General features: G+C 68.6%; 56 protein-coding genes (1 of these 56 only partly in view). 19 read left to right on the plus strand and 37 right to left on the minus strand.

What is annotated here, in order from left to right; genetic code table 11:
* Positions 1 to 51: the start of a hypothetical protein gene (locus tag ACYVOK_RS22450; RefSeq protein ID WP_460664452.1), read on the minus strand. 306 nt of this gene lie to the left of the window's left edge; only the first 51 of its 357 coding nucleotides appear in the window; the start codon lies at positions 49 to 51; its stop codon lies off the left edge, out of view.
* A gap of 758 nt (positions 52 to 809) precedes the next feature.
* On the opposite strand from ACYVOK_RS22450, the gene ACYVOK_RS22455 reads away from it, so the two are divergent.
* A complete protein-coding gene (locus tag ACYVOK_RS22455) occupies positions 810 to 1,499 on the plus strand; it encodes an SMI1/KNR4 family protein (protein WP_460664453.1) in 690 nt (229 codons plus the stop codon).
* 945 nt (positions 1,500 to 2,444) lie between these two features.
* Here the strand turns inward: ACYVOK_RS22455 and ACYVOK_RS22460 are convergent.
* Complete coding sequence (locus ACYVOK_RS22460) at positions 2,445 to 4,241, minus strand: serine/threonine-protein kinase (protein WP_460664454.1); 1,797 nt, start codon at positions 4,239 to 4,241, stop codon at positions 2,445 to 2,447.
* A 176-nt stretch (positions 4,242 to 4,417) separates the two neighbouring features.
* Between ACYVOK_RS22460 and ACYVOK_RS22465 the strand changes: the two genes are divergently transcribed.
* Positions 4,418 to 4,963: a kinase gene (locus ACYVOK_RS22465; protein ID WP_460664455.1), complete on the plus strand. Its 546-nt coding sequence runs from the start codon at positions 4,418 to 4,420 to the stop codon at positions 4,961 to 4,963.
* A 6-nt stretch (positions 4,964 to 4,969) separates the two neighbouring features.
* On the opposite strand, the gene ACYVOK_RS22470 is transcribed toward ACYVOK_RS22465, so the two are convergent.
* The 3 genes from ACYVOK_RS22470 to ACYVOK_RS22480 all read right to left on the minus strand — a co-directional run bounded on the left by ACYVOK_RS22470 (position 4,970) and on the right by ACYVOK_RS22480 (position 9,076).
* Complete coding sequence (locus ACYVOK_RS22470) at positions 4,970 to 6,175, minus strand: MFS transporter (RefSeq protein ID WP_460664456.1); 1,206 nt, start codon at positions 6,173 to 6,175, stop codon at positions 4,970 to 4,972.
* Between the two features lie 62 nt (positions 6,176 to 6,237).
* A complete protein-coding gene (locus tag ACYVOK_RS22475) occupies positions 6,238 to 8,022 on the minus strand; it encodes a vWA domain-containing protein (RefSeq protein WP_460664457.1) in 1,785 nt (594 codons plus the stop codon).
* The gene (locus ACYVOK_RS22480; protein ID WP_460664458.1) at positions 8,015 to 9,076 is read right to left on the minus strand and encodes an AAA family ATPase; all 1,062 of its coding nucleotides are present in this window, start codon (positions 9,074 to 9,076) and stop codon (positions 8,015 to 8,017) included. Before ACYVOK_RS22480 ends, ACYVOK_RS22475 begins: the two co-directional genes overlap by 8 nt.
* 190 nt (positions 9,077 to 9,266) lie before the next feature.
* Between ACYVOK_RS22480 and ACYVOK_RS22485 the strand changes: the two genes are divergently transcribed.
* From ACYVOK_RS22485 to ACYVOK_RS22505, 5 genes are all read left to right on the plus strand, one after another.
* Positions 9,267 to 11,162, plus strand: a complete 1,896-nt coding sequence (locus tag ACYVOK_RS22485) for a hypothetical protein (protein WP_460664459.1) — start codon at positions 9,267 to 9,269, stop codon at positions 11,160 to 11,162.
* 323 nt (positions 11,163 to 11,485) lie between these two features.
* Positions 11,486 to 13,150 (plus strand): ABC transporter ATP-binding protein, encoded by a 1,665-nt coding sequence (locus tag ACYVOK_RS22490; protein WP_460664460.1) that lies wholly within the window; start codon positions 11,486 to 11,488, stop codon positions 13,148 to 13,150.
* Complete coding sequence (locus ACYVOK_RS22495) at positions 13,147 to 15,012, plus strand: ABC transporter ATP-binding protein (protein ID WP_460664461.1); 1,866 nt, start codon at positions 13,147 to 13,149, stop codon at positions 15,010 to 15,012. The genes ACYVOK_RS22490 and ACYVOK_RS22495 overlap by 4 nt, the downstream gene beginning before the upstream one ends.
* 128 nt (positions 15,013 to 15,140) lie before the next feature.
* A complete protein-coding gene (locus ACYVOK_RS22500) occupies positions 15,141 to 15,401 on the plus strand; it encodes a hypothetical protein (protein WP_460664462.1) in 261 nt (86 codons plus the stop codon).
* Positions 15,402 to 15,472: 71 nt separating this feature from the next.
* On the plus strand, positions 15,473 to 16,624 hold the full coding sequence (locus ACYVOK_RS22505; protein WP_460664463.1) for an AAA family ATPase: 1,152 nt from the start codon (positions 15,473 to 15,475) through the stop codon (positions 16,622 to 16,624).
* A gap of 392 nt (positions 16,625 to 17,016) precedes the next feature.
* Here the strand turns inward: ACYVOK_RS22505 and ACYVOK_RS22510 are convergent, their stop codons facing one another.
* Positions 17,017 to 17,652 (minus strand): winged helix-turn-helix transcriptional regulator, encoded by a 636-nt coding sequence (locus tag ACYVOK_RS22510; protein WP_460664464.1) that lies wholly within the window; start codon positions 17,650 to 17,652, stop codon positions 17,017 to 17,019.
* A gap of 567 nt (positions 17,653 to 18,219) precedes the next feature.
* On the opposite strand from ACYVOK_RS22510, the gene ACYVOK_RS22515 reads away from it, so the two are divergent.
* A complete protein-coding gene (locus tag ACYVOK_RS22515; RefSeq protein WP_460664465.1) occupies positions 18,220 to 18,576 on the plus strand; it encodes a hypothetical protein in 357 nt (118 codons plus the stop codon).
* A 205-nt stretch (positions 18,577 to 18,781) separates the two neighbouring features.
* Here ACYVOK_RS22515 and ACYVOK_RS22520 read toward each other — a convergent pair whose 3' ends face one another.
* The 8 genes from ACYVOK_RS22520 to ACYVOK_RS22555 form a co-directional block, all read right to left on the minus strand.
* Entirely contained in the window at positions 18,782 to 19,636 is an 855-nt protein-coding gene (locus ACYVOK_RS22520) for a hypothetical protein (RefSeq protein WP_460664466.1), read from the minus strand.
* On the minus strand, positions 19,637 to 20,365 hold the full coding sequence (locus ACYVOK_RS22525) for a CDP-alcohol phosphatidyltransferase family protein (protein WP_460664467.1): 729 nt from the start codon (positions 20,363 to 20,365) through the stop codon (positions 19,637 to 19,639).
* Between the two features lie 162 nt (positions 20,366 to 20,527).
* A complete protein-coding gene (locus ACYVOK_RS22530) occupies positions 20,528 to 20,968 on the minus strand; it encodes a nitroreductase family deazaflavin-dependent oxidoreductase (RefSeq protein ID WP_460664468.1) in 441 nt (146 codons plus the stop codon).
* A 31-nt stretch (positions 20,969 to 20,999) separates the two neighbouring features.
* Entirely contained in the window at positions 21,000 to 21,383 is a 384-nt protein-coding gene (locus ACYVOK_RS22535) for an ArsR/SmtB family transcription factor (RefSeq protein WP_460664469.1), read from the minus strand.
* Positions 21,380 to 21,817, minus strand: coding sequence for an SRPBCC domain-containing protein (locus tag ACYVOK_RS22540; protein ID WP_460664470.1), 438 nt, complete (start codon positions 21,815 to 21,817; stop codon positions 21,380 to 21,382). The genes ACYVOK_RS22535 and ACYVOK_RS22540 overlap by 4 nt, the downstream gene beginning before the upstream one ends.
* A 56-nt stretch (positions 21,818 to 21,873) precedes the next feature.
* Positions 21,874 to 22,368: a hypothetical protein gene (locus ACYVOK_RS22545; RefSeq protein WP_460664471.1), complete on the minus strand. Its 495-nt coding sequence runs from the start codon at positions 22,366 to 22,368 to the stop codon at positions 21,874 to 21,876.
* Positions 22,369 to 22,439: 71 nt separating this feature from the next.
* Positions 22,440 to 23,534 (minus strand): PP2C family protein-serine/threonine phosphatase, encoded by a 1,095-nt coding sequence (locus ACYVOK_RS22550; RefSeq protein WP_460664472.1) that lies wholly within the window; start codon positions 23,532 to 23,534, stop codon positions 22,440 to 22,442.
* 63 nt (positions 23,535 to 23,597) lie between these two features.
* Positions 23,598 to 24,425, minus strand: a complete 828-nt coding sequence (locus ACYVOK_RS22555; protein WP_460664473.1) for an Fpg/Nei family DNA glycosylase — start codon at positions 24,423 to 24,425, stop codon at positions 23,598 to 23,600.
* 10 nt (positions 24,426 to 24,435) lie between these two features.
* On the opposite strand from ACYVOK_RS22555, the gene ACYVOK_RS22560 reads away from it, so the two are divergent.
* Positions 24,436 to 24,636: a hypothetical protein gene (locus ACYVOK_RS22560; protein ID WP_460664474.1), complete on the plus strand. Its 201-nt coding sequence runs from the start codon at positions 24,436 to 24,438 to the stop codon at positions 24,634 to 24,636.
* On the opposite strand, the gene ACYVOK_RS22565 is transcribed toward ACYVOK_RS22560, so the two are convergent.
* The 3 genes from ACYVOK_RS22565 to ACYVOK_RS22575 form a co-directional block, all read right to left on the minus strand.
* Positions 24,600 to 25,067, minus strand: a complete 468-nt coding sequence (locus ACYVOK_RS22565; protein ID WP_460664475.1) for a ribose-5-phosphate isomerase — start codon at positions 25,065 to 25,067, stop codon at positions 24,600 to 24,602. The genes ACYVOK_RS22560 and ACYVOK_RS22565 overlap by 37 nt on opposite strands.
* Positions 25,068 to 25,086: 19 nt before the next feature.
* The gene (locus ACYVOK_RS22570) at positions 25,087 to 25,890 is read right to left on the minus strand and encodes a serine hydrolase (RefSeq protein WP_460664476.1); all 804 of its coding nucleotides are present in this window, start codon (positions 25,888 to 25,890) and stop codon (positions 25,087 to 25,089) included.
* Positions 25,891 to 25,965: 75 nt separating this feature from the next.
* Entirely contained in the window at positions 25,966 to 26,580 is a 615-nt protein-coding gene (locus ACYVOK_RS22575) for a mycothiol-dependent nitroreductase Rv2466c family protein (protein ID WP_460664477.1), read from the minus strand.
* Positions 26,581 to 26,691: 111 nt separating this feature from the next.
* Here ACYVOK_RS22575 and pepN point away from each other — a divergent pair, with 111 nt between their 5' ends.
* The 3 genes from pepN to ACYVOK_RS22590 all read left to right on the plus strand — a co-directional run bounded on the left by pepN (position 26,692) and on the right by ACYVOK_RS22590 (position 30,865).
* Positions 26,692 to 29,262 (plus strand): aminopeptidase N, encoded by a 2,571-nt coding sequence (gene pepN / locus ACYVOK_RS22580; RefSeq protein ID WP_460664478.1) that lies wholly within the window; start codon positions 26,692 to 26,694, stop codon positions 29,260 to 29,262.
* A 79-nt stretch (positions 29,263 to 29,341) separates the two neighbouring features.
* Positions 29,342 to 29,872 carry a hypothetical protein gene (locus tag ACYVOK_RS22585; protein ID WP_460664479.1) on the plus strand — a complete coding sequence of 177 codons (531 nt, stop codon included), beginning with the start codon at positions 29,342 to 29,344 and terminating at the stop codon, positions 29,870 to 29,872.
* Between the two features lie 411 nt (positions 29,873 to 30,283).
* On the plus strand, positions 30,284 to 30,865 hold the full coding sequence (locus ACYVOK_RS22590) for a hypothetical protein (protein WP_460664480.1): 582 nt from the start codon (positions 30,284 to 30,286) through the stop codon (positions 30,863 to 30,865).
* Here ACYVOK_RS22590 and ACYVOK_RS22595 read toward each other — a convergent pair.
* From ACYVOK_RS22595 to ACYVOK_RS22620, 6 genes are all read right to left on the minus strand, one after another.
* Positions 30,862 to 31,428 (minus strand): GNAT family N-acetyltransferase, encoded by a 567-nt coding sequence (locus tag ACYVOK_RS22595; protein WP_460664481.1) that lies wholly within the window; start codon positions 31,426 to 31,428, stop codon positions 30,862 to 30,864. The two genes, ACYVOK_RS22590 and ACYVOK_RS22595, sit on opposite strands and share 4 nt — an antisense overlap.
* A complete protein-coding gene (locus ACYVOK_RS22600) occupies positions 31,425 to 31,823 on the minus strand; it encodes a DUF5130 family protein (RefSeq protein ID WP_460664482.1) in 399 nt (132 codons plus the stop codon). The genes ACYVOK_RS22595 and ACYVOK_RS22600 overlap by 4 nt, the downstream gene beginning before the upstream one ends.
* Positions 31,810 to 32,091: an aa3-type cytochrome oxidase subunit CtaJ gene (gene ctaJ, locus ACYVOK_RS22605; protein ID WP_460664483.1), complete on the minus strand. Its 282-nt coding sequence runs from the start codon at positions 32,089 to 32,091 to the stop codon at positions 31,810 to 31,812. Before ctaJ ends, ACYVOK_RS22600 begins: the two co-directional genes overlap by 14 nt.
* 48 nt (positions 32,092 to 32,139) lie before the next feature.
* Positions 32,140 to 32,739, minus strand: coding sequence for a lytic polysaccharide monooxygenase auxiliary activity family 9 protein (locus ACYVOK_RS22610; protein ID WP_460664484.1), 600 nt, complete (start codon positions 32,737 to 32,739; stop codon positions 32,140 to 32,142).
* Between the two features lie 119 nt (positions 32,740 to 32,858).
* On the minus strand, positions 32,859 to 34,976 hold the full coding sequence (gene malQ / locus ACYVOK_RS22615) for a 4-alpha-glucanotransferase (RefSeq protein WP_460664485.1): 2,118 nt from the start codon (positions 34,974 to 34,976) through the stop codon (positions 32,859 to 32,861).
* A gap of 54 nt (positions 34,977 to 35,030) precedes the next feature.
* Positions 35,031 to 36,032, minus strand: coding sequence for a hypothetical protein (locus ACYVOK_RS22620; RefSeq protein ID WP_460664486.1), 1,002 nt, complete (start codon positions 36,030 to 36,032; stop codon positions 35,031 to 35,033).
* Positions 36,033 to 36,101: 69 nt separating this feature from the next.
* On the opposite strand from ACYVOK_RS22620, the gene ACYVOK_RS22625 reads away from it, so the two are divergent.
* Positions 36,102 to 36,902, plus strand: coding sequence for a mechanosensitive ion channel family protein (locus ACYVOK_RS22625; protein WP_460664487.1), 801 nt, complete (start codon positions 36,102 to 36,104; stop codon positions 36,900 to 36,902).
* A gap of 83 nt (positions 36,903 to 36,985) precedes the next feature.
* Here ACYVOK_RS22625 and ACYVOK_RS22630 read toward each other — a convergent pair whose 3' ends face one another.
* From ACYVOK_RS22630 to ACYVOK_RS22645, 4 genes are read right to left on the minus strand one after another with little or no spacing between them, the layout of a single operon-like run.
* Complete coding sequence (locus ACYVOK_RS22630) at positions 36,986 to 37,414, minus strand: OsmC family peroxiredoxin (protein WP_460664488.1); 429 nt, start codon at positions 37,412 to 37,414, stop codon at positions 36,986 to 36,988.
* Positions 37,415 to 37,443: 29 nt separating this feature from the next.
* Positions 37,444 to 37,863: a globin gene (locus ACYVOK_RS22635; protein ID WP_460664489.1), complete on the minus strand. Its 420-nt coding sequence runs from the start codon at positions 37,861 to 37,863 to the stop codon at positions 37,444 to 37,446.
* A gap of 15 nt (positions 37,864 to 37,878) precedes the next feature.
* Positions 37,879 to 38,298, minus strand: coding sequence for an acyl-CoA thioesterase (locus ACYVOK_RS22640; protein WP_460664490.1), 420 nt, complete (start codon positions 38,296 to 38,298; stop codon positions 37,879 to 37,881).
* Entirely contained in the window at positions 38,295 to 38,720 is a 426-nt protein-coding gene (locus tag ACYVOK_RS22645) for an acyl-CoA thioesterase (RefSeq protein ID WP_460664491.1), read from the minus strand. Before ACYVOK_RS22645 ends, ACYVOK_RS22640 begins: the two co-directional genes overlap by 4 nt.
* Positions 38,721 to 38,807: 87 nt before the next feature.
* Between ACYVOK_RS22645 and fabG the strand changes: the two genes are divergently transcribed.
* Positions 38,808 to 39,566, plus strand: coding sequence for a 3-oxoacyl-ACP reductase FabG (gene fabG, locus ACYVOK_RS22650; protein ID WP_460664492.1), 759 nt, complete (start codon positions 38,808 to 38,810; stop codon positions 39,564 to 39,566).
* Positions 39,567 to 39,577: 11 nt separating this feature from the next.
* Positions 39,578 to 40,033, plus strand: coding sequence for a MaoC family dehydratase (locus ACYVOK_RS22655; RefSeq protein ID WP_460664493.1), 456 nt, complete (start codon positions 39,578 to 39,580; stop codon positions 40,031 to 40,033).
* Here the strand turns inward: ACYVOK_RS22655 and ACYVOK_RS22660 are convergent.
* From ACYVOK_RS22660 to ACYVOK_RS22680, 5 genes are all read right to left on the minus strand, one after another.
* Positions 40,030 to 40,914, minus strand: a complete 885-nt coding sequence (locus tag ACYVOK_RS22660; protein WP_460664494.1) for a GNAT family N-acetyltransferase — start codon at positions 40,912 to 40,914, stop codon at positions 40,030 to 40,032. The genes ACYVOK_RS22655 and ACYVOK_RS22660 overlap by 4 nt on opposite strands.
* Before the next feature lie 107 nt (positions 40,915 to 41,021).
* A complete protein-coding gene (locus ACYVOK_RS22665) occupies positions 41,022 to 41,930 on the minus strand; it encodes a GNAT family N-acetyltransferase (protein WP_460664495.1) in 909 nt (302 codons plus the stop codon).
* Between the two features lie 267 nt (positions 41,931 to 42,197).
* A complete protein-coding gene (locus ACYVOK_RS22670) occupies positions 42,198 to 42,953 on the minus strand; it encodes an SDR family oxidoreductase (RefSeq protein WP_460664496.1) in 756 nt (251 codons plus the stop codon).
* Positions 42,953 to 44,173, minus strand: a complete 1,221-nt coding sequence (locus ACYVOK_RS22675; RefSeq protein ID WP_460664497.1) for an acetyl-CoA C-acetyltransferase — start codon at positions 44,171 to 44,173, stop codon at positions 42,953 to 42,955. Before ACYVOK_RS22675 ends, ACYVOK_RS22670 begins: the two co-directional genes overlap by 1 nt.
* 12 nt (positions 44,174 to 44,185) lie before the next feature.
* Positions 44,186 to 45,331: an acyl-CoA dehydrogenase family protein gene (locus tag ACYVOK_RS22680; RefSeq protein ID WP_460664498.1), complete on the minus strand. Its 1,146-nt coding sequence runs from the start codon at positions 45,329 to 45,331 to the stop codon at positions 44,186 to 44,188.
* 73 nt (positions 45,332 to 45,404) lie between these two features.
* On the opposite strand from ACYVOK_RS22680, the gene ACYVOK_RS22685 reads away from it, so the two are divergent.
* Entirely contained in the window at positions 45,405 to 46,004 is a 600-nt protein-coding gene (locus ACYVOK_RS22685) for a TetR/AcrR family transcriptional regulator (protein ID WP_460664499.1), read from the plus strand.
* Between the two features lie 46 nt (positions 46,005 to 46,050).
* Here the strand turns inward: ACYVOK_RS22685 and ACYVOK_RS22690 are convergent, their stop codons facing one another.
* A complete protein-coding gene (locus ACYVOK_RS22690) occupies positions 46,051 to 46,626 on the minus strand; it encodes a YceI family protein (protein WP_460664500.1) in 576 nt (191 codons plus the stop codon).
* A 146-nt stretch (positions 46,627 to 46,772) separates the two neighbouring features.
* Here ACYVOK_RS22690 and ACYVOK_RS22695 point away from each other — a divergent pair, with 146 nt between their 5' ends.
* Both ACYVOK_RS22695 and ACYVOK_RS22700 read left to right on the plus strand, forming a co-directional pair.
* Positions 46,773 to 47,231 carry a MarR family winged helix-turn-helix transcriptional regulator gene (locus ACYVOK_RS22695; RefSeq protein ID WP_460664527.1) on the plus strand — a complete coding sequence of 153 codons (459 nt, stop codon included), beginning with the start codon at positions 46,773 to 46,775 and terminating at the stop codon, positions 47,229 to 47,231.
* Positions 47,232 to 47,302: 71 nt separating this feature from the next.
* Complete coding sequence (locus ACYVOK_RS22700) at positions 47,303 to 48,187, plus strand: aminoglycoside phosphotransferase family protein (protein WP_460664501.1); 885 nt, start codon at positions 47,303 to 47,305, stop codon at positions 48,185 to 48,187.
* Here ACYVOK_RS22700 and ACYVOK_RS22705 read toward each other — a convergent pair whose 3' ends face one another.
* The 4 genes from ACYVOK_RS22705 to ettA all read right to left on the minus strand — a co-directional run bounded on the left by ACYVOK_RS22705 (position 48,188) and on the right by ettA (position 51,417).
* Positions 48,188 to 48,814, minus strand: a complete 627-nt coding sequence (locus ACYVOK_RS22705) for a dihydrofolate reductase family protein (protein WP_460664502.1) — start codon at positions 48,812 to 48,814, stop codon at positions 48,188 to 48,190.
* Positions 48,814 to 49,284 carry an SRPBCC domain-containing protein gene (locus tag ACYVOK_RS22710; RefSeq protein WP_460664503.1) on the minus strand — a complete coding sequence of 157 codons (471 nt, stop codon included), beginning with the start codon at positions 49,282 to 49,284 and terminating at the stop codon, positions 48,814 to 48,816. Before ACYVOK_RS22710 ends, ACYVOK_RS22705 begins: the two co-directional genes overlap by 1 nt.
* Positions 49,281 to 49,619, minus strand: a complete 339-nt coding sequence (locus ACYVOK_RS22715) for an ArsR/SmtB family transcription factor (RefSeq protein ID WP_460664504.1) — start codon at positions 49,617 to 49,619, stop codon at positions 49,281 to 49,283. The genes ACYVOK_RS22710 and ACYVOK_RS22715 overlap by 4 nt, the downstream gene beginning before the upstream one ends.
* A gap of 115 nt (positions 49,620 to 49,734) precedes the next feature.
* Complete coding sequence (ettA, locus tag ACYVOK_RS22720; RefSeq protein ID WP_460664505.1) at positions 49,735 to 51,417, minus strand: energy-dependent translational throttle protein EttA; 1,683 nt, start codon at positions 51,415 to 51,417, stop codon at positions 49,735 to 49,737.
* 146 nt (positions 51,418 to 51,563) lie between these two features.
* Between ettA and ACYVOK_RS22725 the strand changes: the two genes are divergently transcribed.
* On the plus strand, positions 51,564 to 51,976 hold a 413-nt coding region (locus tag ACYVOK_RS22725; RefSeq protein ID WP_460664506.1), incomplete at its 3' end, for a single-stranded DNA-binding protein.

Consider the following 51,976-nt stretch of genomic DNA (forward strand, 5'->3'; position numbering starts at 1 on the left):
CGGCACGAAGTCGTCCAGCATCGGGTACCAGGACAGATCCTCCAGGCCCACCGCTGCCCGAGGCGCCGACGCCAGTCTTCCGACTCCTCCGGCCTCAACACCCGCCGGTATCCAAGAGGTTCCACGTCGAGATCAGGAAGCGACATCCAGACCGCGACAGCCGACCCGAACAGCCGGCGCTCGTCACGGATCATGTCTTGTTCTACTCGGCCCTGCGGTGGCTGGGTGAACGGTGACTGCGTCGTCGGCCACGCGCAGGTGTGCGTGCGCGAGAGCGTGTGGATCGGGAAGCCGGTCAGGATCGAGCCGTTCAACCTCTAGCAACATCGCCTCAACCGCGTTGTACCGGGGGAAGATGCGCCGCGCCCCCGGACTGTAAAGCAGGCCGCCCGCCCCACGACCTTGATTCGGCAGCTGCGCATACATCTCGGACAGCTTGTCGTAGCGATCCATCAGGTACCGACGCGCCGTCGAGTGCAGAACTCTGGAGTCCACGCCACAGATTCTCAAACAATCGCCACGCGCGAAACGAACGCGTCTGCCGCGATCCGTGCTTTCGGCTGCCGCAGCACCCGGCGGACGAGTATCGCGCATCAACCGATGGAGGACAGCCCGGCTCCTGTGTGTGGTCCGCCAACTGATCCGCGACACATGTCCGCCAGGTGATGCACGACGGGCTAGAAGCCTGGCGACCACCTGGAACGCCGGCCAACGCACGCACAGCGGAGATCCGCGCACTTGACGCCGGATGTTGTGCGCTTCCTCGGGCCGTTTGCCCATGCGTCTCGCGATCGCAGACAATCGCGGGCATGACCGACGTCGACGGCCTCCTCGATCGAGTGCACGCGTTGATCGCGGCTGGTCAGCATCGCGACGAGGTGCCCGGTCTGCCCGGGGTCGCCCTGACTGGCGGAGGAGTGTTTAGCGGAGACCGGCGCCTCTACTACCGGGGCACGGAGGAGTTCGCCGCAGCAGCAGCCGAAGGGCTACTTGATCGCCTGCCCTCGCCGCCTCCACCGGCCAGCACGGCGGACATCGAGGAGGCGGAGTCGCTTGTTGGTGCGCCGTTGCCCCGGCTTCTCAAACACCTGTATGCCGTGGCAAACGGCGGCTTCGGACCGGGTTATGGACTGCTCGGCCTCCGCAGTGGGTTTACCGACGACATGCACCGCACCGCTATCGACATCCTCGACGAGATTGACCGGGGCCTGTGGCCGGGGATGCCCGCCAGTTTGCTGCCACTGTGTTACTGGGGCTGCGCCATCTACAGCTTCGTGCACTGCCCCACAGGTCGCCTCTATGGATGGGACCCCAATCCAGTCGAGCCCGATGACGAAGTGCCCTTCTTCGAACAGGAGTACTTTCTCGACGACTGGATCAAGGCCTGGCTCAACGGCTCCCTACAGCAGCCATGGCTTACATTCGATCCGGAAACACGCACTTATCGCGGCGCAACCATCGAAGAGACTCGTGCTGCGATGGGCGAGGACCCTGACTGAAACGCACTGTCATGCCGCGATTCGTGCGTCCACTGTCGCAGATCAGCTGGCGGACGTGTGTCGCGCATCAGTTGACGGAGGACAGCCCGGCTCCTCTAGTGTCGTGTGCCACCTGATGCCTGACGAATATGCCACCTGATCCTTGACACCTCGCCTATGAAAATGTGGAACCGTCCGTGGCCGGCTCTTGGGCAAGCGTAGGCGTGCGGATGGAGCTAGGGAGCGGTGAAGAGGCCGGTCTCGTTCTCGGGGTCGAAAGCACGGACGTTGAGTCGGTCGAGAAGTTGCGCGATGAACAGGTCGGCGGTGGCTTGGTTCGCGGCGCGGACGTGCAGGGCGAATGATTGGAGTTGCGGCTCACGAGCGACACCGGCCCGATGGTAGCCCCCGCTCGCTGGAGACGTTGACCTCGATGTCCACGCCCGGGATCTCGTCCCCAGGTTGGGTCGGTGAAATCTGCGGAGAGGACGAGTTCCCGGACGGCAGCCACGACCTCGGCGTGCCCGAACGGCAGCGGGGCCGGGCGCCACGAATCGGGGATTTCATTGACGCTGCGGATGCATGGCGGGATGTCTTGGATGAAGATGTCGCGGCTCACATCGACGATGACGCCGAGCCAGCGGCTGAGATCACGCCCCGGGTTAGTCGGCGAGTTCCTCGACCATCGACGCGACCCGGGGCCGGTCTGCCTTGACCATCATGGAGCGAACAGCGCGAGATCGCTTGGCAGATGTGGGACTCGCTCTCCCGTTCATCGCAGTCGCGGTGCTCACGGCACTCGGGCTGTGGACCGTCATCAGGTGGATCTGGCCGTAAGGGCTCGTGCAGCTAGCGTGCGTTTAGGGCCCGTCGGCTGGCGTCACTAAGGGGCACTCAGCGGGACCCCATCCGCGCTCAGCGAAGACCTGCGAGCCTTCGGCCGCCTTCCGAATTGGGCTCGCGGGGTCAGGAGGCTGGCTGGAAGGTGTTGGTGAAGGTTCGGTAGAGGGGGCGGCTTTCGGTCCATTGGGTGTCGGGGGTGGACCAGTAGATGCCGTAGGCCTGGTCGTCGCTGGTGATCACGCCGCGGATGAGGACGTGGCGGCGGCCGGAGGGGGTGGCGTAGGTGAACTCCCAGTCGGCGGCCTTCTCGAAGTAGTCGACCGGCTCGATGCGGATGCGCTCGTAGTCGTCGTAGCTGTCTTCGCGTGCCGCTTCCTGCTGACGCCAGTCGGCGACCGGATCCGGCTTGGGCTGGTCGGTCTGGTCGATGAGCAGGAAGCGTGCGCCGCCCGGCTCCCGGAAGTAGACGCGCCCCCCTCGTCGCTCGACGGTCCAGTCGGCCGGGACCGCCAATGAGAAACCGGTTGGGTCCGTGTGCCGCTCGAATCCGGCCGGCACCGAGCCACCCTCGGTTGCGGGAGACTCAGGCGACGTGGGGCGGCTGCTGGGCGGCGACGTGGGCCTGCTGGTCACGGGCGAGGACGGCCGGCGCGTGGTGGGCGGCGCCGTACTCGACGGTGGCGGCGTACTAGACGGAGGCGGCGTACTGGAAGGTGGCGCCGTACTGCGTGGTGCCGGGCTGGCCTGCGGTGAGACGTTCGGCTGCGCCTGACTTCCCTGGCCGTCGTCGACCGCTCGGAACAGCGCCCAACTGATCAACGCGACCGCGACCAGTACACAGGCGAGCATCGCACCGACGACCTTTGGAAGGTTGCCGTTGGAGGACTCCGTCGAGGCCGAGTCGGGTTCGGCGGCTGATGAGGTGACACCGGCCGGTGTCGCCACCGGCGTACCGTCTCCCGTGGGCCGAGCATCGGCATACTCCCCCGACGGCGGAACGACCGGCGGAACCGGCAGCACCCGCGTGCGCTGACCACTCTCCACCTTCGACGTGTCGGCGGCCTCGGATCCCGGCGAGCCGACCGAAGCCTCAGGTGCCGCCTCGGCCTGCTGAAGCAGACGTCTCGCCTCCCAGATGTCGATGCGCTCCGCCGGGTCCTTGCGCAACAGACCTTCGAGGGCCGGCCAGAGCGGCCCCGCCAACCGCGCCGGGTCGGGTTCCTCGGTGACAGCGGCCGCCAGCGTCGGAAGCGTGGTTCCCCGGTCGTACGGCGGACGCCCTTCGACCGCGGTGTAGAGCGTGGCGCCCAACGACCACAGGTCCGACTCCGCACCGGCGCCGTGTCCCTGAACCCGTTCCGGAGCGATGAACGCCGGTGAGCCCAGTAGCGTGCCTGACGTCGTCAACGACGGATCGCCCTCCAAGGTGGCGATACCGAAGTCCGTCAGCACGACCCGGCCGTCTCCGGTGAGCAGCACGTTGCTCGGCTTGACGTCACGGTGCAGTACGCCGGCGCGGTGTGCGGCGTGGAGCGCGGCCAGCACCTGCAGGCCGATGCGAGCCACCTCCCCCGGCGGCAACGGCCCGTACTCGCGGATCGCCTGCGCCAGCGTGGTCGACCGGACCAGCTCCATCACGATCCAGGGACGGCCGTCCTCCTCCACCACGTCGTACACAGTGACGACGTTCGGGTGACTGAGCCGCCCGGCGGACCGCGCCTCCCGCAGGGTGCGCCGCCGCAGGGTCTCGCGTTCCTCATCGGGCAACTCGGGCGGCAACAGGATCTCCTTGACCGCCACCGACCGGCCGAGCAGCTCGTCGCGGGCCTGCCAGACGACGCCCATACCCCCGCGCCCCAGTGCCCACACCAGCCGATACCGCCCAGCCAGGAGCCGACCTGCCATCGTCGAGTCACTCATCGTCAACGGCGCCTTCCGAAACCCCTGTCAGAACGAAGCAAGAGGCGGGCGCCTCCCACCAGAACACCCCGCACCTACAGGTGCCCACCCCTCCCGGCGACTACACGATCGAACCTGAGACCGTCGGGCGCGGTCGCAGCTCTCGCAGCGCGCGGTCTAGGGTCTCCCGGGTGGCGATGGCTGGGGATGTGGGGACGCGGTTGGTGGTTGTTCGGGGGAACTCGGGATCGGGGAAGAGTACGACGGCGCAGGAGGTTCGGCGGCGGGTCGGGCGAGGGGTGGCGTGGGTCGAGCAGGACTATCTGCGGCGGGTCCTGTTGCGGGAGCACGACCGGCCGGGTGCGCCGAACATCGGGCTGATCGACCAGACGGTGCGGTACGCCCTCGACCACGGGTTCCACGTGATCCTCGAGGGCATTCTCTACAGCCCGACGTACGGCGAGATGGTCCGGCGGCTGATCGCGGACCATGCCGGCATGACCGGCGTGTACTACTTCCAGCTGCCCTTCGACGAGACCGTACGGCGGCACGCGACGCGGCCGCTGTCGAAAGTCGTGACACCGGAGCAGATGCGCGACTGGTATCAGCCGTGCGACCTCCTCGGCGTACCGGGTGAGCAGGTGGTCGACAGCTCCAGCAGCCTGGACGACACCGTGACCCGCATCATCACGGACCTGGACTGGACCGCCGGCGGAGCGATCGCCCACCCGATCGAGGACTGACCCGCGTCAGGCGGGGATCGCCTCCGGCAGGACGTTGAGCCGACGCACCGGCGAGAGCAGGGCTATCAGCGTGCCGACGAGCATCGCAGCAGTCGAGACGACCAGAGTCGCCCGGATACCGATCGTGCTGGCCAGTACGCCGGACGTCAGCGCTCCCACAGACTGACCGCCGATCACCAGCGTGCGCCACGTGGCATTGACCTGCGCCACCTGGTGCGGCGGGACCAACGCCTGGCGCAGCGTCCGTTGCGGTACGGCGAACAGCGACATCCCGAGCCCGGCAAACGCCTGCCCCAGAAACACCAGTGGCGCAAGCCCAACCGCCAGAGCAATCCCGGTCAGCGAAGCGACGAACTGCCCAGTCAGGTAGCCGCGGCCCATCCCCACCAGCCGAATCCACGCAGGCGCGACGACCGAGCCGACAACAGCAGCCGCACCGAACGCCGTGACCGTCACACCAACCAGCGCCGGCGACCAGTGGAGCTCGCGGACCAGGTACAGGACGATCAACGGCCCCTGCAACGACCCCGCAATCGCCCCGACCGTCGCAGACAGCACCAGCGGCGCCAGCACCGGATCACCGAAGATCGCCCGCAGCCCTCCCGTCAGCCGCACCTGCGACCGCACTGCCGACGTACGCCGAGGCTCCCGGATCAGGTACGACGCCACACCCGACACCACGTACGACGCCGCGTCGAAGAGGACCGCGAACGGCGCAGTCACCAGTTGCACGAGCAGACCCGCCACCGACGGCCCAGCCGTGGACGCCACGTTCAGGTTGAGAAGATGCGCACTGTTGGCCCGGATCAGGTCCTCACGCGGTACCAGCGCCGGCACCAACGTCGTCGACGCCGTCTCCGACAGCAACGTCAGCACACCGGTCAGCACTGCCACCAGGTACAGCTGCCACATCCCTAGCGCCCCAGCAGCCGCGGCCAGTGGGATCGACCCAAGCAGTACGGCGCGCCCGACGTCGGTCACCACCAGCACCCGCCGCAGTGACCACCGCTCCACCCACACTCCGGCCGGCAACCCAAACACCAGATGCGGAAGTAGAGTCAGCGCCGCCAGCACCCCCATCTCCACGGCCGACGCATGCAGCGTCAGCACGGCGACCAGCGGCAGCGCGACCGTAGTGATCGCACTCCCCGAGGCCGACACCAACTGCGCGACCAACAGCTTCCTGAACTCGCCCCGCACAACCCACGCCATGCCAGCAACCTGTCACCGAACAGAGTCACCCCCTACACCTGTTCGCCGCCGGCAGACCGTGTTCACTCCACGCGAAACACCGGCCCCCGAGGCCTGAACGGCAGCGACGCCCCGGCAGGGACCAACCAAGCGTGCTCCCGCCGCACCCGGACCACGTCACACTCTCCATCGGTGATCAGCAGTACCGGCCCGTCCACCGGGAAGTCGTCGGCCCGCTCCAGCAGGTCCACACCCGGCTGCAGCACGGTCCCACCACGCCCGCGTACCTGCACGCGTCCAGCGATCTCCTCGACCGGCACGTAGCCCGCGTCGTACGCCGCCGCGTCACAGAACACCACCCGGGCCGCCGGCACATCACGGGCCAGCGAGTACGAGGCGATCGCGCCAAGCGCTTTGCCGAGCAGCACGCGGTCCATCGACCCGGAAGTGTCCAGCACCACGCCGTACGTCGGCAGCCGTTCCACGTTGACCGGACGGATCCACCCCGGCCGCGGGATGTTCGGCGTACCTGACTGGCGTCGTGACGCCCGTGCGTACGTGCGCACGCGTGAGACGGCCGGTACGTGCTCCTCGAACCACCGAGCCAGCTGAGCGTCCCAACCGAGTGCAGGGTGATCCAGCGCCCGGATCTCCTCGACAAGCCCTGCGGGGAGCAGACCGCGTCCCGGGTCGTGGTACGCCAGCCCAGTACTCAGTGCACGCCGGTAGATGTCGTCCAACCCGGTGCCACGGTGAGACTCGCCGGCACGCGGCAGAGGGTGTCCGAGTACGTCGCTGAGCCCGACGCCGCGCAGTGTCGCCAGCTTGCGATAGCGACGAAGGTCTGTCGTGATCCGGTCGTACACCGTCTCGACCGACAGTCCCTTCAGCGCCGGGTCGTGCAGAGCGTCCTCCGGCATCGTGCCGACGCCCATCTCCAGCAGCCAGCCGTTGATCACCAGATCGGCCGCCACGTTCCACAGATACGGATCGCGCCATCCGACGCGCTCCCCGTGCCGCAGGGCGGCGTGCAGCATCTCGTGAGCCATCACGAACCGCCACTCGTTCTGGGTCAGATCGATCAGCGGGTTCACGTAGATCTCGCCGGCCGCGGCGTTCACCGCGGCCACCTGGATGTCCCATCCACGCGCGAGCTCGGCCTCGGCGACGACTGTCATGCTGGAGGCGATTGCCCCCAGCAACGGGTACGACGACACGAACCAGGCCAACGCGAGGTCCCAGGGGTCCCGCCCGCCTCGCGAGTCGGACAGCGAGGACCGGGCACCGCCGGCGACGTCCACGGCCGCCGCAGCCGCCGCGGACAGACCGGCCGCGAACCGCTCCGACCAGTCGGGCGGATCCCCCAGTCCGTGCCAGCGCTCGATCAGTACGTCGGACTGACGGCCGGCCACCCCGAGGCCGTCGTACTCGGGAGGCACACCGGAGTGACGCCAGAGCCGTGCCAGCGCCTCCTCGTCGGAACCCGGATACGACGGGGGCATCGGGACCACCGGCCGCCCGAGTTTGAGCGAGTCCAGGTACCGGTTGACCACGACGTCGCAGGCCGCGCTCGCCGCCGGATCAGGGGCCGGCCGGTCCCGCGACCCGTGTCCGAGGCCGAGGTGGATCAGCAGGTGCGCGAACACCCAGGTCCACTCCTCCGGCGTCGCCCGGCGGGTCGGGTGCGTGACGATCCGCCCGTTCGAGTTGATCGTCGCCCAGCCGTCGGGTGGGCAGGCGTCACTCCGGTACGGCGCACTGGCCCAGTGCACCATCGGCGCGAACAGTGGATGGCTGACGACCCGCTGCCAGGCGACCTGGATCGCCTCCCAGGCCGGGTCCTTCCGGTCCTTCTTGCGCCTAGGCACGAGCGGCGACCAGACGCGGCAGGTCGCGGCTGACCTCGACCAGGAACCAGGTCGGGAGCACCGGCCGCCCGTCCTCGTCCGCCGCGATCACCAACTGCGCGACCTCGAGCGAGATCTCGGCCAGCTCGACCAGCAGCGCCTTGCCCCGATGCGCGAGCTGCCGCGCCGCCGGGCTCGCCGACGACTTGTCCGCGGACAACTCCTTGACCAGCCGCGCACGGAAGGTCTCGGCCAGGAAGTACAGCAGGTCGCGGTCCTCCGGCGCCGCCGGCCAGCCCGCCTCACCCTTGAGTACGGCGTCCAGTCCGAACGCGTTGCGGACCGTCTTCACGAACGCCCGGAACGCCGACGCGTGAGCCGCGGTCAAGGTGCCGAAGGCGAGGACCCGCAGCGTCTCGTCGGTGACCTCGTCGCCGTACGAGTGCAGCGCGTCCGACAACATGTGCCAGCTGCGCGGCGTCGAGAACGGCTCCTCGGTCTTCGGCGGCGCCGTCCACAGGTGGTCCGGCCGGTTGCGCAGGTAGTCGAGCACCCACGGGTGGATTCCCGCCGTACCGGCCCAGTGCAGCCAGTCGCTCGCCGACGCCCGCAGGTGGATGTGCACCAGCCGGTTGACCAGTGCGCTCGCCATCGGCTTGGCCAGCGCGTTGTCGGTCGCCCGGTTGCCCGCGCCGATCACGACGGACCCCTCCGGCAGTTCGTACTCGCCGATGCGGCGGTCCAGGATCAGCGAGTAGAACGCCTTCTGCACCTCGGCCGACGACGCGTTCAGCTCGTCCAGGAACAGGCAGTACGGCTCGTCCCGGGCGATCGCCACCGGCGGTGCGAACCGGCTCCGCCCGTCGACGATCTGAGGTACGCCGATCAGGTCCTCCGGCGCGAGCTGAGTCCCCAAAAGCGTGACGCACTCCAGTCCGAGCGAATCCGCGAACGCCCGCACCAGGCTGCTCTTCCCGATCCCGGGCGCACCCCACAAGAACACCGGCCGCACCACCGCGACGTGCAACAGCACCTCCGGCAGTTCCCCCGCCGACACCGTGATCCCCGCCTGCATCAGTCCCTTTCGCTCATCCGGATCCAACTTCCCAGGGTCCTCTCCGCACCGCTCGCCTGTCACGCGGTTTTCGGCGGCCGGGCCGGTCCAGTCCGGTAAGCGCTTCCGTTCGCGGTGGTTCCTGGCTAGGGTGCCGCCCTGTGTCGAGGGTGCCCTGGGGTGCGGCGCCGAGGGGGTAGTTGTGGTCGGGATGCGGGTGAAGGTGGCTGCGGTCGCCTGTGCGGTCGTGCTGGTGCCGGTCGTCGCGGGTCAGGTGATGGCGGCGGATCCGCCGGAGCATCTGGGCGAGGGTGTGCCCGTCGCCAACCGAACTGCCACGGCAAGGGTCGACCATGTCGGTCTGTCCGGTGCACGGGTGGTGACAACGGACCAGGCCGACCACACCCTCTACGAGACCAGCAACAATGGCGCCTCCTGGACTGCAACGGGTGGTTCCAGCGAAACCAAGCCCTTCCAGCTGGAGGGCTCGAGCCTGCTGATCTTCCAAGGCGGCACAGCCAAGGTCGGCGGCCTCACCTTCCCGGCAGCTGACGAGGTGATCCTCGGCAAGGGCGGCAAGCTCGTCTCCCACCGCGTACCGAGTGCCGCCACCGCCGAGGTGTACGACGTGGCGACGAAGACCAAGCTGGCCGACTACGCGCCGCCGTTCGCGCTGTCCGATACGACCGTCTGGAAGATCACCGAGCCCGGTCACCTCACCGGCAAGGACCTGGTCACCGGAAGCGTCAAGACCGTCCTGGTCGCCAGCTCCTGCACGCTCGGTCCGGACCGCGTGAACGGTCGCTGGGCCCTGCTGAGCGGCTGCAACCAGGTCGTCGACGTGAAGGGACCGGAGGCCCCGCGCAACCTCACTGTCGCGGCGGACTCCCAGCTGGGCAACGGCTTCACGGTCCAGACAACGCCAGAGCGGGACCTGCTCGTCACCGACCTCAACGACCAGGCACTCGGCCAGCGTCGCTACGGACCGGTCCGTGGAGAGCTGCAACCCGGCAGCTTCCGCACTGACGGTTCCGGCCTGGCGAAGATCGTGTACGCCGACCCGGACTCGAGACCGCGCGTGATCACGCTGAACTGGCTCACTGCGGATCCGCAGCAGCGGCCGGACACCGTCGCGCCCGTACTTACCAGTGCGTCCGCCGGCGACCGCATCCGCGACAACACGAGCCTCTCCTTCGAGTGGGCGTACACAGACCCGCAGGACCCCAACTCCCCGGCGACCGGAGTCGACTCCTACGACCTGCGCATCCAGCAGCGGCCCAACCGCACATCGCCGTACGGCGCCTGGAACCAGGTCCCGTCGTGGCAGGGCCTGAAGACGACCGGCGCCAGCTACAGCGCTCCCGTCGGCACTGACACGTGCTGGCAGGTCAGGGCCCGTGACTACGCCGGCAACCTCAGTGCGTGGAGTACGTCGTACTGCAGTGAGGTGGACGGTACGGCGCCGACCCTTTTCACCCTCCGGATCGGTGACCGGGTAGCCGTCACCTCTCCGGTCACCTTCCGCTGGGCCTACAAGGACGACACCGACATCGCGTCGTACGACGTGGTGTACAAGGCGGCCGCGCCAGGCGTTGCTCTGGGCAAGTGGACGTACCCGGCGGCCTGGCAGAACACCCGGATCACGTCCATCTCCTACGCGCCGCGGCTGGGCTGGGACGAGTGCTTCATGGTCCGGTCCCGCGACTACCTCGGCAACCTCTCCGCATGGTCGCCGCAGATCTGCAGCGTCGCACCCCAGGACGACCGTGCCCTCACCTCGGCGGGGTCCGTCACGCGCTCCACCAGCAGCCTCGCCTTCAAGGGCACCACGTCGATCCTCAGGGCCAACGGCGCGTACCTGACCAAGGCCACCGAGGCCGGCGCCCGCATCGCCCTCGTCGCCATCCACGGCCCGGGCCAGGGCCGCGTCGACGTCTACCACGCCGGATTCAAGATCGGCACCGTCTCCCTGGCCGCGACCACCACGGCCCGGAAGGTGACCTACCTCCCGATCACGCCGTTCCGCACCGGCGCGGTCAAGATCGTCTCCACCTCCACCGCCCCGGCCGTCGTCGACGGCATCGCGTTCCTCAGAGTCAATCCCTAGCGCCTATCGCGATCCGTAATGACAGCGAGCCCCGTCACGCGTGGTGACGGGGCTCGGCTATTGCAACCAGTGGTAATTCATCACCAAGGAATGGAATTCGGGCGACAAGCGCTTACCCGTAGGCGATACTGGAAAGTGCGCCGTTTTCCGGTTGCGACATTCCTACGCCGAGCATGATGGGAAGTGCGCCCGTCCAGATGCCCTCCGAGAGACCTGCCCAAGCGCCGTCTATCGCACCCCCGACCTCCAGAGCCCCCGAACGCAGCCGCAATCTGTGGCGGCTCCGACCCTATCTCCGACCACACCGCTGGCGCTTGGTGACGATGTTCTCCACCGCCATGCTGGGTGTCGCCGTCAGCCTCACCGTCCCCCTCGTCACCAGGGCCATCATCGACGGCCCGGTCACCCGCCGCGAGCTCGACATGCTGGTCCCGCTCGCACTGCTCGCCCTCGGCCTCAGCATCTCCGAAGTCCTGCTCGTCTGGGCCCGCCGCTGGGCCCAGTCCAAGACGGTCAGCGACCTCGAAGCCACCCTCCGGCACGACCTGTACGTCCGGTTGCAGTCGCTCCCGATGGAGTTCCACACCCGCTGGCAGAGCGGTCAGCTGCTGTCCCGGGTCACCACCGACCTGTCCACGATCCGCCGGTTCATGGGCTTCGGCCTGCTGTTCCTGGTGATGAACATCCTCCAGTTGGTGGTCGTCACCGCCTTGCTGCTGCAGCTGTACTGGCCGCTCGGCCTCGTCGTCCTGCTGGCGGCGGTGCCGATCATCCTGCTGTCCCTGCGGTTCGAGAAGAAGTACCTGGTGATCTCCCGTGAGGTCCAGGACCAGCAGGGCGACCTCGCCACCCGGATCGAGGAATCGGCGCTCGGGTTCCGGGTGATCAAGGCCTTCGGCCGGCGCCGGCACGTCCAGCAGCAGTTCGACGACGGCGCCGTCACGCTGTTCAACACCTCCGTCGACAAGGTCCGGCTGGCGTCGAAGTTCTGGAGCTTCCTCGGCGTGATCCCGAACCTGACCCTCGTCGTCGTCCTCCTGCTCGGTGCGCTCGCGGTCGGCCGGGAGGCGATCACCCTCGGCACCCTGGTCGCGTTCATCACGCTGATGCTGTCGCTGATCTGGCCGGTCACGTCGCTCGGCGCCATTCTGGCGATGGCCCAGGAGTCGATGACCGCGGCGGACCGGATCAGCGAGATCCTGGACACCTGGTCCACCATCCAGTCGGGCACCGAGGAGCTGAAGAACCCGCGCGGCCACCTGCGGTTCGAGAACGTCAGCTTCCGCTTCTCCCCCGACTCCCCCGAGATCCTGCACGACGTGAACCTCGACCTCACCCCAGGTACGACGCTCGCCCTGGTCGGGGCCACCGGATCCGGCAAGACCACCCTCACCGCCCTCGTTCCACGCCTGTACGACGTGACCGGCGGACGCATCACCCTCGACGGCCACGACCTGCGCGACCTGACCCTGGAGTCGCTGCGCGGCGCGGTGGCCTCCGCCTTCGACGACCCGACCCTGTTCTCGATGAGCGTCCGGGAGAACCTCACCCTCGGCCGGCCGGATGCGACCGAGGCGGAGATCCAGCAGGCCCTCCAGGTCGCCCAGGCCGAGTTCGTCAACGACCTGCCGTGGGGCCTGGACACCCGGGTCGGCGAACAGGGCATGTCGCTGTCCGGTGGCCAGCGGCAACGACTCGCACTGGCCCGCGCCGTGCTCGCCAAGCCGGCGGTCCTCGTCCTCGACGACACCTTGTCGGCGCTCGACGTCCACACCGAGGCGCTGGTCGAGGAGGCGCTGCGCAACGTGCTCGCCGACACCACCGGCATCGTGGTCGCGCACCGCGCGTCGACGGTGATGCTGGCCGACAAGGTCGCCCTGCTCGAGAACGGGACGATCACCCACGTCGGTACCCACCACGAGCTGCTCGCCGAGGTCCCGGCGTACCGGCAACTGCTCGCGGCCGAGGAAGAGGAGGTCCACGCATGACCCAGCAGACGTCTCCTCAGTCCGACCCCGAGGAGGAGAAGTCGCCGGAGAAATCCTGGCGTGGGTACTTCGAGGACGACGGCGACCGGGAGTTGTCCAAGGCAACGACCATCCGGCTGAAGGAGGACTCCCGCCGGCTGCTCGGCCAACTGCTCCGGCCGCACAAGAAGAAGATCTGGTGGCTGGTGGCGATCGTGATCGTCGAGAACGGCGCCCGGCTCGCGGTGCCGTACCTGGTCCACCTCGGCATCGACAACGGCATCCCGCCGATCCTGGCCGGCGAGGGTTCGACGACGCTGGTCACGGTCGTCCTCACCGTGCTGGCGATGGCGTTGCTGCAGGCGTTCGCCCGGCAGCTGTTCCTGATGCGGTCCGGGCAACTCGGCCAGACCATCCTGCTCGGCCTGCGCCGCAGGGTGTTCGACCACTTCCAGCGGCTCAGCCCGTCGTTCCACGACAAGTACACGTCCGGCCGGGTGATCTCCCGGCTGACCTCGGACGTCGGCGTGATCGACGAGATGCTCGCGAACGGGTTCGACGGCCTGGTCACGGCGCTGCTGACGCTGATCGGGACGTCGATCCTGCTGCTGATACTGGACTTCGAACTCGGTCTGCTGGCGCTGCTGTCGTTCCCGGCGCTGATCGCGATCACCGCCTGGTTCCGGCGCCGGTCCGCCGTCGTCTACCGCCGTACCCGGGAAGCCGTCGTCCTGGTCATCGTGCACTTCGTCGAGTCGATGACCGGGATCCGCGCGGTGCAGGCGTTCCGCCGGGAGCCGCGCAACGAGGAGATCTTCCACGGTGTGAACGACAAGTACCGGGAGGCGAACCTGGAGTCGTTCCGGCTGAACGCGATCTTCATGCCGTCGATCAAGGGCGTCGGCAACATCACCATCGTCGCGATCCTGGCGTACGGCGGTTACCAGGCCTACCACGGTCACGTCACGGTCGGCGTACTGACCGCGTTCCTGCTGTACCTGCGGCAGTTCTTCGAGCCGCTGCAGGACATCTCGCAGTTCTACAACACCTTCCTGTCCGCGAGCGCGGCGCTGGAGAAGCTGTCCGGTGTGCTGAACGAGAAGCCCGACGTACCGGAGCCGGTCAAGCCGGTCCGGCCCGGCAAGAGCCGCGGGCACCTCGAACTGCGCAACGTGCGGTTCCAGTACGTCGACGGCGTACCGGTACTGCCAGGTCTCGACCTCGACGTGCCGGCCGGTCAGACCGTCGCACTGGTCGGTACGACGGGAGCGGGCAAGACCACGATCGCCAAACTAGTGGCACGGTTCTACGACCCGACCAGCGGTCACGTGCTGCTGGACGGGCACGACCTGCGTGACCTCACCGAGGACGACCTGCGCGAGCGGGTGGTGATGGTGACCCAGGAGAACTTCCTGTTCACCGGGACCGTCGCGGACAACATCCGGTTCGGCAAGCCGGACGCCACCTTGGAGGAGGTGGTCGAGGCGGCCAAGGTGATCGGCGCGCACGACTTCATCATGGCGCTGCCGGACGGGTACGAGACGCAGGTCGAGAAGCGCGGCAGCCGGTTGTCGGCCGGGCAGCGGCAACTGGTCGCGTTCGCCCGGGCGTTCCTCGCCGATCCCGCCGTACTCATCCTCGACGAGGCGACGTCGAGCCTGGACATCCCGAGCGAGCGGCTGATCCAGCGCGCGCTGCGAACCATCCTGGCCGACCGTACGGCGATCGTCATCGCGCACCGCCTCTCCACCGTCGAGACCGCGGACCGTGTCCTCGTCCTCGAACACGGCCGCATCATCGAGGACGGCGCCCCCGCCGACCTCATCACCACCGGCGGCAACTACGCCGGCCTCCACCAAGCCTGGGAAGACTCCCTGGCCTAACTTCGTGTTCCGCGGGCGCGTGGGGTCGACCCACGCGCCCGCTCCACACCCGAGGTGGTCCACCCGACCCGCCCGCTCGACGCGCGAGCTGGTTGACCCACGCGCCCCTACGCCCGCTCCTACGTCGCGTGCTCGCCGGCGCTCCCACCCACCCGAGTGTGAGTTGCGTACTATCGCCCGCGCTTGGCGGGGCTTATCGCCCCGCACTCGACCGCCTGGTGGTGGCCGCCGAGCTCGCGGTGGAGTACTTCGACGCGATCGAGGCCCCGGCCAAAGAGCTGCATTGGTTCGAGAAGTCAGCTCACATGATGCCGTTCGAAGAACCCGGGAAGTTCAACGCCTTGCTGATCGACACCGTGCTGAGCCGCCCAAACTCCTTCAATAGGTGATCCGCTGCGGCACGTTCAGGCTTGGCGCCTTTCGGGGCCTGACTGTCGGACGCGTTCGGTAGCGTCGCTGCATGCTGACGACGTTGGCGGTGGAGAACTATCGGTCGCTGCGGCGGTTAGTGATGCCGTTGCGGGGGCTGAATGTGGTGACCGGAGCGAACGGGACGGGGAAGTCGAGTCTGTATCGGGCGCTCCGGCTGCTGGCGGACGCGTCGCGGAATGGTGCGGTGGCGGCACTCGCGCGGGAGGGTGGCCTGCAGTCGACGTTGTGGGCGGGGCCGGAGCAGGTGCGGAAGGACCGGCCGGTGCAGGGGACAGTGCGGACAAAGTCGGTCGGTCTGCGGATGGGGTTCGCCGGGGACGACTACGGCTACCTCATGGACCTGGGGATGCCGCAGCCGACGCGGTCGGTGTTCGACCTCGACCCGGAGATCAAGCGGGAAGCGCTGTGGTCGGGACCGTTCCTCCGGCCGGCGGCGCTGCTGGTCGAGCGGGTCAACCGCGAAGTACGCATCCGCTCCAACCACGGCGACTGGCAACGCGGCGGCCACCAGCTGCAGACGTTCGACAGCATGCTGAGCGAGTACGCCGACCCGGAACGAGCACCGGAGCTTCTGACCGTCCGCGACCGGCTCCGGTCCTGGCGCTTCTACGACCACTTCCGCACTGACGCCGACGCACCCGCGCGCCGCGTCCAGATCGGCACGCGTACGCCGGTCCTGGGGTCGGACGGCGGGGACGTCGCGGCGGCCTTGCAAACGATCCGCGAGATCGGCGTCCCGGACGCACTCGACGAGGCGATCGAGCTGGCGTTCCCCGGCAGTCAGCTGAAGATCGTCAACACCGGCGGACGCTTCGAGATCGCCTTCCATCAGCACGGCCTGCTCAGACCGTTGTCCGGCGCCGAGCTCTCCGACGGCACCCTCAGATACCTCCTCTGGGTCGCCGCCCTGCTCACTCCACGCCCGCCGGAGCTCCTCGTCCTCAACGAACCGGAGACCAGCCTCCACCCGGATCTCCTGCCCGCGTTGGCGAATCTCGTCGTCACCGCGGCAAAGGACGCGCAAGTCATCGTCGTCACCCACTCCCGCCCGTTCGTCGCCGCCCTCGACGCCCTCACCGACGACCTCCACACCATCGAACTAGTCAAAGACCACGGCGCCACCACCATCGCCAACCAAGGCCCCCTCGACGAACCCCCATGGAAGTGGCCGCCTCGCTGAAGCGCGACATGTCACGGCTCTGGTCCGCAGCCCCGAAGAGCCGTCCCGCTGCAGCCGGACCCATCGCAGCTTGGTCCTCAGCCGCGACCCAGATCGCGCACCGTCCGGAAGCGGTGACCCCCCAGGAGCCGTCCGCTGAAGCCGGACCTACGTAGGTCTGGCCTCAGCCGCGACCGTCACCGAACACGTCTACGCGGACGAGCGCCGGCTGGTCGGTAGCTAGATGACGCCGGACGACATGCTGCAGGCCGTCCAGCGCGTGGTTAGTTAGACGACGCGGTACTACGACGACGCGCAGGACGCTGCCGCCATAGCCGCGGATCGCGGACCGGCCGGGCGCGGTCACCCTCGGGAGACGTCCGGCTGAAGCGGGACATTCGCGGGTCTGGTGCTCAGGTGCTGACGAGTAGGTGGTTGAGGGTCTGACGGTTGCCTATGAGGGTGGCGGTGCCTTTGGTGAGGGCGGCGTCGGCTGAGGCTGGGTCGGCGAGCAGGCTGCTGAGCGTCTTGGGGTCCGTGCGGAGGGAGATGTCGGCTCTGGCCGGTTCACCGCTTTGCACCTGAACCTCTCCGGAGTCGACGGAGACCGTCCAGATCGAGCCGTCGAGATCGAGACGACAGACGATCGGCGGTGCCGACGGATCGGGGCGAATGTGACCTCGCAGGAAGATCAGCACCGAGGTGGCGCTGAGCGAGGTGGGCTCCGGGGGGTGGGGTGCGTCGATCCCCCAGTCGCTCAGAGCCAGGACGATCGGCTCCAGCTTGCGGCCCCACTCCGTCAGTTCGTAGACCTGCCGGCCTGCCGTTGACGCCAGTTTGCGGCGACGGATGACCCCGTGATGTTCGAGTTCTCGGAGTCGGTCGGCCAGCAGGTTCGAGCTGGCGTTTGGCAGGGCGTGCCGGAGCTCGGAGAAGCGTTGAGGCACCAGGAGCAGCTCCCGGACGACCAGCAGTGCCCAGCGCTCGCCGACGACGTCGAGAGCCCTGGCCAGCCCGCACGAGTCTCGATAGCTGCGGCTGGTCGGCATACCTGCTCCTCTGTCCACCCTGATCTGGAACTAGGACTCATAATAGTTGCTTTTCACAACTCTCGATCGAGCTCGCCGGCGGCGAGCGGCGAGGTGGTCCCGCCGCCGCTGCCGCCGTCCTCGTGATGGTTCGCGGCGACGAGGACGACCTGGACGACGGGACGATCGTCACGCCCCCGCCGGACCGAGACGCCGTACTGGAAGAAGGGAGCGGCTCACGCCGCGGCACAGCGCCCGCGAGCATCGCCGTACGGCGATCGACGCGTGAGCATGTCGTCCTTCGGCGTGAAGCAGGCCCTCGGGGCGCACAGCAGCCGCGGACGCCGCGGGCGGCCTGCCGATGCTGGATGGGGCAGGCAGGTCCGACAGTGGGCAAGGTGCTCAACGAGGTCCAGATGAAGACAGCCACTCTGGATCCACCTTCACAACTCATTCTAGTTGTTTTTAACAACTCCTAGCGGTTACTGTTAGCGGGCGACCTCGCGGAACCAGCGAGGTCCGGGTGGTGGATATGGCGATCTGCGGCGAGCGCCGAGGTCGTGGAACCAACCGGCAGAGGAGCCTGCAATGAGTACTTCGCTTTCGACCCAGAGCTCAACCCCAGCTCAGAAGCCCCAGCACGCGACGATCGTGGATCCCGATGCGCATCAGGTCTTGTTCGAGAACGAACATGTTCGGGTGATCCAGGCGCGCGCCTCTCACGGGTGGAAAAGCGCGATGCACTCGCACGCGCCGATGCTGGTGGTCAACCTCGGCTCCGGGCGGCAGAAGGTGACCTGGGCGGACGGGACGACGCAGATCGTGGATCTGAACCCCGGCGCGGTCGTCTGGCAAGAAGATTCGTTCGATCACGCCTGGGAGTTGCTGGCCGGCGAGGTCAACGTCGTCCTCGTCGAGGTCAAGTCGGCTCACGTCGCACAGTAGGCGCCCGCCCCGCGACATCGCGCACGCGTCGCAGAACCGCACACCGCAGACAGCAACACGCGCGACGAAGGAGCGGCTTCGCCAAGTAGGAAGCAGGCGGTCCGGTGGTTCGTGGGCGAGGTGGCAAGTGAGGGGTTGACCCGCGCGATGGTGGGTGACCACCCAGGTTGCGGTGGGCCACATCCATCGGGTGGCTGGTCGTCCGTTAGGACGGGGTTTCGGCTGGGTCCTTGATGGATTCGAAGCGGACGAGGGTGAGGGAGCCCAGGGCGGAGAGGAGGAAGCCGCCGATGGCGCCGGGCCACCAGCCGGAGCGGACGGCGTCGTGGAGGACGAAGACGCCGACGGCCGCCGGGGTGATGGTCTGCAGCGCGATCATCGGGGTCGTCGCGAGCGTTACCGAGCCGCGCTGGAGTGCGAGCGAGTAGAGGATGAACGCCAGCGCTCCACTGATCGGCAACGTGTACGTCGTCGGGCTGCGCAACAGCTCCCCGATGGACCCGTCCTGCAGCAATCGCGCTGAGATCGCCACCCCGGCGTACCCGAGTCCGGCGAGGAGGCCGAGCAGAGCGGTGGCGACGCCGTGTTGCGAACGGCTGGCGAAGGCTCCGAGTACGGCGATGACCACGAGGCCGACGACGATGCTGATGGTGAGGCCCTGGTGGCGGGCGCTGTCACCCGCGTGGCCGGCCGACACCGCGAGCAGACCGAGGCCGACGCAGACGGCGATGACCGCGGACCACTCGAGCGCGCTCAACTGGTCCGACATCAGCCGGGTCGCGAGCACGGCGGTGACGACCAGGCTGGCCGCGATCCCGGCTTGGGCGAGGTAGAGCGGAAGCACCCGCAGGGCAACGAAATGCAACCCGAAGCCGACCAGGTTCAGCACCAGCGCGAGCAGGAACGCGGGCTGCTTGAGCAGCGCGACCACGAACCCGCCGAGCCGCCGCGGATCCAGTTCGGACTCGGTCGGGACCTTGCGCGAACCGACCGCCTGCAGGATCGCGGCGATACCGAACACCACGGCGGCACCGAGTGCCGCGCCCAGGCCGAGGACCACTCAGGCGACCTTGCGCCGGGGGACCCAGAAGGTCAGGTAGAGGCTGAGGACCCCGTAGTACAGCAGGTAGGCGAGCGACACGGCGACCACGATCGGGTTCGGGTCGGGCATCTGGGCGAGCAGTACGGCGTACGACGCCAGCCAGACCGCGGTGGTGAGCAGGTTCAGCGACCGGAACGCCTTGGTCCGGGACGGGTAGACGTACTTCACCGGGACGAACACGAGGATCGAGCAGACCACCAGGATGGCGCCGGTGGCGACCGGGCCGAGGCCGAGGATCACCACGTAGAACGCGACCACGTTCCAGTAACTGGGGAAGCCGAGGAAGAAGTGGTCGTCGGTCTTCGCGTCGACCCGGCAGAACTGGTAGCTGGAGGCAAGCAACGGCAGCGCCGCCAGCACCGCACCCCAGGCACCGGAGGGCAGGTAGTCGCCGGTCCAGAGCAGCACGATCGGGGCGAACGCGTAGGTGAGGTAGTCGACGATGTTGTCGAGCATCGCGCCGTCGAACCACGGGATGGTCTCCTTGACCCGCAGCCGGCGGGCGAGCATCCCGTCGGTCCCGTCGATCACCAGGGCGGCCAGGCCGAGCCACAGCGCGCGGACGGCGTCGCCGTCGACGGCAGCGATGACGATGAGCAGCGCGAGCACCGTTCCGCTCGCGGTATAGGCATGCAGTGCCAGTCCGGCCAGACGCAACCGCGTCGACCCGACGAACGGTTCCTGCACCGCGTCGTGTGTGGTCAGGACGACTCCCAGAACTCTGTCGACGCAGCGCGCCGGACTTCCCGGGGCCAGCGTCTCACAGGCCGAGTCCGCTGCCGGTGAGCACCTGCCCTTCGAGGCCGGATCTGTGCGCGGACTTGACCCAATCGTCCGCGCACTCGGCCGTTACGCCGCCGACTCGAGCACGAAGATCGGGAGCTTCCGGGTGGTCTTGGTCTGGTACTCGGCGTACGGCGGGTACGCCGCGACCGCGCGCTGCCACCACTCGTCGTACTCCTCGCCCTCGATCTCGCGGGCGACGTACTCCTTGGTGACCGTGCCGTCCTGCAGCGTGAGCTTGGGGTCGGCCTTCAGGTTGTAGTACCAGACCGGGTTCTTCGGTGCACCGCCGAGCGAGGCCACCGCGGCGTAGACGCCGTTGTGCTCGACCCGCATCAGCGGAACCTTGCGGATCTTCCCCGACTTGGCGCCGCGCATGGTGAGCAGCACGACCGGCATGCCCATGATGTCGACGACGTCGGTGGTACCGGCCGCCTCGACCTTCTCCACCTGGGTGCGAACCCAGTCGGTCGGGCTCGGGGCGTACTCGTCGTTGTTCGAAGTCATGCCACCGATCCTAGATGGTGACACATCAACATCAAGAATCCTCGCGTGTCTCCGCCAGGGCGGCCTCCACCTCGGCCGTCTCGGCGATCTCGGCGATGACCGCCAGCCGGCGGTCCCACCGGGCCGCGACGTCCGCCATCCAGGCCGCGGTGGCGGTGAGCGCCGCCGGCCGCAGCTCGAACCGCACCTCGCGTCCCTCGCGCCGGCTCTCCACCAGCCCGGCCTCCCGCAGTACGGCGAGATGCTGCACGACCGCCTGCCGAGTCACCGGCAACTCCCCCGCCAGCGACGTCGCCGTCCGTCCACCACCGGCCGCCAGCAACTCCACCACGACCCGCCGGGTCGGGTCGCCCAGCGCCTCGAGCACCCCGTCCACGCGGACGACGGGATACTCGGCGCCGGCCACGTCACTCACAGCGTCGGCACCAGCTCCGTCAGGGCGGCCAGACCACCGTCCCAGCCCTGCGCCGACTCCTCGGCCCGCTTCGTCTGCTCCTCCGCCGAGAACTCCAGCCGGTCGAACCCGCTCTCGACCACCCGCAGGCGGGTCCCCTCACCCTCCGGCGTCAGAGTGAACTCGACGAGATTCGAGTTGCCCGGCATCGGCTCCACGTCCGGATCGACGGCGTACCGGTACGCGAACCGGCGCCCCGGCTCCACCTTCTCCACGAATCCGAGGTACTTCCCGTGCTCGTCCCACCGCATTACCAGCTGCCCGCCGGGCCGCAGGTCGATGTCCACTCCGCCGAACGCATACCAGCGGGCGAAGTTCTCCGGCTGGGTCACGGCCGCCCACACCACTTCCGGCCGTGCCTCGACGTACACCTCACGCTCCACTGTGCTCTCCATGCCTCAACCCTGCCATCCGATCGGCCGATGTGCAAGTCATGACTTGCACATCGCGATCAGATCGCGCAGGATCGGAGCTGGGCAGCGGTGGCGATGGTGGCTTCGATCCAGCGGCGGCGGAGGAAATGGGCCTTGAGCAACCGGTGGACGCCGTCGAGGACGACCAGGCGGCCGCGGTAGGCGACCAGGTTGATCGGGTGGTCGAGGTCGGCGTCCATCACGCGCTGGTAGTGGGCCCGGAAGTTCATCGGGGTGGCGGCGACCTGGTTCGGGGTGACCTTGAAGCGTTGGCCGTCGAGCTGCCACAGCGGCAGGTCGAACATCCAGGTCAGGTCCGCGACCTCCACCGGCTCCACCTTCAGGTCGAGCTCCCACAGCTTGTCCAGCTGCCAGCGGTACGGCGGGAACACGTCGCGGACCGAGTCCGGCATCAACGCGAGCAGTTCCTCGAACGAGACGTCCGGCGCCGCCCGGTCCGCCTCCGTATCGAAGGGCACAGCCGCGTCGAAGGGGGCAGCCGCGTCGAAGGAGACGCCCTTGTCGATCGTCACGACCGAGCAGGCTACGCCATCGGCAGACCGTCCGGCGCCGGCCATCCACAGACCACCGCGAACCGGAGACGTCAGCCGTGCGCGGTGCGATGGATGATCACGATCGCGGAATCGTCCGCCGGACCGCCGGCCGCTTCGACCAGCTCGGCCGCGCCGCCCTGGAACCCCTGCGCCACCAGGCGTTCCGCATGTCCCGCCAGCCGGTCGGTGCCGCGGCCGATGTCCCGCCGCGGCGTCTCGACCATCCCGTCGCTGTACAGGAACAACGCGTCGCCGGGCTTGAGCTGCCCGTGGTTCACCTCGAACTCCGGCGACTCCACCAGCCCGAGCAACGGCCCGTGTGAGTCGCGGGTCTGCCACCGCCCCGACCAGGCGTCGAACTGGATGGCCGGCGGATGACCGGCCGTGCGTACGTCGAAGTCGCCGGTCTTCAGGTGGACGGCGACGTGCACGACGGTGGCGAAGTCGTCGTCCCAGTCCTGCCGCCGCATGTACCGGTTCGCCGACGGCAGGAACTCCTCCACCGGTACGACGCCGAGCAGTCCACCGAACGCACCCGACAACAGCAGCGCCCGGGTGCCCGCGTCGATTCCCTTGCCGGAGACATCGACCAGCGCGACCTCGAGGACGTCGTCGCGGGTGGTCGACACGACGAAGTCACCGGAGAACGTCGACCCGCCGGCGGACCGGATCGCGGCCTCGGCGCGCCACCCGGACGGCAGGTCGGGCAGTTCGCCTTGCGCGGTGAGCGTGTCGCGCAACTCCATCAGCATCGACTCGCCGCGCGTCCCCGGGACACCGAGCTGACTGCGAACCTTGGCCGAGGTGATCACGATCCACCCGACGACGCCGAGCACCAGGATGAACCCGGTCTTCGGCAGTTCGGACGGGCCCGACATGACGACGTAGGAACCGCAGGCGAGGGTGATCAAGGTCAGCGCGACGAGTTGCCGGAAGCGCAGCAGCATGCCGCCGATCAGCAACGGGACGACCAGCAGCGACGCGGGTACACGGGACGGCCAGCTGAGGCTGCAGGCACTGCCGACGAGCGCGCTCAGCAGCAGCGCGGCGAAGGCCAGCCGGTGTGATCGGCGGGCGCGTCGCACCAGCGCCTCGGCCCTGCGGCCGATCCGTCGTACCTCAGCGAGACCGCCGCTCCTGTTCATGGTGTGAAGAAGATAACGGGACTGACCGGTCCGCGCATCCAGTCGTAACACAACTGATGACTCTCAGCTCTTGCGAGTGAGGCCTGTGCGCTGGCACCTGGGGCACCAGAACAAGTTGCGCCCGGCCAGTATCTGGGTCCGGATCACCGAGTGGCAGACGTGGCAGCGCTGACCGTGCCGTCGGTACACGTAGACCTCACCGCCGTGGTCGTCCTGACGTGGGTCACGGCCCATCGCCTCCGGAGTGTGGTCGTCGGCAACGGTGTCGATCCGGCCGGTCTCGACGCCGTACTTCATCAGCTCGAGCAGGTCGTCCCACATGCCCTGCCACTCGCGCTTCTTCACCAGGTGCCCGCGAGTCATCGGATGCAGCTTCGCCCGGAACAGCACCTCGGCGCGGTAGACGTTCCCGACGCCGCTCAGTACCGCCTGGTCCATCAGCAGTTGACCGATCGGCAGCTTGCTGCGATGGATGCGTTTCCAGGCCAGTTCGGGATCGGCGTCGTCGCGCAGCGGGTCCGGACCGAGCCGCGCGATCAGCGTCTCGCGTTCGGGATCGGTCAGCACCTCGCACACGGTCGCTCCGCGCAGGTCGGCGTACGACGTCTCGTTCTGCAGGCGGAGGCGGACCTGGCCGACCGGTTCGGGTGCAGGTGCCGGCCCGAAGTCGACCTTGCCGATCAGGCCGAGATGGATGTGCAGCCAGCCGGCGCCCTCGAAGTCGGCGAGGAAGTGCTTGCCGTGGGCCTCGGTCTGGCGCAGCACGTGCCCGTTCAGCAGCGCCGCGCCGTCGGCGAACCGGCCCTGCGGGCTGGAGGCCTGGACCGGGCGGCCGCCGAACGCGTCCCAGACGTCGCTCGCCAGGCGGTGCAGGGTGTGACCTTCAGGCATGATTCCTCTTATGGGGACAACGGGTGGTGCGAAGGGTGGCGGCCGGACCGGTCCGCCCAGTCCGGCGGTCGTCGGGACCGGCCGCTCGATGCGCGCCCGTGACGTCTCCCGGCCGCGCCGGACGGTCGACCGCCGACCGGTTCTGCCACCGGTGGAGGACGACGAGACGAAGGATCAGGGCAGCGGCGGCAGTTCGCCGGTCGACTCGTAGGCGGTCAGCATGTCGATCCGGCGGGTGTGCCGGTCCTCGCCCGAGTAGTCGGTGCCCAGGAACGTGTCGACGAATCCGGTCGCCTCGTCCTGGGAGTGCATCCGGGCGCCGACGCTGATCACGTTCGCGTTGTTGTGCTCGCGTCCGAGCCGCGCGGTGTCGGTGCTCCAGGCCAGGATCGCCCGGACCCCCTTCACCTTGTTGGCGGCGATCTGCTCACCGTTGCCGGAGCCACCGATCACGATGCCGAGGCTGCCCTCGTCCTTGGCCACCGCCTCACCGGCCCGCAGGCAGTACGGCGGGTAGTCGTCGACCGCGTCGTACACGGCTGGCCCGTGGTCGACGACGTCGTGTCCGGCAGCCTTCAGGTGCTGGACCAGGTGGTTCTTCAGTTCGAAGCCGGCATGGTCGGAGCCGATGTGCACTCGCATGGCCGAAGTCTCGCATCCCCTATCGACGGTCCGGCACGCCGGGCACGGTCAGCGCTTCGGTCAAGCGGGTGACCTCCGCGTACGCCTTCTCGTACGGCGTTCCCCGCGGATGCAGCGTGTAGACCGCGACGATCGTCCTGTCGTCCAGCCCGACGGTCCCCGTGGTGTGCAGGGCATCACTGTGCAGGTCCACGGCGTGGTCGCGGGGTTTGACCCGGTCGGAGCCGTATCCACTCGAGCCCTGGAACCCGGACCACCCCTGCTTGATGCTGAAGTCGCGCTCGAAGGCCGACGGGATCCCGAAGAACTGGTCGAACCCATCGGTGCCGTAGCGGGTCGGCCGGTGCAGGAGGTCCATCACGAACGCCCGCACCGGCTCAGGTGCCTGGTCCAGAAGGTAGCGATAGATCCGCACGGTGTCCGCGGCCGTGATCGCGACGTACCCCCAGAAGCCTGGATGCGTGGCGGGCGGCCCGGACGTGTGGGTCAGTCCCAGCCGCTTCACCATCCGGTCGACGAGCGCGGCACCACCGAGTTCGTCCCAGTAGTGGCTCGCCGCGTCGTCGTCGCTGCTGCGCAACATCACCTCGAGCCGGTCCCGGTCCGCCGCCGGTACGTCGTACGCCGGGGCACGGTTCCAGAGGTAGTCGAGCGCGATCAGCAGCTTCACCACGGACGCGGAGCGGAACCGGTGATCCGGGTTGTACTGCTGGACGAACCGCCCGGCATCTCGGTCGAAGACGGCGATCCCGGCCGTCACGCCGTCAGGGACGGCAACGAGGTCGGGCAGTTCGTCACGCAACGTCATCTGGAACCCACTCACCACTGGGGAGACTCTTCGGTGAGCAACTTTCACCAGCTCGCCCGGATCGAAACAAGCCCTGAAGTTCAGACGAAATCAGTCGAAGATCGGCCCGCGATCGCGGGTCCGCTTGATCTCGAAGAATCCGTCCGTGCCGGCCACCAGGCGAACGCCGTCCCAGAGCTTGCCGGCCGCCTCACCCTTGGGCGCCAGGGTCACCACCGGCCCGAAGAAGGCGGTGCCCTCGACCGAGATGACCGGCGTACCGACCTCCATGCCGACCTGGTCCATCCCGGCGTGGTGCGACTTCTTCAGCGCGTCGTCGTACCGGTCGGTGTCGGCGGCCTCGATCAGTGAGGCGGGCAGACCGACCTCCGACAGCGCCTCCTTCACCACCTCGCCCTTGCCGTCACCGATGCCGCGGCCGTCGACGTGGATCCGCTGACCCAGGGCGGTGTAGAGCGGCAGCAGAACCTCGTTGCCGTGCGCCTGCTCGGCGGCGATCAGCACCCGGACCGGACCCCAGGCGTTCTTCAGAAAGCTCTTGTAGTCCTCGTCCAGGTAGTCGCGCCCGTCGTTCAGGACGGCGAGGCTCATCACGTGCCACGTCGTCGTCACATCGCGTACCTTCTCGACCTCGAGCATCCAGCGAGAAGTCATCCAGGCCCAGGGGCAGGCCGGGTCGAACCAGAAATCGGCAGAGGCAGTCATATTCACCATCATACAAAGTTGAAGGATCGTTGATACCGGCTTGGTATCCAATACCCAATGTCGCGGGGAAACCCTCGGCCAAGCCGACAGCCAGGTGCATAGGATGCCGACATGCCTGGAACCAACCTGACGCGCGACGAGGCGCGTACCCGTGCCGGGGTGGTCAGCGACGCCGAGTACGCGATCGAGCTCGACCTGACCAACGCCCCGAGCGGCGCTCCGACCTTCCGGTCGGTGACCACCATCACGTTCGCCGCCGAGGCCGGCGCGAGCACGTTCGCCGACCTGATCGCGGAGAAGGTGCGTGAGGTGACGCTCAACGGCCGCTCGCTCGATCCGGACACGGTGTTCGACGGCGCGCGCGTCCAGCTGGACGGGTTGGCCGAACGCAACGAGCTGACCGTGGTCGCCGACTGCACGTACTCGCGCACCGGTGAAGGGCTGCACCGCTCGGTCGACCCGGCCGACAAGGAGACCTACCTCTACACCCAGTTCGAGGTGCCGGACGCCCGGCGGGTGTTCACCACCTTCGAGCAGCCGGATCTCAAGGCCCCTTTCACCTTCACCGTGTCCGCCCCGGCCCGCTGGGTGGTCATCTCCAACGCGCCGACGCCCGAGCCCACGCCGTACCAGGGTGAGAACGGTGAGGAGCTGGCCCGCTGGGAGTTCCCGCCGACCGAGCGGATCTCGACGTACATCACCGCGGTGGTGGCCGGGCCGTACCACGTCGTCACCGACGTCTACGAAGGTCCGCACGGCAGCTACCCGTTGTCGCTGCTGTGCCGCCCGTCGCTGAAGGACGCGCTCGACATCGACGACCTGTTCGAGGTCACCAAGCAGGGCTTCGAGCTGTTCGAGAAGGCGTTCGGCACGCCGTACCCGTTCCACAAGTACGACCAGGCGTTCGTGCCGGAGTACAACATGGGCGCGATGGAGAACGCGGGCTGCGTGACCCTGCGGGACGAGTACCTGTTCCGCAGCCGGACGACGCACGCCGAGCTGGAGGCGCGCGCGAACACCGTCCTGCACGAGCTCGCGCACATGTGGTTCGGCGACCTGGTCACGATGACCTGGTGGGACGACCTGTGGCTGAACGAGTCGTTCGCCGAGTGGGCCAGCCACTGGGCGCAGGCGGTCGCGACCACCAAGTACGCCGGTGCCTGGACGACCTTCTGCAACGCGCGGAAGAACTGGGCCTACCGGCAGGACCAGCTGCCCTCGACGCACCCGATCGCCGCCGACATGGTCGACTTCCACGCGGTCGAGGTGAACTTCGACGGCATCACCTATGCCAAGGGCGCCTCGACGCTGCGGCAGCTGGTCGCGTTCGTCGGTGAGGACACCTTCATCGCCGCGCTCAAGGAGTACTTCGCCGACCACGCGTTCGGCAACACCGAGCTGACCGACCTGCTCAAGCCGCTGGAGAAGGCGTCCGGGCGCGACCTGGACGACTGGACCGAGCGCTGGCTGCGCACCGCCGGGGTCAACACGCTGCGGGCCGACTTCGCGGTCGACGCCGAGGGCGCGTTCACCTCGTTCGCGATCGAGCAGACCGCGGCGGAGAACTTCCCGGTGCTGCGGCCGCACCGGCTGGCGGTCGGTCTGTACCGCCGTACCGGTGAAGGCCTGGTCCGGACCGAACGGTTCGAGGTGGACATCGACGGCCCGCGCACCGAGCTGGCCGAGCTGGTCGGCGCCACCCAGCCGGATCTCGTGCTGCTGAACGACGACGACCTGACCTACGCCAAGATCCGGCTGGACGAGCGCTCCCGGGCCACGCTGGTGGAGTCGATCGACCAGCTGAAGGAATCGTTGCCTCGGGCCCTTGCCTGGGGTGCGGCCTGGGACATGACCCGGGACGCCGAGATGCCGGCCAGCCAGTACGTCGGCATCGTGCTGCGCGGCATCAAGGCCGAGACCGATCTGACCGGCGTCCGGTCGCTGCTCACCCAGGCGACCAACGCCATCAACCTGTACGCCGCCCCGGAGAACCGGCCGGCGTTGCGGGCGCGGTTCGAGGAGGCCCTGGCCGACCTGCTGGCCGGCGCCGAGCCGGGCAGCGACCACCAGCTCGCGTTCGCCCGGGCCTACAGCTCAGCGGTGTTCTCCGACGCCGGCGCCGACCGGCTGGCCGGCTGGCTCGACGACCGTGACCTGCCGCCGGGCCTGGTGGTCGACACCGACCTGCGCTGGACCCTGATCGTGGCACTCGCCCGGCTCGGCCGGGTCGGCGCCGACGAGATCGAGGACGAGCTGACCCGGGACACCACCATCACCGGTCAGGAGCGGGCCGCGCAGGCGCGCGCGGCCCGGCCGACCGCCGAGGCCAAGGAAGAGGCCTGGCGGATCGCGGTCGAGTCCGAAGACACCCCGAACGAGACGCAGTTCCGGACCATCCTCGGCTTCCAGCAGCCCGGCCAGGAGGACCTGCTGCGGCCGTACGTCGAGAAGTACCTGACCGCGGCCAAGGAGGTGTACACCCGCCTCGGCTCCTCGATGGGCGAGAACGTGCTGGTCTACCTGTCGCCGCGCCACCTGCCGGAGCAGTCCACGCTCGACGCGCTCTCGGCCTGGCTGGAGAGCGAGTCGTCCTCGGTGGACGCACCCACGCTGCGCTATGTCAGTGAGGCCCAGGCCGACCTGACTCGCGCACTTGCGGCTCAGGCCCGCGACGCGAGCTGACGCGGATCGATCGACACCGCCGGTCGCTGATCGAGACCGGCGGTGTCGGGTTGAACCAGGCAGGAGTAAAACTGGGTCGGTGCCCGCTACTGACCCCGCCCTGGCTGGTGCGGCAGCTGTTGCGCTGACCGGACTCGCAGAGGCCTACCGACCCCGCCCTGTCACTCCGTTGATGCCCTGGCGCTACCCGAATCGCCTGGTGAAGCCGTACGTCGTCACCGCGAGGGGACGCCAATGGGACGACCAGATGGTCGAGGTCGCCCGCGCCACCGCCACCCGGCAGCTCGAGTTCGACGACGCGATGGGGTCGGTCGGACTGGGCGTCGTCGTCCTGCACCTCGGAGACGACGGGGTCTACCTGGTGGTGCAGAGCTGGGCGAAGGACTTCCAGTCCCGGCTGAGCGTCTTCAGCGGGATGGAGGTCGACGACCTGCGGCCCGCCCCGATCGGTGCCGCGCCGTGCGTCTGGGAGCTCGAGGTGCTCAGTCATGAACGGGCGTCGTACGTGCACCACATCCTCGGCTCCGGCGTCGATATCGACGCCTGGCTCGACGACGCGCTCGACACGCGGCCCCAGCCGAAGCGCGACGGCATCCCGTCCGGCACCTGAGTCATCCCGCCGAGCCTTCGTCCGCGGATCCGGACAGTGGTGGCGCGAATGCCGATTGTGAGGATCAAACGATTGTTCTTCAGCGGACAGTGAGGCGTCCATCGCGGCGCGCGATTCCCTTGTCCAGAAGGGGATTCTCATCACGTGAGTAGTACTCACTTCCGTGGCGGTTAGGTCTAAGCTGCACGCAATATCCGCCACAAGGGAATCTGGGGAGGGACCCTTGCCGTGACACCCGTGGATCACCGGAGGCCGCCCGCCCGCGCCGCCCGGAGACAACACAAGAGCCCTTCCCGGCAGCAGACCACTCCTCAGCAGGGGCCGGCTCGGCCCCAGCCCAGGGCGGCACGTGCTCAGCACGGACACGCCCGCAAGCCTCAGCGCTCACACAGTGCCGTCGGCGCCGCGATCGTGGCGGCCGCCGCGATGATCGCCGTGTTCGCGGTCATCCTGACCCGGGGCCCCTCGACCCCGGCCGAGGACGGACTCACGCTGGGCACCGGAGCGGCCGGAGGCGCGGCGGCACCGGCTCCGAGCGCGCCCACCCTGAGCGCCGACCCCTCCCCGTCGGTCAACACGGCCAAGGCGGACCGCAAGCCCCCGGTCTCCTCCGCGGCACCGAAGGCCGCGACGGCAACCAGCACCACACCGAACACCGGCCCGACCTCGCCGGTCTTCAAGCGCGGGCAGTGGATCGTCGTGATGGAGAAGTACCCGACCGACGTCGGGATGGACGCCGAACAACTGGCCAAGGCCACCGCGGCGGCGATGATCAACGCCGGCGTCCCGGCCAAGGCGATGCTGGTCGACGGGCAGTACCCCGGGATCGCGAACAGTTCCATGGAGCCCGTCATCGACACCTGGATGGTCTACCTCGGTCCGGGCAGTTCGGCCGCTCAGATGCTCGACCTGTGCTCCGCGCCGAAGACGCAGCGCGCCCACTCCAACTCGGCCTGCCCCACGTTCGAGCCGGCCGGCGCACCTAGCAGCTAGACCGGGTCGGTCGCCAGCCGGGCGTGAAGGTGGGAGTCGTGACGCTGACCGGTCGGCTCCACGTAGTAGTCGCGCATGATGCCTTCCAGCTGGAAGCCGGCCCGGGTCGCGACACGGCATGAGCCCTCGTTGACGAGGGAATGGTCGAGCCACAGCCTGTGCAGGCCGAGCCCGTCCTTGGCGAAGGCCCATCGGGCTGCCGCGTCGAGTGCGCGGGCAGCCAGCCGGCGCCCACGTGCGGCCGGGTTGACCCAGTACGCGACGACCGCCTGGTCAGGCACGCGATCGACGTCGCGGACCGACACGCTGCCGAGCACATAGTCACTGTCGGCGTCCGCCACGGCGAACGCCGCGGCGCCGCGCGCCCAGCAGTCGATCCGCGGCTCGAGCCACCGCTTCGCGCGCTGGTCCGCGGGTGTGCGGATCACCGCCGTACCCGCGGTCCAGCGCAGGATCTCCGGGTCATGCAGTGCTTCGGCCACCGCGGGCTCGTCGGTCCACTCGAACGGACGCAGGACGACGTCGTCGAGCTCGATGCGGTGCGGCCGAAGTGGCCGGATCACTGCTGGTGCGGCTGGTTCGCGTGCAGCAGCGGCGGCTGGTGCGCGTGCTCACCCAGCTGCTGTACGCCGGTGACCAGTCCGCCGGTCAGGTCGCCGGCCGCGAACGACGTCTGCATGGTCAGCGCGGCCAGACCGGCCGAGGTGTCCGAGAGCTGCCGCTTCGCGAGGGCGCCGGTGACGATCTCCAGCCGGCGTCCGGCCGGGTCGACGTACACCAGGACACTGCGGTCCGGGTCGTCCAGCTCGTTCAGCAACTCCACCGCGAACGGCCGGGTCTCCGAGTCGGCGCCACCGACGTACACGGAGAAGTGCAGGCCGGAGACCTCCTCGGCGTGCCGGACGGCCTTCTCGATGTCGTAGAGCTGGTCGGGGGTGAATGCGTCACCAGCTGGCACTTGCGCCTCCGGTCGAACGGGCGACGCCTGAGCCGGCGTTCGCGGTGGTCCCCGGCGCGCCAGGCAGCTCGGGCAGGTTGGCTGGGTCGGGCTTCGTCGCGGTCGGCCCGTTGATCCAGACCGGCGGAGCCCACCAGGACAGGCCTGGGCGGTAGCGCGGTCCGTTCGCGATCGACGGCGCGAAGACCAGCAGCGCCACCACCGCGATGACCAGTGCGGGGATGCCGACGAACACCAGCAGGGTGTGGCCGGAAACTTCAGTGATCACATCCCGAAGCCTAGTCCCCCGGCTCCCCGCACCGATCACCCGGCTGAATCAGAAGCGCACGTCCGAACACTGGTAGAAGGCGTTCCCCGTGTCGTGGATGGTCCAGACGGCGAGGATCATGTGCCGCCCGGTCCGGCCGGTCGGGACCGTGCCGGGGTGGCTGACGTTGTTCGACGGCCGGGCGCCGTTCATCCTGACGGTCAGGAACGGGTTCAGGTCGAGCGCCGACCGGGTCAGCGGGGCGTTCTGGTTCCAGCCCTGCTTGGTGATGTAGTACTTGAAGTCCGTGGTGGCGTGCGGGGCGGTCAGGTACCAGCGGAAGTTGTAGCTCTGGCCGGGCGTCAACTGCTCCGCCGGCCAGGCGCCGTTGCGCTGGTCGTCCAACTGGGCGAACTGGGCCAACCCGGCAGAGCAGAGCTTGCCGTCGGCCGGTCCGGCCGCAGGGAAGCCCTTCGGGCCTTCGACACTCTGCGGCTCCCACTGGATCTGGCCGCAGTTCTGGACAGTGCCGTTCTGGCAGTGCTTGGCGCGACTGGTCGGCCCGGTGGTGTACCCGTGGCCGTACGCGAGCGGAACGGACGTGGTGACCATCAGCGCCACAGCACCGACGGCGATTCCGGCCAGGCTGAACTTGCGTGCTCGGAGCATGCGGACAACTCCTTCAACTGTTGGGGCGGTAGGACAGTGAAGGAAGGCGCCTTCTTGCAGATAGAAAACAACCGTTCAAATCTATTGTCAACGGTTCGTGAGCGGCTGTTTACGGAAAGCTAGATGTTCAGCGCACCGACCAGTCTCCGCAGCCGCTGGTTGTTCGGCAGGTCCTCGATCAGCACCGGCGCCCCGTCCGGCCCGCCGAGCGGCACCCGCCAGTTCGGGTACTCGTCCGTGGTCCCCGGCTGGTTCTGCGTACGGCGTTCACCGACAGCGTCGGTGAGCGCCACACCGACCAGCTTCGCCGGGGTGTGAGCGACGTACCGGTGAAGCGCCTCGACGATGCGTTCGACGTCACCGTCGGTGTTGCTCAGCAGGTGACGCTCGCGAAGTGTGTCGAGCCACGAGTCACGCTCGGCCTCGTCGATCTCGAGCTCCTCGGCGACCGGTCTGGTCAGCAGGCCGAGCCGATGGCGCAGGTCCACGTGGTCGCCGGCCAGATAGCCGGCCGTCGGAGGCAGGTCGTGCGTGGTCACCGTGGCCAGGCACAGCTCACGCCAGCGCTCCGGCGCCAGCGGGTTGCCGTGCTTGTCCCGCTCGAACCACAGCACCGACGTACCGAGGATGCCGCGCTCGGTCAGGTAGTCACGCACCCACGGCTCGACCGTGCCGAGGTCCTCCCCCACCACCGTCACACCGGCGCGGGTCGCCTCCAGGACGAGGATGCCGACCAGCGCTTCGTGGTCGTACCGGACGTACGTCCCCTCGGTCGGACGCTCCGGCGACGTGACCCACCAGAGCCGGAACATGCCGAGGATGTGGTCGATCCGCAGGCCCCCGCCGTGCCGCATGACCGCCCGGACCAGATCCCGCCAGGCGGCGTACCCGGTCTCGGCCAGCGCGTTCGGCCGCCACGGCGGCTGCGACCAGTCCTGCCCTTGCTGGTTGAAGGCGTCCGGCGGCGCACCGACGTGGATACCGGACGCCAGCACGTCCTGCAGCGCCCACGCGTCGGCACCGTCCGGGTGCACACCGACAGCCAGGTCGTGTACGACGCCCAGCGACATGCCGGCCGCCTTGGCGCGGGCCTGGGTCCGGGCCAGCTGTTCGTCCAGCTGCCACTGGAGCCAGCAGTGGAACTCCACCGCGTCCGGGTTCTCGTTGCGGAAGGCAACCACGGCCGGCGAGCTCGGGTCCTGGAGCTCCTCGGGCCACTTGCTCCACTCCGGCCCGTGGACGTCGGCGATCGCGGCCCAGGTGGCGAAGTCGATCAGGCCTTGGCCCTCCCGGTCGCAGTAGGCGCCGTACTCCGCTATCCGGCCGATCGACGGCCGGACACCGACCAGCAGTTGCAGCGCCTCCCGCTTGGCCGCCCACACGGTGTCACGGTCCAGTGCGGTCGGGTCCTCGCTCAGTGCCCGGGTCTGCAGGCTGAGCGCCCGTACCCGATCCCGCTCGGCCGGTGCGAGGTCGCCGTACTCGTCGATGTCCTCGATGCGCAGGTAGATCGGGTTGCCGAACCGCCGCGAGGCCGGCAGGTACGGCGAGGGCTCCATCCGTCCCGCGGTCTCCGCAGCGTGCAACGGGTTCACCAGCACGAAGCCGGCGCCCAGGTCGGTCGCGGACCAGGCGGCCAGGTCCGCGAGGTCGTGCAGGTCGCCGATCCCCCAGGAGCGGCGTGAGCGGACGGAGTACAGCTGCAGCACCCAGCCCCAGGTGCGCCGCAGCTTCTCGGGCTCCAGCTTGCTGGGGGTGACGATGAGCGTGCTGACCGCGATCTCCGGATTGCCGCCGATCCGGGCGCACAACCGGTGGTAGCCGATCGGCAGGTCCCCCGGCAGCTGGAACGTCGCCTCTCCCGTCAGCACGCCGTCGACCCACTCGGGCTCGACCCAGCGGTCCTGCTGCGGGATGTCCCGCCGCTGACCGCCGTCCTCGAGGTCCACCCAGACCTCGACGGTCGACCCGTGCGGCAGGTGCACGGCGAACCAGGGCGTCCAGCCGACCCGCATCACCACGGTGGCGGGGAGCGTCCGGCGCCAACGGTCCAGCCGGTGCTCCTCCAGCGCGAGGGCTGCCTTCTCCGGTGTGGACGCGTCCACACCGAGTGCCGCGAGTACGGCGGACACCACCTCGCTGGAGACGATCACATGCTCGCCTTGCCAGTTCCAGTACTCCGTCGCCACACCATGGGCAACCGCTAGCTCGACAAGGGCCGGAGTAGGAGCAGTCACCTCAGCGAGTCTGCCGCATCAACCGCCTCAACGCGCAAACGCCGCGCGTTGTCGTTACCGGTTCGCCCGCCTGCGACTGAGAAGGAGTACGGCGACCAGCAGGACGGCGCTCGCGATCACCAGGCCGATGGCTACACCGGCCATGTTGTCGGTGAGCTGGTAGAGGGCGGTCGGCCAGATGACGAGCAGGATCGCGCACCCGACGACGGCGTACGCCGACGCCTGCCGGCGACCGTACGCGACCAGCAGCGCGGCCGGACCGGCGGTCCCGACGGCGAGCGCCATGATCTCGCCGCGTTCCTGGATCAGCCAGCAGATCGACGAACTGAACATGGCGGCCCCGGCCAGCGACCACGCGGTCACCTGATCCCGGACCAGGCCGAGCATCGCCATCACGAACGCGACCAGGATGAATCCGGTCCCGGCGATCCCGGCACTGTTCGATGACGGGCCGGTGTCCGGAGTCAGGACATCTGCCGTGATGACCAGCACACCGACGGCCAGGATCCCGAACGTTGCCACTAGCAACGAAGAGCCGGCCAGCCACCACAGTCCGGCCCCGGCCAGAGCGAGGGCGACGGCGACGCCGACGATCCGGCCGGTCTCCCCTTCGATGGCGACGTACGTGGCGAAGCCGGCCACGCAGCACCCCAGCGACGCCAGCGCGGAACTGAGCTGCTCGCGCCGGCGCAGGATGCCGAGGACGGCGGCGGCGCCGAGCAGGATCACCGCCGCACTCGTACCGGTGCTCACGCGTGCGGCCCGGCCCATCTCACCCCAGTTCGCGACGGTGAGCAGTGCGACCGCGCCGAGGAGTAACGCCCCGCCGATGTACCCGAGCACCTCGATCAACGCGTTCGAATGGGTCGCCGCCGGTGGCGTCCGGGGCTTCGCCGGGGACGGCTCGGACGGTGGTTGCGGCCGCCCCCGGGCGGGGTCGGCGAGCGCCGCCGCGATCTCCGCGTCCGCGGCGGCCCGGAGGGCGTCGGCCTGGTACTGGCGCAGCACGCCCGCGCTCACGAGCCTGGTCAGCTCGTCGTCCAGCCGGCTGGGCATGCGATCGCTTCTCCCTTGTCGTGATCACTAAGATCGGGCGGCGAGATGCCTATTCTGACCAGCTACCTTGTGTCCTCAGTCAGTCACCCCCTGTTTTCGCTGCCGGGATCGTTTCCGACCTTCTTCCGGTACGGCAACGACGGCAAGCTGGAGGTGACCGACCAGATCGTCCTGGTCCCGGCCCGGATCGCCGGGCTGATCATCGGCTTCTTCGTCCTCCGCTGGGTGCTGCACAAGGTGATCCGCCGGTTCGCCCGCCGCACCGGGAACGGCGCCGTCGCCGGTGTGCTGTCCAAGTCCAGGATCGGTCAGGAGTTCGTCGAGAACACGCTCGCCAGCGAGCGCCGGGCCCAGCGGGCGGAGACGATCGCCTCGCTGTTGTGCAGCGCCGTGACGATCGTGCTCAGCGCCGTACTGGTGGTGATGGTGCTGGCCGAACTCGGCTTCAACATCATGCCGGTGATCGCGTCCGCGAGCATCATCGGCGTCGCTCTCGGTTTCGGCGCCCAGACGCTGGTGAAGGACTTCCTGGCCGGCGTCTTCATGATCTTCGAGGACCAGTACGGCGTCGGCGACCTGGTCGACCTGGAGAAGGCGACCGGTGTCGTCGTCGCGGTCGGCCTGCGCATCACCACCCTGCGCGGCGAGGACGGCACCACCTGGTACGTCCGCAACGGCGAGGTCCTGCGGGTCGGCAACCTGACCACCCGCGACCCGGACAGCGGCGGATCGACCGGCGTCGGCAGCGCCGCCGAGCGGGCCGAGGAGACCAAGCCGGAGGACGAAACTGCGGCGGCCGGAACCCCGGACGGAAGCCGAGCTTCGGAGACAGCCACTCAGCCGCAGAGCTCTCGACCACCTGCACGCTGAGGCGCCCGCTGACGGCGGTCGCCTGCCGGGACCACGACAACGCCGCCGGACCCGTGACGGGATCCGGCGGCGTGGAGGCGACGTCAGGCGGTGAAGCTGACCTCGAGGGAAATCGGGGCGGCGAGCGCCTGCGACACCGGGCAGTTCTTCTTGGCGTCCTCGGCGAACTGCGCGAACTCGTCCGCGGTCAGGCCGGGGACCTTGCCGTTCACCGAGAGCTTGCTGCCGGTGATGCCCTCGCCCGGGACGAAGGTCACGTCGGCGGTGGTGTCGAGTGACTCCGGCGCGTGGCCGGCCTTGGCCAGGATGTTCGAGAGCGCCATGTTGAAGCAGCTCGAGTGCGCGGCACCCAGCAGCTCCTCCGGGCTCGTCCTGCCGCTGGCCTCCGGCTCGGTCCGGGCGGCCCAGGTCACGTCGAACGTGCCCAGACCGGACGACTGGAGGTCGACCTGACCGGCCCCCTCCAGCAGCGAACCTTCCCAGTGGGCCTTGGCGGTACGGGTTGCGGCCATGCTCGTGTTGTCTCCTTCGAAAGAGAGATTCAGCGGCCGGACACGTCGATCGCGCCCGGGTACTGCGGTTCGTCGGTGTTCACCATGCTGTGCGCCGCCATCACCATGTAGGTCCAGATCTCCTCGTCCCGATCCGGTGGCAGCGCGATCTCGTCCAGCGCGGCACGCATGTGGCCGAGCCAGCGGTCCCGGGCGCTCGGGGTGACGGCGAACGGGCCGTGCCGCATCCGCAGCCGGGGGTGCCCGCGCTGCTCGGAGTACGTCCGTGGGCCGCCCCAGTACTGCTCCAGGAACATCCGGAAGCGCTCCTCGGCCGGGCCGAGGTCCTCCTCCGGGTACATCGGGCGCAGCTCCGGGTCGGCGGCGACGCCACGGTAGAAGGCCGCCACCAGCCGGTGGAACGTCTCGGCCCCGCCGACGGCGTCGTAGAAGCTCTGTTGCTCAGTCATATCGGTTCCAGTCTCTCAAGCCGTGACAACATGCTTGAGGAGGGCTTCCCGTTCGGCGTTTGCGAGTGGCCGTTTGGCGTGGGTCTCGCCGTCCACGGTGACGATCACCGACACCGCCTTGGCGTACAGGTCCTCGCTGTCCCCGCTCCGGTCGACGATCCGGGAGCCGAGCGTGTACGACGTCGTACCGACGGATTCCACCCAGACGTCGACGTCGTACGGCGGATGCCTGAGCAGGATCGGTCGCAGGTAGTCCACGGTCTGGCTGACGAGTACACACGGGTGATCGGCGAAGAAGTCGCCTGTCGTACCGACGATCTCGGACAGGAACGCGATCCGGGCTTCCTGGAGATAGTCGAAGTACCGCACGTTGTTGACGTGGTCGTAGGAGTCGATGTCGGACCAGCGGACCAGAACCGGATGCGTGAAGGTCACGAGCCCACCAGCTTCGACAGGGCCTCGCGCTCGACCGGGGTGATCCGGCGTAGGCGGTTGGCGGCGAAGTCGAACGGGACCAGCCGGGTGCGTGCCTCGACGTACGTCTTCCGCTCCGGCTCGGCGTCCAGGATCTCGTAGTCGACGGTGAACGAGGCGGCCTTGATCTCGCTGATCCACAGCTCGATCCGGACCGGTTCGGGGCGGAAGCGCAGCGGTGCGCGGTACTGCACCTCGTGCCGGGCCACCAGCAAGCCGGTCTCCAGGTCGTCCGCGCCGAGCTCCTTGGCGGTCCGGAACAGGAAGTCGACCCGGGCGTCCTGCAGGTAGTCGACGTACCGGCCGTTGTTCACGTGGCCGAGCGCGTCCTGGTCGCCCCACCGCAACGGGCAGTGGTAGACGTGGCGGTTGTGATGATCCACACGGCGATCATCGCATCCTGGGTACTCCCGGCGTGACGGAGCGTGGGTAATGTCATCCCCGGCACCAGCACGACCGAAGGAGCAGCGATGACCGAGCAGCAGCGGGTGGCGATCGTGACCGGGGCGGCCCGGGGAATCGGTGCTGCTGTGGCGCAGCGGCTCGCGGAGGACGGGAACGCGGTCGCGGTGCTCGACCTGGACGAGGGCGCCTGCGCCGGCACGGTGAAGGCGATCACCGACGCGGGCGGCAAGGCGATCGCGGTCGGCTGTGACGTGAGCAAGAGCGACCAGGTGACGGCCGCGGTCGAGCGGGTGGTCGCCGAACTCGGCAAGCCGACGATCCTGGTGAACAACGCCGGCGTACTGCGCGACAACCTGCTGTTCAAGATGTCCGAGGACGACTGGGACACGGTGATGGCGGTGCACCTGAAGGGCAGCTTCCTGATGTCCCGCGCCTGCCAGGCCCACATGGTGGAGGCCGGGTTCGGCCGCATCGTGTTCCTGTCCTCGACCTCGGCACTGGGCAACCGCGGCCAGGCGAACTACGCCTCCGCGAAGGCCGGCCTGCAGGGGCTGGCGAAGACGCTCGCGATCGAGCTGGGCAAGTTCGGCATCACCGCGAACGCGATCGCGCCGGGCTTCATCGAGACCGACATGACCGCGGCCACCGCGGCCCGGGTCGGGATGGACTTCGAGGAATTCAAGAAGCTGAACGTGGAGAAGATCCCGGTCGGCCGGACCGGCAAGCCGGAGGACATCGCCGCGGCCGCGTCGTACTTCTGCAGCGAGGAGGCCGGATTCGTCTCCGGTCAGGTCCTGTACGTCGCCGGCGGACCCCGCAACTGAGGGCCGGGGAGATGACGCAGTCGTTCACCGGCATCGACGAGGTCGTGCACGCGGTCGGCACCCAACTGGGCGAGACCGAGTGGCTGGAGATCACCCAGGAGCAGGTGAACACGTTCGCCGACGCGACCGGCGACCACCAGTGGATCCACGTCGACGTCGAGCGCGCGAAGAAGGGTCCGTACGGCGGGACGATCGCGCACGGCTATCTCACCCTGAGCCTGATCGCGCGGTTCGGTGACGAGCTGTTCTCGGTCAACGGTGTCACCGCGAAGCTCAACTACGGCGTGAACAAGGTCCGCTTCCCCGCCCCGGTCCCGGTCGGCTCCCGGATCCGAGCCAGCGCGTCGATCGCCAACACGGCCGAGACCCCGGCCGGCGTGCAGGTCTCGCTCAACTGGGTCATCGAACTGGAGAACTCGACGAAACCCGCCTGCGTCGCGGAGACCGTCGTACTGCTCGTTCCTTAGAACGGGCAGATCAGGACCGCGTGGGTGGCGACGCGGTAGTAGCCGAGCCACTCGTTGACCGCGATCATCGGGGTGTTGCCGTCGTAGTTGGCGGTGTAGGCGGCCTGCACGCCCGCGGCCGCGGCCCGGTGCAGCGCGGCACACTTGACCAGCTTGGCCAGGCCGCGGCCGCGGAACTCCGGCATGGTCGCCGTCATCTGTGACCAGATCTTGGTGTGATCGCCGTTGCCGAGCGTGAACGCGATGACCCGGTCCTGGTAGACCGCCGCCATACTGAGATCGAGCACGGTCGCCGGCGACCTCCACACCCCGTCGAGCCAGTCGTCGTACGGCCGGGTGGTGATCTTGGCGTCCCCCGGCTTGGTGCGCTGGGCGATCAGGTCCGCCTCGTAGAGACTGCGCGGATCGACCTCGTTCAGCGGCACCAGTTCCACGCCGGTCGGCACTCCCGGGAGGTCCGGCGCCTTCCGCGGGTCGATCCCGGCGTAGTGCACCTGCCGGGTCTGCCGGTACCCCCACCGGGCCGCCCAGTCGACCGTCGACGGCTCCGCGAACACCCGCGCGCTGGTCGCCCCGCCCGACCGCAGCTCCGCGTGGGTTGCCTCCAGCAACTTCGTCCCGATCCCCCGGCCGCGGTGGTCCGGCCGGACCAGGATGCGGAGCTGCCCGTCCAGTGGATCCGAGCCCGCGATCAGCGCGGTCGACGCCCAGCCGACCACCTCGCCCGCGTCCACCGCGGCGAACGTTCCACGGCCCGGGACGTGCGCGGCCGAGAGCCCGCGGCGCAGCGCCGAGGCCGTCAGCACCAGGTACGGCGCGTGCGCGTCGTGCAGTGCGATCGCGCCCTCGACATCCCCCGGCTCGGCACGCCTGATCTCCATGCGAACTCCTTCGGCGAAGTTCTCCGGAACATAACCCCGGCCCAGGTGCATACCGAATGCGAGCCCTGTTACAGCTCTGTCTCAGAGCTCACCGAGAATCAGCCGCTCTACGCGCCCAGGGGTCGCAGCAGGCCGAATTCCGTCTGGACGCGGCGGTAGCCGAGCCAGTTGTTGATGGCAAGCATCGGGCCGTTCTCGTCGTCGTTCGACGTGTAGGCGCCGGTGATCCCGGCGTCGGCGCAGCGGCGCAGTGCGACCGACTTGACCAGCTTGGCCAGCCCGCGGCCCCGGTACGACGGGATCGTGCCGGTCATCCCCGACCAGGCGCGATCGCCGTCGGTCTCGACCGCGGTGAAGCAGACCACCTCGTCACCGGCCAGCGCCGCGATGCTGAGCGACTTGTCGAGCGCCGGACCGTTCCAGACCTCCTCGACCCACAGGTCGTAGTCGATCGCGTCGAGCGGAGAGTCACCCGGCTCGTCCAGGGACGCGACCGAATCGGCGACGTACGCCTGCCGAGGCGTCAGTTGGTCCATCGGCACCAGTTCGATGCCGTCGGGAGTCGGCGGCTGGGCGGGCAGGACTCGCGGGTCCAGACCCGAGAAGTGCATCTGCCGCGTTCCGTCGTACCCACGGTTCCGGGCGAACTCGAGACCGTCGGGATGGACGAACGCCCGCGTGCGGACGGCGCCGACCTCACCGAGGTGCTGGTGCAACCTGTCCGCCAGTTCGGATCCGATGCCCTGTTTGCGATGGTCCGGATGGACGTAGATCGAGACGTTGCTCTGGCCGGGTTCGCTGGTCCAGATGTTCAGCGCGGCTGAGCCCCAGGCGACCACTTCACCCGCGGACTCCGCAACCAGGGCGAGGACGCGTTCCCCGGGCGCGGAGACGGTGATCAGGTGCCTGGTCGCTGCCGGCGACATCACCTTGTACGAGTAGACCGCGCGCCGCAACGCCGCAACGGCCTCGGCGTCGTCGCCGGTGGCCGGCCGGATCACCACCCGAGTCCTCATGCCGGGACCCTAACCAGCACGCCTGCGGATCGCCACGGATTAACGGCCGGGCCCGAACAGCAACGTGATCGCAACGGGTGCGCGCTCGCTGTGATTCTGCCGTGCAGCGGTCTGGCACTAGAGTGGCCCGGTGCTGTCGGACTGATCGCCCCGACCGCCGGAAGTGCCATCGTGCTGGGACACGACGTGGTCACCGGCGGCGGGCGGTCCGCCGATCCCACCGGACCGCCGCGGTCGCACCAGCGTCGAGGACACAAGCCGCCGCGCTCAGCCGGCGATGCCGCCGGTGAGGGTCAGGCCGCCGTCGATGGTGATGGTCTGGCCGGTGATCCAGGACGCCTCGTCCGACAGCAGGAACCACACCAGCGAGGCCACGTCCTCCGGCGTACCCAGCCGTTTCAACGGGTACGTCGCCGCGACCTTGTCCTCACGCCCTTCGTAGAGGGCTCCGGCGAACTTGGTCTTCACGACCGCCGGAGCCACCGCGTTGACCCGGATCTCCGGAGCCAACTCGACCGCCAGTTCGGCCGTGACCCGCGACAGCATCGCCTTGGTGGCGCCGTACCAGCCGATCCCCGGCGACGGCGCCAGGCCGGCCACCGAGGACAGGTTGACGACCGCGCCGCCGTGAGCGCGCATCCACGCGTCCCGGCAGGCCTTCACCCAGGCGATCGCGGCCAGCACGTTCGTGTCGACCATCTTGGTCGCGACGGCCTGGTCGACATCGAGCAGCTTGCCGTAGACCGGGTTGATGCCGGTGTTGTTCACCAGCAGGTCCACGGAGCCGTACGTCGCCACGGCCGCGGCGACCACCTGAGCCCGGTGCTCCGGATCGGCCGCCTTCCCGGCGACCGCGAGCGCGTGCTCCCGGCCACCCAGGGACTCGACCGCCTGGTCGAGGGTCTCCTGGGTGCGCCCGGTGATGACGACGCGGGCGCCGTCGGCCACCAGGCGTTGCGCGATCGCCAGCCCGATTCCGCGGGACGCTCCGGTGATGATCGCCGTACGGTCCTTCAGCGACATCAGCTGAGGCGCTCCAGGATGACGGCCATCCCCTGGCCGCCGCCCACGCACATGGTCTCCAGACCGAACTGCTTGTCCTCGAACTGCAACCCGTTCACCAGCGTCGTCATGATCCGGGCGCCGGTCGAGCCGAACGGGTGACCGAGCGCGATCGCGCCGCCGTGCACGTTCAGCTTGTCCTCGTCGATGCCGAGCTCACGCGCCGAGCCGATCACCTGGACCGCGAAGGCCTCGTTGATCTCGACCAGGTCGATGTCGTCGATGGTCATGCCCGCCCGGGCCAGCGCCTGCCTCGACGCCTCGATCGGGCCGAGGCCCATGATCTCCGGCGACAGAGCGCTGACACCCGTCGACACGATCCGCGCCAGCGGAGTCAGGCCCAGCTCGCGGGCCTTGGTGTCGCTCATGATCACGACCGCCGCGGCACCGTCGTTGAGCGGGCAGCAGTTGCCGGCCGTGACCGTCCCGTCCGGCCGGAACACCGGCTGCAACTGGCTGACCTTCTCCAGCGTCGTCCCCGGCCGCGGGCCGTCGTCCTTGCTCACCACGGTCCCGTCCGGCAGCGTCACCGGCGTGATCTCGCGGTCGAAGAAGCCGTTGTCGATCGCCTTCTCGGCCAGGTTCTGCGAGCGGACGCCGAACGCGTCCTGGTCGGCCCGGCTGATCCCCTTCAGCGTCGCCACGTTCTCCGCGGTCTGGCCCATGGCGATGTAGATGTCCGGCAGCTGCCCGTCCTCGCGCGGGTCGTGCCAGGTGTCGTTGGTCTCGGCGTACTTCTCGGTCCGCTGCACCGCGTCGGCGAAGGCCGGGTTGAACGAACTCGGGTCGCCGACCCCGGCCGAGCCGAAGTTCTTGTACCGCGACACGCACTCGACGCCGGCGCTGACGAAGACGTCGCCCTCGCCGGCCTTGATCGCGTGGAACGCCATCCGCGCGGTCTGCGTCGACGACGCGCAGAACCGGTTGACCGTGGTCGCCGGCGTGTCGTCCCAGCCGAGCTGGACCGCGACCCGGCGGGCCATGTTGCCGCCGTGCTCGTCGTGCGGCTCGGCACACCCGAGTGCGAGGTCCTCGATCTGGTCGCCGGTCAACCCCACCTTGTCGACCGCCGCCTTGATCATCTGTACGGCGAGGTCGTCCGGCCGGATGTCCTTCAGCGACCCCTTGTGCGCGCGGCCGATCGGCGAACGCGCGGTGGACACGATGACTGCTTCAGGCATGGCAGGTCCTTCCTACAGGCCCAGGTCGCGGCCGATGAGTTCCTTCATGATCTCGTTGCTCCCGGCCCAGATCTTGGTCACCCGGGCGTCGCGCCAGGCGCGGGCCACCCGGTACTCGTTCATGTACCCGTACCCACCGTGCAGTTGGACGCAGGCGTCCAGGATCTCGTTCTGCACCTGGGCGCTCCACCACTTCGCCTTGGCCGCGTCGACCGCGGACAGCCGGTCCTCGTCGTGCGCGACGATCGCGTTGTCGACGTACGCCTGGGTGACCTCGGCCTTGGTGACCAGCTCGGCGATGAGGAACTTGTTGTACTGGAACGTGCCGACCGGCTGGCCGAACGCCTTGCGCTGTTTCACGTACTCGATCGTCTCGGCCAGGATCTGGGTGGCCTGGGCGATGTTCGACACCGCGGCGCCGACCCGCTCCTGGGCCAGCCGCTCCATCATGTGGATGAAGCCCCGGTTCACCTCACCGAGCACGTTCTCGTCCGGCACGAACACGTCCTCGAAGAACAGTTCCGACGTACCGGACTCGGTCTGGCCGACCTTGTCCAGCTTGCGGCCGCGGGCGAACCCGTCCATCCCCGCCTCGATCACGAACAGGCTGATGCCCTTCGCGCCCTTGGACGGGTCGGTGCGGGCCGCGGTGATGACGAGGTCGGCCATGTCGCCGTTGGTGATGAAGGTCTTCGAGCCGTTCACCACCCAGCCGCCGTCGACCTTCTTCGCCGACGTCTTCAGCGCGGCCAGGTCGGAGCCGCCGGACGGCTCGGTCATCCCGATCGCGGCGACGTACTCACCGGAGCAGAACTTCGGCAGCCAGCGCTGCTTCTGCTCCTCGGTGCCCAGGTCCACCAGGTACGGCGCCGCGCAGTCGTAGTGGATGCCGAAGCAACTCGACAGCGACGCGGAGACCTTGGACACCTCCTCGGCGAACACCGCGTTGAAGCGGTAGTCGCCGACACTCGAACCGCCGTACTCCTCCGGCACGTCCAGCCCGAGGAAGCCCTGCTTGCCGGCCTCCAGCCAGGCGGCGCGGTCGATCGTCTTCTCCGCGAGGAACTGCTCCATCCGCGGCACCAGGGAGCGGTCGCAGTACTCCTTCGCGCTGGCCCGGAAAGCGTGGTGGTCCTCGTTGAAGATGACGCGTTCCATGGGGCCTCCCCGAGGAATGAGACAAGTGGCTAAGCGCTTGCTTAGCTTCACGCTTCCGGTGCAAGGTGTCAACGTGTCCGCAGTCACCAGTCCCCTGGTTTGGGAGCACGTCCAGCCGGCCGCCGCGCGCCGGCTGCTGACCGGTGCCATCGACGCGTTTGCGGAGCGGGGGTTCCAGGCCACCACCACCCGCGACATCGCCTCTCGCGCCGGGATGAGTCCGGCCGCGCTCTACGTGCACTACCCGTCCAAGGAGCGCCTGCTGTTCGAGATCAGCCTGTACGGCCACCGCGCGGCTCTCGACGTACTGCGGGATGCCGACACCGGCCCGACTCCGGCCGACCGGCTGCGCTCGATGGTCTCCGCGTTCACCGCGTGGCACGCGCAGCACCACACGATCGCCCGGGTCGTGCAGTACGAACTGGCCGCGCTGACCCCTGAGCACCTGGCCGAAGTGGCCGCGATCCGGCGGGCGATCTCCACACAGATCGAGCAGGTCCTGGCCGACGGGGTGGCCGACAACTCCTTCAGCGTCGACGACCTGCCGGGGACGACCCTCGCCGTACTGTCCCTGTCGATCGACGTGGCCCGCTGGTACACACCACACCGCGGCGACCCCGCGGCCCTGGGCAAGCTGTACGCCGACCTCGCCCACCGCATGGTGCAGAAATAGGAGAAACCCCGCACCACCTGGTGCGGGGTTCTCGGGGACTGTGGCGTCAGACCTGAAGCGCGGCCTGGACGTCGAGGTGGATGTCCACCTTGTCACCGATCAGCAGCTTGCCGCCCTCGAGCGGGACATTGAAGTCGATGCCCCACTCCTTGCGGCTGATCTGCGCGGTGGCCTCGAAGCCGATGATGGTCTGGCCGTAGGCGTTCTGGTCCACACCGAGGAACTCGACCGCGAGCTCGATCGGCTTGGTCACGTCCTTGATGGTCAGTTCGCCGACGAGGGTGTAGTCGTCGCCGTTCGGGGTCAGCGAGGTGCTGACGAAGGTCATCTTCGGGCTGTTCTCGGCGTCGAAGAAGTCACCGGACCGCAGGTGGCCGTCGCGCTGCTCGCTGCGGGTGTCGACGGAGGCCAGTTCGACGGAGACGCTGGCGGTCGACTCCTCCAGGGAGTCCTTGACGACGATCTCGCCGGCGTACTCCTTGAAGGTGCCGCGGACCTTGGTCATCAGGTGGCGGACGGTGAAGCCGATCTCGCTGTGCGCGGGGTCGATCGCGTAGGTACCGGCGACCAGGCCGGGGATGCTGCTGGTCGGGGTCGTGCCGGTGATGGCGGTCTCGCTCATGGGGTCCTCTCGGGTGTTACGTGGGGGGCGTTACTGACTGGGGGGTCATCGCAGCCAGAAAGTTAAAATTTCAACCTGATGACTACGACAGTAGGGAAGAACGATTTAAATGTCAACTACATTCCCGGTACACTGGACCCGTGACGATGACGACTGAGACCCGGTGGCTCAACGCCGAGCAGCAGGTGGCGTGGCGCGCATACCTGCTGGGCACCGCGCGCCTGATGGCGAAACTGGACGACGACCTGCGTCAGTTCGGCATCGGCATCAACGACTACGAGATCCTGGTCCGGCTCTCCGAGGCACCCGACCGCCGGCTCCGGATGGCGGACCTGGCCGACCGGCTGCACCAGAGCCGCTCCCGGCTGACCCACACCGTGGGCCGTCTCGAAGCCGCCGAACTGGTCCGCCGTACGTCGTGCACCAGCGACAAGCGCGGTGTCTGGGCCGAGCTCACCGACGCCGGCTTCGCCCTGCTCGAACAGGCCGCCCCGACCCACGTCGAGGGCGTCCGCGAGAACCTCGTCGACCTGGCCAGTCCCGAGGACTTCGCCGCCATCGGCCGGGTCTTCGACTCCGTCGCGGAACACATCGGCCAGCGGTAGGGCCGCGGACGTTGTAGACGAGAGCTAAATCCATTGGCGGATCCCGACCGCCGCCGGGAAACTTCCGGCTTGTGACGGACTATCACGACGACGGCCGGGCCGGCATCGACGCTGCACTGGTACGGCGACTGATCGCCGACCAGTTCCCGCAATGGGCGGAGTTGCCGGTGACCCCGGTCAAGGTCGACGGCTGGGACAACCGCACGTACCGGCTGGGCTCAGAGCTGACCGCACGCCTGCCCACGCACGAGAGCTACGTCGCGGCCGTCGACAAGGAACACCAGTGGCTACCGATCCTGGCCCCGGCATTGCCTGTGCCGATCCCGGAAGCGGTGGCGAAGGGCGAGCCCGGTCACGGGTACCCGTACCCCTGGGCGATCCGCCGCTGGATCGACGGTGAGACCGCGTCCCACGACACCGTCGCGGACCTGTCCGAGTTCGCCCGCTCGATCGCGGAGTTCATCCTCGCGCTGCAGAGTTGCGACGCGACCGGTGGACCGGTGGCCGGTGCCCACAGCTTCTATCGCGGCGCTCCGCCGGAGTACTACCACGACGAGACCATGGAAGCCCTCGCCGCACTGAAGGGGCGGATCGACACCGACCTCGCGCTGGAGGTCTGGGAAGCCGCTCTGGGTACGTCGTGGGACCGGCCGCCTGTGTGGTTCCACGGTGACATCGCCCACGGCAACCTGCTCGTCCAGAACGGCCGGCTGTCCGCCGTCATCGACTTCGGCACCTCAGGCGTCGGAGACCCCGCCTGCGACCTGGTCATCGCCTACACGTTCTTCAGCGGCGCCTCGCGCGAGACGTTCCGCGCCGCCGTCGGACAGGACTCCGGCACCTGGGCGCGCGCCCGCGCCTGGGCACTCTGGAAGGCGCTCATCACCTACGACTCGTCCGAGAGCAGCCATCAGGTGATCGCCGAGGTCCTCGCGGATCACCGAGCCCAGGCCTGACTACACGAGGGCCGTGACGCCCTCGTACTGCCCGACCGGGGCGTCGCCGACGGCCTCGTACTCGAGTATCACCAGACCGTTCGGCGTCACTTCCTGCTCGACGAGCCGAAGGCCAACGGCATCGCTCGGGTGCTCGATCAGCCGTCGCCCCGATCCGACCAGGGTCGGGGCGACGACGAGCCTCAGCGTGTCGACAAGACCGGCCGCCAGCATGCTGCTCCCGAGTCGTGCGCTTCCGTGGATCTGAAGCTCGCGTCCCGGGCGTCCCTTGAGTTCCTTAACGGCCCGGACCGCGTCACCGCGGAGCACGGTCGTCGGGTGCCAACTCCCCTCGGTGAGGGTGTTCGTGACGACGTACTTCGGTAGCGAGTTCATCCGCGCGGTGTACGGGTCGCCGGGGTCGGTGATCTGCGGCCAGTCCCGGGCGAACGCCTCGTAGGTGCGCCGACCCAACAGCAACGCGTCGGCCAGGTCGAGCCAGTCCGAGGTACGCCGTACGAACTGTTCGTCCATGTACGGCACGAGCCAGCCGCCGCGGGTGAAGCCGTCACTGGTGTCCTCGGTCGGCGAGCCGGGACCCTGGCTGACACCGTCGAGCGAGACGAACTCGGTCAGAACGAGCTTCATCAGGCCTCGCTTTCCGCGATCTCGGCAAGTTGCTTGGTGACCGAACCCCAGCCGTCGGCGAAGCCGAGTTGCTCGTGGAGGGCGCGGGCGGACGGATCCCCATGTCGTACGACGATCCGGTAGTCCGTCCCGTCCGGGTGATCGGCCAGGATGATCTCGGCCGTCATCGCAATCGGCGAGGGATTCGCGGGACGCCAGCCGCTGTCGACCGCATTCGTGAACACGAGCCGCTCGAGCTGGTCGACGACCAGGAAGGTTGCGTCGAGCTGCGGGTCGAACCGCACCCCGTCCTCACTCAGCCGCGTCACCAAGGCGCCGCCGGGGTGGACATCCAGCCGTTCCACCCGGCAGACGGCGGGAGCCGGCACCCACCACTGCGCGAAGCGGGCTGGATCGGTCCACGCCCGCCACACCACGGCGCGCGGAGCGCGGATGACCCGCTCCAGCGTCAGGTCGAGATCCTGGTTCATGCCTGCTCCTCCACTGAGTCGGTGACAAAACGTTCCAGCCGGTCGGTGCGGTCCGCCCAGATCCGGCGCTGCTCGGCAAGCCAGTCCTCGACCAGAGCAAGCCGCTCGCGATTCAGCACACAGGTCCGCACCCGCCCGACCTTGACCGTCCGGATCAACCCGTTGCTCTCCAACGTCCGCACATGCTTCATGAACGAAGGCAACGTCATCGGAAACTCCCCCGCGAGCTCCCCCACACTCGTCGGGCCACGCCCGAGCCGCCGGATCACGCCACGCCGGGTCGGATCGGCAAGCGCGACGAACACGCCGTCGACCTCCGTCGAATACTGTGCCATGAGGCTAAGTATTACCCTGGATCAATACTTAGCACAAGGGCTAAGTATTAGCCCTCCCGACAACGACAGCGCCCACCTCCGCTGGTAGCCGAGGTGGGCGCTGGAACGTATGCGCTCAGTCGCGAGTGAGCTTCCGGTAGGTGACCCGGTGCGGACGGGCCGCCTCCGGCCCGAGGCGCTCGACCTTGTTCGCCTCGTACGACGCGAAGTTGCCCTCGAACCAGAACCACTTCGCCGGGTCCTGCTCAGTGCCTTCCCAAGCCAGGATGTGCGTCGCCACCCGGTCCAGGAACCACCGGTCGTGGGACACGACCACCGCACAGCCCGGGAACTCCAGCAGCGCATCCTCCAGCGACTGCAGGGTCTCCACGTCCAGGTCGTTGGTCGGCTCGTCGAGCAGCAGCAGGTTGCCGCCCATCTTCAGCGTCAGCGCCAGGTTCAGCCGGTTCCGCTCACCGCCGGACAGTACGCCGGTCGGCTTCTGCTGGTCCGGGCCCTTGAAACCGAACGAGGCGACGTACGCCCGGCTCGGCATCTCGAAGTTCGCGACCTTGATGTGGTCCAGGCCGTCGGAGACCTGCTCCCACACCGTCTTCTTCGGGTCCAGACCGCCGCGCGACTGGTCGACGTACGAGACCCGCACGGTCTCGCCGAGCTTGAGCGTGCCGGCGTCCGGCTGCTCCTCGCCGACGATCATCCGGAACAGCGTGGACTTGCCGACACCGTTCGGGCCGACGACGCCGACGATGCCGGCGCGTGGCAGCGAGAAGCTCAGGCCGTCGATCAGCTTGCGGTCGCCGAAGCCCTTCTCCAGCTTGGAGACCTCCAGCACCGTGCTGCCGAGCCGCGGGCCCGGCGGGATGCTGATCTCGTCGACGTCGATCTTGCGGGAGCGCTCCGCCTCGGCGGCGAGCTCCTCGTACCGCGCCAGGCGAGACTTGCTCTTGGTCTGCCGGGCCTTCGCGTTCGACCGGACCCACTCGAGCTCGCGCTCCAGGATCTTCTGCCGCTTGGCGTCCTTGCGGCCCTCGACGACGAGCCGCTCCTTCTTGGTCTCCAGGTACTTCGAGTAGTTGCCCTCGTAGCCGTAGGTCCGGCCGCGGTCGAGCTCCAGGATCCACTCGGCCACGTTGTCCAGGAAGTACCGGTCGTGGGTGATCGCCATGACGGCGCCCGGGTACTTCTGCAGGTGCTGCTCGAGCCACTGCACCGACTCGGCGTCCAGGTGGTTGGTCGGCTCGTCGAGCAGCAGCAGGTCGGGCTGCTGCAGCAGCAGCTTGCACAGCGCGACCCGGCGGCGCTCACCACCGGACAGGTTGTCCACCAGCGCGTCGGCCGGCGGGCAGCGCAGGGCGTCCATCGCCTGCTCCAGCTGGGCGTCGATGTCCCAGGCGTTGCGGTGGTCCAGCTCGGTCTGCAGGTCGCCCATCTCGGCGAGCAGCGAGTCGTAGTCCGCGTCGGGGTCGGCCAGCTCGGCGGAGATCTCGTTGAAGCGGTCCAGCTTCTGCTTGGTGTCGCCGACGCCTTCCTCGACGTTCTCCAGGACCGTCTTGCCCTCGGTCAGCGGCGGCTCCTGCAGCAGGATCCCGACCGTCGCGTCGTCAGCCAGCCGGGCCTCACCGTTGGAGGGCTGGTCGAGCCCCGCCATGATCTTGAACAGCGAGGACTTCCCGGTGCCGTTCGGCCCGACCACGCCGATCTTCGCGCCGGTCAGGAAGTTCAGCGTGACGTTGTCGAGAACGACCTTGTCGCCGTGCGCCTTCCGGACGTTGCGAAGGGTGTAGATGAATTCCGCCATACCCCAGAGCCTATGTGCTCCGACCCACCTGGTCCCAACCGGCCTTCGGTTGTCCACAGATCCGCAGTTCGGCGGCGCGGCGAACGGGCGAGACGTGCATCTTCTCGGGTGACAGCGACCTCGCGACCAGACGGAAGGCGGCCATCATGAGCCTCGGCGAGACCTATGTGACCGTGCAGGGCCGGGTCGGCAGCGACCCGGATTTCAAGGAGATCGGCGGGCAGACGGCCCGGGCGACGTTCCGGATCGCCTCGACACCCCGGCAGTTCGACCGCAGCACCGGCCTGTACGTCGACAAACCGACGACCTGGTTCACCGTCGAGTGCTGGCGAGCCCTGGCGCAGAACGCCTTCGAATCGGTCCACGTCGGCCAGCCGGTCCTCGTCACCGGACGGTTGCGGACCCACGAATGGACCGACGAATCGGGCGAATCCCGCAGCCGCGTAGTCCTCGAAGCCTTCTCCCTCGGCCACGACCTCACCCGAGGCACCACAACCTTCACCAAAAACCCACCCCGCCAAGCCACCCCAACCCCCCTCACCCCCACCCCATCCACCCC

This window comes from Kribbella swartbergensis, assembly GCF_054784135.1.

Coding starts and splice junctions, on each gene's coding strand:
- ACYVOK_RS22455 (WP_460664453.1), top strand. CDS start 810: ATGACCGACGTCGACGGCCTCCTCGATCGAGTGCACGCGTTGATCGCG.
- ACYVOK_RS22460 (WP_460664454.1), bottom strand. CDS start 4,241: ATGAGTGACTCGACGATGGCAGGTCGGCTCCTGGCTGGGCGGTATCGG.
- ACYVOK_RS22465 (WP_460664455.1), top strand. CDS start 4,418: ATGGCTGGGGATGTGGGGACGCGGTTGGTGGTTGTTCGGGGGAACTCG.
- ACYVOK_RS22470 (WP_460664456.1), bottom strand. CDS start 6,175: ATGGCGTGGGTTGTGCGGGGCGAGTTCAGGAAGCTGTTGGTCGCGCAG.
- ACYVOK_RS22480 (WP_460664458.1), bottom strand. CDS start 9,076: ATGCAGGCGGGGATCACGGTGTCGGCGGGGGAACTGCCGGAGGTGCTG.
- ACYVOK_RS22485 (WP_460664459.1), top strand. CDS start 9,267: ATGCGGGTGAAGGTGGCTGCGGTCGCCTGTGCGGTCGTGCTGGTGCCG.
- ACYVOK_RS22490 (WP_460664460.1), top strand. CDS start 11,486: ATGTTCTCCACCGCCATGCTGGGTGTCGCCGTCAGCCTCACCGTCCCC.
- ACYVOK_RS22495 (WP_460664461.1), top strand. CDS start 13,147: ATGACCCAGCAGACGTCTCCTCAGTCCGACCCCGAGGAGGAGAAGTCG.
- ACYVOK_RS22505 (WP_460664463.1), top strand. CDS start 15,473: ATGCTGACGACGTTGGCGGTGGAGAACTATCGGTCGCTGCGGCGGTTA.
- ACYVOK_RS22510 (WP_460664464.1), bottom strand. CDS start 17,652: ATGCCGACCAGCCGCAGCTATCGAGACTCGTGCGGGCTGGCCAGGGCT.
- ACYVOK_RS22515 (WP_460664465.1), top strand. CDS start 18,220: ATGAGTACTTCGCTTTCGACCCAGAGCTCAACCCCAGCTCAGAAGCCC.
- ACYVOK_RS22530 (WP_460664468.1), bottom strand. CDS start 20,968: ATGACTTCGAACAACGACGAGTACGCCCCGAGCCCGACCGACTGGGTT.
- ACYVOK_RS22540 (WP_460664470.1), bottom strand. CDS start 21,817: ATGGAGAGCACAGTGGAGCGTGAGGTGTACGTCGAGGCACGGCCGGAA.
- ACYVOK_RS22550 (WP_460664472.1), bottom strand. CDS start 23,534: ATGAACAGGAGCGGCGGTCTCGCTGAGGTACGACGGATCGGCCGCAGG.
- ACYVOK_RS22555 (WP_460664473.1), bottom strand. CDS start 24,425: ATGCCTGAAGGTCACACCCTGCACCGCCTGGCGAGCGACGTCTGGGAC.
- ACYVOK_RS22560 (WP_460664474.1), top strand. CDS start 24,436: ATGGGGACAACGGGTGGTGCGAAGGGTGGCGGCCGGACCGGTCCGCCC.
- ACYVOK_RS22565 (WP_460664475.1), bottom strand. CDS start 25,067: ATGCGAGTGCACATCGGCTCCGACCATGCCGGCTTCGAACTGAAGAAC.
- ACYVOK_RS22575 (WP_460664477.1), bottom strand. CDS start 26,580: ATGACTGCCTCTGCCGATTTCTGGTTCGACCCGGCCTGCCCCTGGGCC.
- pepN (WP_460664478.1), top strand. CDS start 26,692: ATGCCTGGAACCAACCTGACGCGCGACGAGGCGCGTACCCGTGCCGGG.
- ACYVOK_RS22610 (WP_460664484.1), bottom strand. CDS start 32,739: ATGCTCCGAGCACGCAAGTTCAGCCTGGCCGGAATCGCCGTCGGTGCT.
- ACYVOK_RS22620 (WP_460664486.1), bottom strand. CDS start 36,032: ATGCCCAGCCGGCTGGACGACGAGCTGACCAGGCTCGTGAGCGCGGGC.
- ACYVOK_RS22630 (WP_460664488.1), bottom strand. CDS start 37,414: ATGGCCGCAACCCGTACCGCCAAGGCCCACTGGGAAGGTTCGCTGCTG.
- ACYVOK_RS22635 (WP_460664489.1), bottom strand. CDS start 37,863: ATGACTGAGCAACAGAGCTTCTACGACGCCGTCGGCGGGGCCGAGACG.
- fabG (WP_460664492.1), top strand. CDS start 38,808: ATGACCGAGCAGCAGCGGGTGGCGATCGTGACCGGGGCGGCCCGGGGA.
- ACYVOK_RS22655 (WP_460664493.1), top strand. CDS start 39,578: ATGACGCAGTCGTTCACCGGCATCGACGAGGTCGTGCACGCGGTCGGC.
- ACYVOK_RS22660 (WP_460664494.1), bottom strand. CDS start 40,914: ATGGAGATCAGGCGTGCCGAGCCGGGGGATGTCGAGGGCGCGATCGCA.
- ACYVOK_RS22665 (WP_460664495.1), bottom strand. CDS start 41,930: ATGAGGACTCGGGTGGTGATCCGGCCGGCCACCGGCGACGACGCCGAG.
- ACYVOK_RS22670 (WP_460664496.1), bottom strand. CDS start 42,953: ATGTCGCTGAAGGACCGTACGGCGATCATCACCGGAGCGTCCCGCGGA.
- ACYVOK_RS22675 (WP_460664497.1), bottom strand. CDS start 44,173: ATGCCTGAAGCAGTCATCGTGTCCACCGCGCGTTCGCCGATCGGCCGC.
- ACYVOK_RS22680 (WP_460664498.1), bottom strand. CDS start 45,331: ATGGAACGCGTCATCTTCAACGAGGACCACCACGCTTTCCGGGCCAGC.
- ACYVOK_RS22690 (WP_460664500.1), bottom strand. CDS start 46,626: ATGAGCGAGACCGCCATCACCGGCACGACCCCGACCAGCAGCATCCCC.
- ACYVOK_RS22695 (WP_460664527.1), top strand. CDS start 46,773: ATGACGACTGAGACCCGGTGGCTCAACGCCGAGCAGCAGGTGGCGTGG.
- ACYVOK_RS22705 (WP_460664502.1), bottom strand. CDS start 48,814: ATGAAGCTCGTTCTGACCGAGTTCGTCTCGCTCGACGGTGTCAGCCAG.
- ACYVOK_RS22710 (WP_460664503.1), bottom strand. CDS start 49,284: ATGAACCAGGATCTCGACCTGACGCTGGAGCGGGTCATCCGCGCTCCG.
- ACYVOK_RS22715 (WP_460664504.1), bottom strand. CDS start 49,619: ATGGCACAGTATTCGACGGAGGTCGACGGCGTGTTCGTCGCGCTTGCC.
- ettA (WP_460664505.1), bottom strand. CDS start 51,417: ATGGCGGAATTCATCTACACCCTTCGCAACGTCCGGAAGGCGCACGGC.